General features: G+C 67.3%; 51 protein-coding genes, 1 tRNA gene and 1 other RNA gene (1 of these 53 running past the window's edge). 22 read left to right on the top strand and 31 right to left on the bottom strand.

The features are described 5' to 3' along the window. A protein-coding gene (locus EF294_RS07670) for a CYTH and CHAD domain-containing protein (protein WP_123927733.1) crosses the window boundary here: on the top strand, nucleotides 1-466 show its 3' end. 1028 nt of this gene lie to the left of the window's left edge; 466 of the gene's 1494 nt are visible here — the last part of the coding sequence; its start codon lies off the left edge, out of view; the stop codon is at nucleotides 464-466. 47 nt (nucleotides 467-513) lie between these two features. On the opposite strand, the gene EF294_RS07665 is transcribed toward EF294_RS07670, so the two are convergent. From EF294_RS07665 to cobC, 6 genes are all read right to left on the bottom strand, one after another. Then, nucleotides 514-1926: an RNB domain-containing ribonuclease gene (locus EF294_RS07665; RefSeq protein WP_123927730.1), complete on the bottom strand. Its 1413-nt coding sequence runs from the start codon at nucleotides 1924-1926 to the stop codon at nucleotides 514-516. Nucleotides 1927-2026: 100 nt separating this feature from the next. Then, nucleotides 2027-2433, bottom strand: an RNA gene (gene rnpB, locus EF294_RS07660) — RNase P RNA component class A. A 101-nt stretch (nucleotides 2434-2534) separates the two neighbouring features. Continuing rightward, nucleotides 2535-3152, bottom strand: coding sequence for a histidine phosphatase family protein (locus EF294_RS07655; protein WP_123928279.1), 618 nt, complete (start codon nucleotides 3150-3152; stop codon nucleotides 2535-2537). 47 nt (nucleotides 3153-3199) lie between these two features. After that, nucleotides 3200-3937, bottom strand: a complete 738-nt coding sequence (locus tag EF294_RS07650; protein WP_123927727.1) for a zinc ribbon domain-containing protein — start codon at nucleotides 3935-3937, stop codon at nucleotides 3200-3202. 102 nt (nucleotides 3938-4039) lie between these two features. Continuing rightward, entirely contained in the window at nucleotides 4040-5191 is a 1152-nt protein-coding gene (locus tag EF294_RS07645; protein ID WP_246007746.1) for a Nif3-like dinuclear metal center hexameric protein, read from the bottom strand. Then, entirely contained in the window at nucleotides 5178-6248 is a 1071-nt protein-coding gene (gene cobC, locus EF294_RS07640; protein ID WP_123927724.1) for an Rv2231c family histidinol phosphate aminotransferase CobC, read from the bottom strand. Before cobC ends, EF294_RS07645 begins: the two co-directional genes overlap by 14 nt. 33 nt (nucleotides 6249-6281) lie before the next feature. On the opposite strand from cobC, the gene EF294_RS07635 reads away from it, so the two are divergent. From EF294_RS07635 to EF294_RS07625, 3 genes are all read left to right on the top strand, one after another. Beyond that, the gene (locus tag EF294_RS07635; RefSeq protein WP_123927722.1) at nucleotides 6282-6965 is read left to right on the top strand and encodes an HAD hydrolase-like protein; all 684 of its coding nucleotides are present in this window, start codon (nucleotides 6282-6284) and stop codon (nucleotides 6963-6965) included. Next, nucleotides 6958-7440 carry a low molecular weight protein-tyrosine-phosphatase gene (locus EF294_RS07630; RefSeq protein WP_123927719.1) on the top strand — a complete coding sequence of 161 codons (483 nt, stop codon included), beginning with the start codon at nucleotides 6958-6960 and terminating at the stop codon, nucleotides 7438-7440. Before EF294_RS07635 ends, EF294_RS07630 begins: the two co-directional genes overlap by 8 nt. 119 nt (nucleotides 7441-7559) lie before the next feature. Next, nucleotides 7560-8612, top strand: a complete 1053-nt coding sequence (locus EF294_RS07625; protein ID WP_123927716.1) for an SURF1 family cytochrome oxidase biogenesis protein — start codon at nucleotides 7560-7562, stop codon at nucleotides 8610-8612. Nucleotides 8613-8888: 276 nt separating this feature from the next. On the opposite strand, the gene EF294_RS07620 is transcribed toward EF294_RS07625, so the two are convergent. Both EF294_RS07620 and EF294_RS07615 read right to left on the bottom strand, forming a co-directional pair. After that, nucleotides 8889-9845, bottom strand: coding sequence for a cobalamin biosynthesis protein (locus EF294_RS07620; RefSeq protein ID WP_123927713.1), 957 nt, complete (start codon nucleotides 9843-9845; stop codon nucleotides 8889-8891). 16 nt (nucleotides 9846-9861) lie between these two features. Beyond that, nucleotides 9862-10494: a Type 1 glutamine amidotransferase-like domain-containing protein gene (locus EF294_RS07615; protein WP_246007745.1), complete on the bottom strand. Its 633-nt coding sequence runs from the start codon at nucleotides 10492-10494 to the stop codon at nucleotides 9862-9864. Nucleotides 10495-10562: 68 nt separating this feature from the next. On the opposite strand from EF294_RS07615, the gene EF294_RS07610 reads away from it, so the two are divergent. After that, nucleotides 10563-11417: a spermidine synthase gene (locus EF294_RS07610; protein WP_123927707.1), complete on the top strand. Its 855-nt coding sequence runs from the start codon at nucleotides 10563-10565 to the stop codon at nucleotides 11415-11417. On the opposite strand, the gene EF294_RS07605 is transcribed toward EF294_RS07610, so the two are convergent. Further along, on the bottom strand, nucleotides 11405-12223 hold the full coding sequence (locus EF294_RS07605) for a maleylpyruvate isomerase family mycothiol-dependent enzyme (RefSeq protein ID WP_123927704.1): 819 nt from the start codon (nucleotides 12221-12223) through the stop codon (nucleotides 11405-11407). The two genes, EF294_RS07610 and EF294_RS07605, sit on opposite strands and share 13 nt — an antisense overlap. Before the next feature lie 470 nt (nucleotides 12224-12693). On the opposite strand from EF294_RS07605, the gene EF294_RS07600 reads away from it, so the two are divergent. The 9 genes from EF294_RS07600 (at nucleotide 12694) to EF294_RS07560 (ending at nucleotide 24003) form a co-directional block, all read left to right on the top strand. Next, the gene (locus tag EF294_RS07600) at nucleotides 12694-13122 is read left to right on the top strand and encodes an alpha/beta hydrolase family protein (RefSeq protein WP_246007744.1); all 429 of its coding nucleotides are present in this window, start codon (nucleotides 12694-12696) and stop codon (nucleotides 13120-13122) included. Between the two features lie 12 nt (nucleotides 13123-13134). Beyond that, complete coding sequence (locus EF294_RS07595) at nucleotides 13135-14802, top strand: serine/threonine-protein kinase (RefSeq protein ID WP_123927701.1); 1668 nt, start codon at nucleotides 13135-13137, stop codon at nucleotides 14800-14802. A 63-nt stretch (nucleotides 14803-14865) separates the two neighbouring features. Continuing rightward, on the top strand, nucleotides 14866-15849 hold the full coding sequence (locus EF294_RS07590; protein WP_123927698.1) for a helix-turn-helix transcriptional regulator: 984 nt from the start codon (nucleotides 14866-14868) through the stop codon (nucleotides 15847-15849). A 97-nt stretch (nucleotides 15850-15946) separates the two neighbouring features. After that, nucleotides 15947-17005: an NAD(P)H-binding protein gene (locus EF294_RS07585; protein ID WP_246007743.1), complete on the top strand. Its 1059-nt coding sequence runs from the start codon at nucleotides 15947-15949 to the stop codon at nucleotides 17003-17005. A gap of 4 nt (nucleotides 17006-17009) precedes the next feature. Beyond that, nucleotides 17010-17762 carry a type II CAAX endopeptidase family protein gene (locus EF294_RS07580; protein WP_123927692.1) on the top strand — a complete coding sequence of 251 codons (753 nt, stop codon included), beginning with the start codon at nucleotides 17010-17012 and terminating at the stop codon, nucleotides 17760-17762. A gap of 92 nt (nucleotides 17763-17854) precedes the next feature. Further along, nucleotides 17855-17926: transfer RNA gene (locus tag EF294_RS07575), tRNA-Val, on the top strand. A 286-nt stretch (nucleotides 17927-18212) separates the two neighbouring features. Next, nucleotides 18213-19130 carry a YfaP family protein gene (locus tag EF294_RS07570; protein WP_123927689.1) on the top strand — a complete coding sequence of 306 codons (918 nt, stop codon included), beginning with the start codon at nucleotides 18213-18215 and terminating at the stop codon, nucleotides 19128-19130. Nucleotides 19131-19235: 105 nt separating this feature from the next. Then, nucleotides 19236-21893: a protein kinase domain-containing protein gene (locus EF294_RS07565; protein ID WP_246007742.1), complete on the top strand. Its 2658-nt coding sequence runs from the start codon at nucleotides 19236-19238 to the stop codon at nucleotides 21891-21893. 52 nt (nucleotides 21894-21945) lie between these two features. Further along, nucleotides 21946-24003 (top strand): protein kinase domain-containing protein, encoded by a 2058-nt coding sequence (locus EF294_RS07560; RefSeq protein ID WP_123927685.1) that lies wholly within the window; start codon nucleotides 21946-21948, stop codon nucleotides 24001-24003. 604 nt (nucleotides 24004-24607) lie between these two features. Here the strand turns inward: EF294_RS07560 and EF294_RS07555 are convergent. The 4 genes from EF294_RS07555 to EF294_RS07540 form a co-directional block, all read right to left on the bottom strand. After that, nucleotides 24608-26137: a DHA2 family efflux MFS transporter permease subunit gene (locus tag EF294_RS07555; RefSeq protein ID WP_123927682.1), complete on the bottom strand. Its 1530-nt coding sequence runs from the start codon at nucleotides 26135-26137 to the stop codon at nucleotides 24608-24610. A gap of 99 nt (nucleotides 26138-26236) precedes the next feature. Continuing rightward, nucleotides 26237-27478: a uroporphyrinogen-III C-methyltransferase gene (gene cobA, locus EF294_RS07550; RefSeq protein WP_123927679.1), complete on the bottom strand. Its 1242-nt coding sequence runs from the start codon at nucleotides 27476-27478 to the stop codon at nucleotides 26237-26239. A gap of 109 nt (nucleotides 27479-27587) precedes the next feature. Next, nucleotides 27588-27911: a hypothetical protein gene (locus EF294_RS07545; protein ID WP_123927676.1), complete on the bottom strand. Its 324-nt coding sequence runs from the start codon at nucleotides 27909-27911 to the stop codon at nucleotides 27588-27590. Next, nucleotides 27908-28903: an acyl-ACP desaturase gene (locus EF294_RS07540; RefSeq protein ID WP_123927673.1), complete on the bottom strand. Its 996-nt coding sequence runs from the start codon at nucleotides 28901-28903 to the stop codon at nucleotides 27908-27910. The genes EF294_RS07545 and EF294_RS07540 overlap by 4 nt, the downstream gene beginning before the upstream one ends. Nucleotides 28904-29045: 142 nt before the next feature. Here EF294_RS07540 and EF294_RS07535 point away from each other — a divergent pair, with 142 nt between their 5' ends. Beyond that, nucleotides 29046-29786 (top strand): response regulator, encoded by a 741-nt coding sequence (locus EF294_RS07535; protein ID WP_246007741.1) that lies wholly within the window; start codon nucleotides 29046-29048, stop codon nucleotides 29784-29786. 16 nt (nucleotides 29787-29802) lie between these two features. Here the strand turns inward: EF294_RS07535 and EF294_RS07530 are convergent, their stop codons facing one another. The 6 genes from EF294_RS07530 to mqo all read right to left on the bottom strand — a co-directional run bounded on the left by EF294_RS07530 (nucleotide 29803) and on the right by mqo (nucleotide 37792). Continuing rightward, the gene (locus EF294_RS07530) at nucleotides 29803-31446 is read right to left on the bottom strand and encodes a GAF domain-containing sensor histidine kinase (RefSeq protein WP_123927670.1); all 1644 of its coding nucleotides are present in this window, start codon (nucleotides 31444-31446) and stop codon (nucleotides 29803-29805) included. Next, complete coding sequence (locus EF294_RS07525) at nucleotides 31428-32963, bottom strand: cobyrinic acid a,c-diamide synthase CobB (protein ID WP_123927666.1); 1536 nt, start codon at nucleotides 32961-32963, stop codon at nucleotides 31428-31430. The genes EF294_RS07530 and EF294_RS07525 overlap by 19 nt, the downstream gene beginning before the upstream one ends. Next, nucleotides 32957-33574, bottom strand: coding sequence for a cob(I)yrinic acid a,c-diamide adenosyltransferase (gene cobO, locus EF294_RS07520; RefSeq protein WP_123927663.1), 618 nt, complete (start codon nucleotides 33572-33574; stop codon nucleotides 32957-32959). Before cobO ends, EF294_RS07525 begins: the two co-directional genes overlap by 7 nt. Before the next feature lie 101 nt (nucleotides 33575-33675). Continuing rightward, nucleotides 33676-35724, bottom strand: a complete 2049-nt coding sequence (locus tag EF294_RS07515; RefSeq protein ID WP_123928267.1) for a VWA domain-containing protein — start codon at nucleotides 35722-35724, stop codon at nucleotides 33676-33678. 11 nt (nucleotides 35725-35735) lie between these two features. Next, nucleotides 35736-36233: a GNAT family N-acetyltransferase gene (locus EF294_RS07510; RefSeq protein WP_123927660.1), complete on the bottom strand. Its 498-nt coding sequence runs from the start codon at nucleotides 36231-36233 to the stop codon at nucleotides 35736-35738. 35 nt (nucleotides 36234-36268) lie between these two features. Next, on the bottom strand, nucleotides 36269-37792 hold the full coding sequence (gene mqo / locus EF294_RS07505; RefSeq protein WP_123927657.1) for a malate dehydrogenase (quinone): 1524 nt from the start codon (nucleotides 37790-37792) through the stop codon (nucleotides 36269-36271). 152 nt (nucleotides 37793-37944) lie between these two features. Here mqo and EF294_RS07500 point away from each other — a divergent pair, with 152 nt between their 5' ends. Both EF294_RS07500 and EF294_RS07495 read left to right on the top strand, forming a co-directional pair. Then, entirely contained in the window at nucleotides 37945-39054 is a 1110-nt protein-coding gene (locus EF294_RS07500; RefSeq protein WP_123927654.1) for an alpha/beta hydrolase, read from the top strand. 7 nt (nucleotides 39055-39061) lie between these two features. Continuing rightward, nucleotides 39062-40483, top strand: coding sequence for a mycothione reductase (locus EF294_RS07495; protein ID WP_123927651.1), 1422 nt, complete (start codon nucleotides 39062-39064; stop codon nucleotides 40481-40483). A 50-nt stretch (nucleotides 40484-40533) separates the two neighbouring features. On the opposite strand, the gene EF294_RS07490 is transcribed toward EF294_RS07495, so the two are convergent. From EF294_RS07490 to map, 5 genes are all read right to left on the bottom strand, one after another. Beyond that, nucleotides 40534-41358, bottom strand: a complete 825-nt coding sequence (locus tag EF294_RS07490; RefSeq protein ID WP_123927648.1) for an alpha/beta fold hydrolase — start codon at nucleotides 41356-41358, stop codon at nucleotides 40534-40536. A gap of 37 nt (nucleotides 41359-41395) precedes the next feature. Continuing rightward, nucleotides 41396-42982 carry a cobyric acid synthase gene (locus EF294_RS07485; protein ID WP_123927645.1) on the bottom strand — a complete coding sequence of 529 codons (1587 nt, stop codon included), beginning with the start codon at nucleotides 42980-42982 and terminating at the stop codon, nucleotides 41396-41398. Beyond that, entirely contained in the window at nucleotides 42979-43350 is a 372-nt protein-coding gene (locus EF294_RS07480) for a winged helix-turn-helix transcriptional regulator (protein WP_123927642.1), read from the bottom strand. The genes EF294_RS07485 and EF294_RS07480 overlap by 4 nt, the downstream gene beginning before the upstream one ends. 127 nt (nucleotides 43351-43477) lie before the next feature. Then, on the bottom strand, nucleotides 43478-43684 hold the full coding sequence (locus tag EF294_RS21360) for a hypothetical protein (RefSeq protein WP_185090978.1): 207 nt from the start codon (nucleotides 43682-43684) through the stop codon (nucleotides 43478-43480). Between the two features lie 72 nt (nucleotides 43685-43756). Then, nucleotides 43757-44620, bottom strand: coding sequence for a type I methionyl aminopeptidase (gene map / locus EF294_RS07470; protein WP_123927639.1), 864 nt, complete (start codon nucleotides 44618-44620; stop codon nucleotides 43757-43759). Nucleotides 44621-44763: 143 nt separating this feature from the next. Between map and EF294_RS07465 the strand changes: the two genes are divergently transcribed. The 3 genes from EF294_RS07465 to EF294_RS07455 are packed head-to-tail and all read left to right on the top strand — an operon-like array spanning nucleotide 44764 to nucleotide 47701. Then, nucleotides 44764-45834: a heme/hemin ABC transporter substrate-binding protein gene (locus tag EF294_RS07465; protein WP_123927636.1), complete on the top strand. Its 1071-nt coding sequence runs from the start codon at nucleotides 44764-44766 to the stop codon at nucleotides 45832-45834. Next, on the top strand, nucleotides 45831-46904 hold the full coding sequence (locus EF294_RS07460) for a FecCD family ABC transporter permease (protein WP_123927633.1): 1074 nt from the start codon (nucleotides 45831-45833) through the stop codon (nucleotides 46902-46904). The genes EF294_RS07465 and EF294_RS07460 overlap by 4 nt, the downstream gene beginning before the upstream one ends. After that, nucleotides 46901-47701, top strand: a complete 801-nt coding sequence (locus EF294_RS07455; protein ID WP_425459407.1) for a heme ABC transporter ATP-binding protein — start codon at nucleotides 46901-46903, stop codon at nucleotides 47699-47701. The genes EF294_RS07460 and EF294_RS07455 overlap by 4 nt, the downstream gene beginning before the upstream one ends. A gap of 41 nt (nucleotides 47702-47742) precedes the next feature. Here EF294_RS07455 and EF294_RS07450 read toward each other — a convergent pair whose 3' ends face one another. The 6 genes from EF294_RS07450 to puuE form a co-directional block, all read right to left on the bottom strand. Next, nucleotides 47743-49575 carry a penicillin-binding transpeptidase domain-containing protein gene (locus EF294_RS07450; RefSeq protein WP_123927627.1) on the bottom strand — a complete coding sequence of 611 codons (1833 nt, stop codon included), beginning with the start codon at nucleotides 49573-49575 and terminating at the stop codon, nucleotides 47743-47745. 132 nt (nucleotides 49576-49707) lie between these two features. Then, entirely contained in the window at nucleotides 49708-50544 is an 837-nt protein-coding gene (locus tag EF294_RS07445; protein ID WP_123927624.1) for a GNAT family N-acetyltransferase, read from the bottom strand. Between the two features lie 74 nt (nucleotides 50545-50618). Further along, nucleotides 50619-51821: a flavodoxin-dependent (E)-4-hydroxy-3-methylbut-2-enyl-diphosphate synthase gene (gene ispG, locus EF294_RS07440; protein ID WP_123927621.1), complete on the bottom strand. Its 1203-nt coding sequence runs from the start codon at nucleotides 51819-51821 to the stop codon at nucleotides 50619-50621. A gap of 87 nt (nucleotides 51822-51908) precedes the next feature. Continuing rightward, on the bottom strand, nucleotides 51909-53141 hold the full coding sequence (locus tag EF294_RS07435) for a M50 family metallopeptidase (RefSeq protein ID WP_123927618.1): 1233 nt from the start codon (nucleotides 53139-53141) through the stop codon (nucleotides 51909-51911). Nucleotides 53142-53211: 70 nt separating this feature from the next. Next, nucleotides 53212-54384 (bottom strand): 1-deoxy-D-xylulose-5-phosphate reductoisomerase, encoded by a 1173-nt coding sequence (gene dxr, locus EF294_RS07430; RefSeq protein ID WP_123927615.1) that lies wholly within the window; start codon nucleotides 54382-54384, stop codon nucleotides 53212-53214. 153 nt (nucleotides 54385-54537) lie between these two features. Continuing rightward, on the bottom strand, nucleotides 54538-55509 hold the full coding sequence (gene puuE / locus EF294_RS07425; protein WP_123927612.1) for an allantoinase PuuE: 972 nt from the start codon (nucleotides 55507-55509) through the stop codon (nucleotides 54538-54540). A 182-nt stretch (nucleotides 55510-55691) separates the two neighbouring features. On the opposite strand from puuE, the gene EF294_RS07420 reads away from it, so the two are divergent. After that, nucleotides 55692-55982, top strand: a complete 291-nt coding sequence (locus EF294_RS07420) for a DUF2631 domain-containing protein (protein ID WP_006371329.1) — start codon at nucleotides 55692-55694, stop codon at nucleotides 55980-55982. An 87-nt stretch (nucleotides 55983-56069) separates the two neighbouring features. On the opposite strand, the gene rlmN is transcribed toward EF294_RS07420, so the two are convergent. Further along, nucleotides 56070-57182: a dual-specificity RNA methyltransferase RlmN gene (gene rlmN / locus EF294_RS07415; protein WP_123927609.1), complete on the bottom strand. Its 1113-nt coding sequence runs from the start codon at nucleotides 57180-57182 to the stop codon at nucleotides 56070-56072. Between the two features lie 30 nt (nucleotides 57183-57212). On the opposite strand from rlmN, the gene EF294_RS07410 reads away from it, so the two are divergent. Continuing rightward, a complete protein-coding gene (locus tag EF294_RS07410; RefSeq protein WP_123927605.1) occupies nucleotides 57213-57581 on the top strand; it encodes a LapA family protein in 369 nt (122 codons plus the stop codon). The last annotated feature ends 90 nt before the right edge of the window (nucleotides 57582-57671 follow it).

Genomic DNA, 57671 nt, shown 5'->3' with positions numbered 1-57671 from the left:
CTTCCGGCTGCTCGACGACATCGACGTCCTGATCACCGATCCGCCTGCCGGGCCCGACGCCGACATGCCCGCGGCCGCGGCGGTCGATGCGGCGATTGCCAAGAGCCGCAAGAAGATCCGGAAGGCTCAGGAAGAGCTCGCCACCTTCCCCGAGGGGTCGCACGAGTGGCAGGAGCAGGTGCACGTCATCCGCAAGCGGGCCAAGAAGTTGCGCTACGCCACCGATGCGGGAGAACCGTTGGGCATCAAGCGATATCAGAAGACCGCCGCCGTGGCCAAGAAGATCCAGTCGGCGCTCGGCGATTTCAACGACACCCGGATCAACCGGGCGCGCCTGGCCGAGCTTGCCGAGCGCACCGACCTCCCCGGTCGCGACATGTTCCTACTCGGCCGTCTCGACGCCCTGCAGGAGGCCGCCGGAGCACGCGCCCTCGATGCCTACCGCAAGGCCGCCAAGGACCTCTGAGCACTCCGAGGACCTCTGAGCACTCGGAGGCCTCTGCGTACTCGGGCTCAGCCGACCGGCGCGAACCCCACCATGCGCCGCACCGGGTCGGCAGCGGTCAGCTGCGCCCGAATCCTGGTCGCCGACGCCGGATTTCCGCTGCATCCGGCGATGACCGCCGGATCGTCGATGAAAATCCGGGCGGGCTTGTTCGCGTCGGCCTCGGCGAGGACCACTGCGTCGAAGACCTCTCCGACGCGGCCGGCGAGAACCGTCGCCTCGGCCAGATCGATCGACAGCCGGTCCGCCGACGCCCCCAGGGAGTCGGCCGACCGCAGGATCTTCGGAAGGGTGGGTAGTGCGCGGGTCACCCAATCGGGTACAGGCTGACCGGCGGCGATCGCCAGGCACGCCTCGGTCGCGAAGCGATCACCCAGCCGTCGTAGTGGCGCGGTGACATGGGCGTAGATCCCGCCGATCGCCGCGTGCACCATCTCCGACTCCGACGGCGTCTCGCCGCCATCGAGGGCGAGATATCCGGCGCCACGCATCAGTGAACCGGCGTGCGACATCAACGCCAGGGTCGACGGCGCGTCGGCCGGTAGACCGGCCAGGAACTCTCCTGGCCCCTGCTCGTCCGGCCAGTCCACACCCATCGCGCGTGCCGTGTCACGCAATGCCCGCACCGCACCGGGTTCGGCAGGTGGCAGGGTCCGCAGCAGCCCGACGCCCGCATCGGCCATCAGGGTTCCGGCGCACATTCCGGCAAGCAACGACACCTGGGCATTCCACCTGTCCGCGGGTGTGTGCGGCGCTATCTGCAGGCTCCATCCGTCGGCGTCGCGCACCACGTCCTGGTCGGGGAGGTCGAGTTCGATTGCGCCGCGCGACAAGGCGATCCGTTGCCGCAGCACACCGAAATCCGGTAGCGCCGTGATCGACGGGTGCAGCCGGCCCGCCGCGGCGTCGGCGGTGACACCCGCGTAGTCGAGGCGGGCCACCGAACGCACCAGGGCGCGTCGCACCGCCACGTCGCCGATCCGGCCGTCGGCGCCGACGCGGATGGTCCAGAGCACGGCCGGGCGTTCCACACCCGGCAGCAGCGAACCGCTGCCCTCCGACAGGACCCGCGGATGCAGCGGGACCGAGCCGTCGGGGAAGTACACCGTGGCGCCGCGTCGGCGGCTCTCGGCGTCGAGGGCGCCCTCCGGTTCGATGAGGGCGGCCACGTCGGCGATCGCGTAGTCGACCACGAAACCGTCGCCGTCGGTGGCGATGTGGACGGCCTGATCGAGGTCCATCGATCCGGGCGGGTCGATCGTCACCAGGGGTAGATCGCGGTGGTCCGCGCGCTGCCCGGCATATCGGTCGCGCGCGTTGCCTGCTTCCTCGAGTGCGGCGCCACCGTAGTCCTCGCTGACGCCGAGTTCCCCACGGATGGCATCGAAGTCGATCTCGGGCGCCGACAGTCTGCGTTGCACTCCCCGACCATAACGCCGCGCTCGGCGTGCATGGGGGGACGTGCATGCGGTGACAGGGCGTGATCAGGGCCGACGATGACGCCGGGGTGTCGGAGGGGGGCGAACGAGTCGGCGTGTAAGCCGGATCCTGTCCCGACCGTGAGGTCGGTGGCGACCATCCATCTGGGCACACCGTCGCCGGGTACCTCGAGCGGCCCACCCGCGGACTGGGGCGAGCAGCCCTCATCACGTCCGCGCACACGCACCGCAAGCGATCCGTGCTTCGGCCTTGCTCCGGGTGGGGTTTACCGAGCCGACGCGGTCACCCGCATCGCTGGTGCGCTCTTACCGCACCGTTTCACCCTTACCGGCCTTGCGGCCGGCGGTCTGTTCTCTGTGGCACTGTCCCGCGGGTCGCCCCGGGTTGCCGTTGACAACCACCCTGCTCTGCGGAGTCCGGACTTTCCTCGGCGCGTGGCGTTTCCAGTGACTGGCTGTCCCACGCGCCGCGGCCGCCCGGCCGACTCGTTCGCCCTTACAGGATAGCGTCCGGGGTGTCGGCGACGATGCGAGGTCTGACTTCCCCGAAGGTGCGCCGTGTCGCGTCACCGAAGGTGTGAGGTGTCACTTCACCGAAGGTGCGCCGTGTCATTGACGCAGCGGACGACAGCGCCGCCGTCGGGAAAGAACTCGGCCACCGACACCGACGCCAGGTCGAGGTGTAGCCGGAACAACAGTTGCGGTCCTACGTCGAGGGCGTGGCGCAGTAGGGACTTGATCGGGGTGACGTGACTGACGACGACGACGGTTTGACCCGGATAGCGCTGCAGCAGACGGTCCTTGGCGGCGATCACCCGCTGGGCGGTCTGGATGAAGCTCTCCCCACCGGGCGCGGGCACCGACTCGTCACCGAGCCACCGGGCGTGGACCTCGGGGTCGCGAGCCTTGGCCTCGGAAAAGGTCAGTCCCTCCCACGCGCCGAAGTCGTTCTCGATGAGATCGTCCTCGGTCACCACCTCGCCGCCGACGAGGTCGGTGATCGCTTGCGCGGTCTGCCTGGCCCGGTCGAGGGGTGAGCTGACAACCGCGGCGATCGGTTGCTCGGCGGCCGCACGCTGTGCTGCGCGCAGCGCCTGCGTCACGCCACGCTCTGTCAAAGGCGGGTTGCCGCGGCCCGAGTACCGCCGATCCACCGACAGGGCCGTCTGACCGTGCCGTACCAACACGATGCGGGTCGGGGCGGCCATCTGGCCCTGCCACGACGGCGTTGCGGGGGCGTGCCCAGAATTCGTGGTCACAGTCCCGACTCGTGGGTGCGGATCAGGATCGCACCGCACTCCTCACAGCGGATCACCTCGTCGTCGGGCGCGGCGGCGATCCCGGCGAGCGTCCCGCGATCGAGTTCCATCCGGCAGGCGCCACAGCGGCGGGCGCGGAGCAGCCCCGCGCCGACCTTGCCCGCGCTGCGCTGGCGTTCATAGATCGGGAGCAGTTCGTCGGGTACCTCGGCAACGATCTGGGTACGCCGCGCCGCCAAGGCCTCCTTGTCGGCGTCCACCGCGGTGACGGCCTCTTCCCGACGACCGCGCAGCGCGGCGAGTTGCTCCTCGAGATGGGCAATGGTCGCCGCCGCCCGATCGCGTTCGGACCCGAGCGCTTCTTGACGTTCCATCAGCTCCAGCATGTCCTCCTCGAGAACCTGCCGACGCCGTCCCAAACCGGTCAACTCATGTTGCAATTCCGATAACGCTTTCGGCGCAAGGCCCCCGCCGGTCAGCTGGGCCGAGTCCTTCAGTTCGCGATCGCGCATGCCGGTGATCTCGCCGTCCATGCGGCGGTATTCCCGGTCGAGATCCTCCGCAGCGATCTCCGCACGGACGAGGTCGTCGCGGGCGACCTCGATGGCGGTGATCGTCTCCGCGATCTCGGCGTCTTCGGGCAGGTGACCGACTCGATGGTCAAGTCGGGCCAGGCCGGCGTCGACGTCGGCGAGTTCGAGCAGGAGTCGTTGCCGTCCGGCATCGACCTTCATCGGGTGTCTCCTCGTGCACTGGGGGAATCGGTGGTCGGGTGAGCCGGGTGAGTCACGGCGCGCCGTTGCACCGGGCGGTGAACGTTTACGGTACGCGCCGTGTCAGGCCGACGTGTGCACGGTGAACGGATCGGTGGGTTCGTCGTGGCACTCCGCCACACATCCGGTGGCGGCAGTGATCCGTTCGGCGGCCTGCCGGCACCAGGGGAACTCGGTGGCCCAGTGCCCGGCGTCGAGGAGCACCGGGCCGCCGGACCGCAGCGCCTCGTCCACCGGATGATGGCGGAGGTCGCCGGTCAGATAGGCGTCGACGCCGAGCCGGGCGACGGAGGCCAGCAGGGAATCACCGGCGCCGCCGCAGACCGCGACCGTCCGGATCTGTCGGTCGGCCGGGCCGGTGGCACGCACGCCCCATGGCGTACGCAGCGCGTGGGCCGCGCGTTGCGCGAACTGCGCCACGGTCATCGGTTCGGCCAGCACACCGACGCGGCCGAGACCGAGCGCCGACGGGATCGCGGCGAGTTCGAGGATGTCGAAGGCAGGTTCCTCGTACGGGTGGGAGTCGCGCAATGCGGCGAGGACCGCGGTTCGCAGCCCTCGGGCGGCAACCATCTCCACGCGCGCTTCGTCCACGCGTTCACGCTGCCCGATCTCACCGATGGTCGGGTTGGCACCAGGTTTCGGCTCGAACTGGCCGACGCCGACCACCGACCACGCGCAGTCGCGGTAGTCGCCGATCGCTCCGGCTCCTGCTGCGAACATGGCCTCGCTGACCTGTTCGGCGTTGCCCTCGGGCACCATCACCACCCACTTGTCGACGGGCGGCAGCGGTTCGGGGTCGATGGGCGCGACCTCACGGAGTCCGAGTGCGGCGGCGAGCGCGTCGGACACACCGGGATCGGCCTTGTCGGCGTTGGTGTGGGCGGTGAACAGGGCGATACCGGCCCTGATGAGTCGGTGGACGATGCGGCCCTTGGGTGTGTCGGCAGCGACCGACTCCACACCCCGGAGCAGCAACGGGTGGTGTGCCACGATCATCCGGTAACCCTGCGCGCATGCCGTGGTGACCACGTCGTCGGTGACGTCGACGCACACCAGGACCGGCCCGGCCGGTTCGCTCGGGTCTCCGCATACGAGCCCGACGGCGTCCCAGCTCTCCGCCAGGCGCGGCGGATACGCGGCCTCCAGCACCGCCACCACGTCGGCGACAGTCACCTCGATCGGACCGTGACCCGTGTGCTCATGCGCTGCCAACGGTGATCTCCTCTCGCGCCCGGTCGAGCGCCGTGACCAGCCGATCGACCTGCGCCGCCGGGCGCACCGCCAACCGCAGGTGGTCGTCGGTCAGTCCGACGAAGTTCGCGCAACTGCGCACGGCGATCCCCTGGTCTCGCAAGCTTTCTCGCACCGCCAGTGCACCGGGCATCTCGACGAGCACGAACGGCGCCGCGGGCGGCGCGCACGGGATCACTCCGACCTCGGCGAGTCGCGCGAGCAGATGGTCGCGTTCGATGGCGACGAGCTCGGCCTGCTCGGAACAGAAGCGTTGCCCGTCGGGTCCGCAGCAGGCGGCCAGCGCGGCGAGCGCAGGCGTGGACAGCGGCCAGGCGCGGCGCCCCGCCGCTGCCCGTTCGATCACCTCGGGCGCCGCGAGCAGGTAACCGGCACGCAGTCCGGCCAGTCCGAAAGTCTTGGTAACACTGCGCATCACGATGACGTCGTCGGCTCGCCGGTCGGCCAGCGACTGCGGCTCGCGCGCCCCGGTCACCGGATCGAGGGTCAGATCGGCGAACGCCTCGTCGACGACGACGAGGCGTCCGGGACGTCGAAGCGCTGCGATCGACTCCGCAGGGTGCAGGACCGACGTCGGGTTCGTGGGGTTGCCGACGACCACGAGGTCGGCGTCGTCGGGGATGTCGGCGGCCAGCTCTGCCAGCGGCGTGTCGGGCCGGCCGATGACCTGGGTGATCGGAATCCCCGCGGCCCGCAACACGAGTTCCGGTTCGGTGAACGACGGCTGCACCAGGGCCGCATGTGCCGCACCCAGTTTCGGCAGCAGCTCGAATCCGTCGGAGGCGCCGGCGAGGAGCATCACCTCGTCAGTGGGACGGCCGTGCAGGTCGGCGATGATCCCGGTGGTGTGATCGGTCTGGTCGGTCGTCGGGTATCGGGCCAGGTCGTCGAGGGTGGAGGCGATGGCCGCCTGCACGAACGGCGGTGCGGCTCCGCGCACGTTGACGGCGAAATCCAGCATGCCCACGGTGCTGTCCCGGTCGCCGTGCCGGTCGAGCGCATGCAGCCCGGATGTCATACCGAGTGAGCCTACGTGCACCATGGGTTGGTGATGTCCCGACCAGACCCCACTGATCCCGACACCGTTCTGCTCGTCGATCTCGACGGGACGATCACCGACAGTTTCACCGGGATCGCCAACAGTTTTCGGCACGCCCTGACCGCTGTCGGCGCGCCACCGGCACCCGAGGCGGTGGTGGCCGGGATCGCCGGGCCGCCGATGATCGACACCTTGCGCGAACTCGGGCTCGACGAAGCCACCGCACACGAGGCGATGCGCGCGTATCGAGCCCGGTACGTCGACGTCGGCTGGCTGGAGAACTCGGTGTTCGACGGCATGGACACACTGCTCGGCGATCTCGGCGCGTCGGGCCGGACGCTGGCCGTGGCGACGTCGAAGAACCAGACGACCGCGCGCGCCATCCTCGACCACTTCGGACTCGCCAGCCACTTTCGCGTCATCGCCGGCGCCAGCGACGACGGAACCCGCCGCCACAAACCCGACGTGATCGCCCATGCACTGGCACAATTGGGCATATCGCTCGACCCGCACACACACCGACCCGCTCGTCCGGCGGTGATGATCGGCGACCGATCCCACGATGTCGAGGGCGCAGCCCGTTTCGGCATCCCGACGATTATCGTCGGATGGGGTTACGCTCTGGCCGGGGAGCGCGACGCTGCCGCATGGAGCGTCGATTCGATGTCGGATCTGCGCGAGGTACTCGGTGTCTGATCAACTACACATCTGTTTCGTCTGCACCGGCAACATCTGCCGGTCGCCGATGGCCCAGAACATCTTTGCCAAGACGCTGTGTGACACGGGGCTTGCCGACCGCGTCGAGGTGAGCAGCTGCGGTACCAGCGGCTGGCATGTCGGCGAGGCGGCCGACAACCGCGCGCGCACGGAGCTGCTGGCACACGGCTACTCCGACGCGCATGTGGCCGATCAGCTCGGGCCCGATCACATCGGTGCCGACCTGTTCGTCGCCGCCGACGCCGGACACGTCAAGGAACTCGAGCGCAAACGACTCGGTGAGCGCACCCGACTGTTGCGCAGCTTCGATCCCGACGCAGGCGACGATCTCGATCTGTCCGACCCGTACTACGGCAACGCCGACGATTTCGCCGTCACCCGCGAGCAGATCGAGGCCGCGGTACCGGGCCTGCTCCAGTGGGCCCGCGAACACCTCGACGACGCCACTGGCTGAGCCGTCGCCGGTGCTGCCGTGATCGGGTACTGCGGCGCACGTCACGGCCGAATCCGGCATAACGTCACCAGACGCCGCCGGGGCTGCTTCGACGGTTGCCCACTGGGTACCGTTGTCCTATGCGCGCGCTGCGAAACATACGACCGGAGTGGATCGCCCTGACCATCGTTGTCGGCGCGTTCGCGGCGGCGTGTTTCATGGTGCTGGCGCCGTGGCAGCTCGGGAAGAACTCCGCGACGTCCGAGCGCAACCATCTGATCAAGAGTGCCGTCGGTACCGCCCCGGTACCGATCGACGAGGTGGCGCCCGCCGGAAAGGGATTCGTTCCCTCCACCGAGTGGCGCGAGGTGACGATGACCGGAACCTACCTCGTCAACGACCAGGCCCTCGTCCGCCTGCGTTCGGTCGACGAGCGGCCGGCCATCGAGGTCCTCACCCCGTTCCGCATCGCGGGCACCGATCGCGTCCTGGCGATCGATCGCGGCTACGTTCGCCCGGATCAGAGCAACACGCCCGCGATCCCTGCGCCCCCGACAGGCGAGACGACCATCAACGCCCGCATCCGGGCTTCGGAGGGCACGTCAGAAGGCCGCGGCGCGCGGACCGAGGGCAACGCGCTCACCATGTACACGGTCGACCCAACCCAGCTGGCCAAGGCGACCGGCACCCCGATGGACCCGTTCTATCTGCAGTTGTCGCCGAATCAACCCGGCTCACTCGGCGAGATCCCACTGCCACAACTGGATTCGGGCCCCTACCTCTCCTACGGCCTGCAGTGGCTGGCCTTCGGTGTGATGGCACCGCTGGGAGCCGGATACTTCATCTACTCCGAAATTCGTCAACGTCGACGAGCTTCCGCCGCCAAGAAAGCCCACGCGGCCGAGGCCGCGGACGGTCCCGACCCGGCGACCCCCGAACCGGCGACCCGTGACGACTCGGGACTCGACGTTGCCGCACATCACGAGGCGGCTCCTCATCTCCTGACGCGAGCCGAACGCCGCAAACGCATGCGCGAGGAACTGCGTGCGGCAGCCGGAACAACCGCCACGTCCGCTCCGGTCGACCCTGTGGACATCGACGGGCAATCGCCCGCCGGCATCGGCGTCGGACCCGACACCGAGCGCTTATCATCCGCGGTGCGCGACAAACTCACCGAACGCTACGGCGGTTGAGGTCACCTGGTGCTCAAGGTACTCCCCATCGGCGGTGGCAGCGCCCGGCCAGTGACACTCCACACCTGCTCTCCCTCGGTGGTCGAGGTGCGAGGCGCGAGGCTCGTCGCGAACGCTCCGCAACATGTCGACCACCGGGACGAGAGACGCGCCGGGCTGCTCGACCGCTGATCATCGAGTGCCCCGCCCGGCGAGGAGGTCCCTCCCGATAGTCGAGATGTTGCCGAGCGCCGGCACCGAGGCATCGAGACCATCCACCATCGACCGCCGATCAGATCACGAGCGTCGCGCGCGCCACCAGGCGATGGCCGTGGCGGTGGCGAGCGCGCCGACTTGTACTTGTCGGGACAAGGCCAGGGCGGCACGGAGATCCGTTGAGGTCGGAGCCCGCCCGTCGCCGAGGGTGGGCCGGTTCTCGGTGCGGTGCAGGTACACCGTGATACCGCCCAGACCGATGCCGAGAGCTCCGGCAAAGCTTGCCTCCACGACACCCGCGTTGGGGCTCGGATGCGCCGGTGCGTCGCGTCTCCACGCGAGCACGGCACCCCGCCGATCCGGACCGGCGGCCACGACGAGCGCCCCCGCGATCCGGGCCGGTAGGATGTTGAGCACATCATCGAATCGTGCTGCAGCCCAACCGAAACGGTTGTACCGGGCATTTCGATGACCGATCATCGCATCCAGCGTGTTCGCAGTCCGGTAGATGAGGAGGCCGGGAACACCGGCCAGAGCGCCCCAGACCAGCGCCCCCACGGTGGCATCGGAGGTGTTCTCGGCCACCGATTCCAGTGCAGCGCGACAGATCCCGGGTTCGTCGAGTGCATCCGGGTCTCGGCCACACAAGCTCGGAATAAGTTCCCGCGCGCCCGGAACGTCGTCGGACTCGAGACAGTCGGCTACGTCGTTACCGACGCGGATCAGAGTGGTCCCGCCCAGTACGGCCCACGTCACTGCGGCGGTGAGCAGTGTCCGAGCCGTGCCATTCGCAGCCAATGGGCGGGCCGCGAGCGCCCCGGCCACGCCGATAGAAGCCACACACAGCGCACAGTGGGCGCTACCAGCGATCCGGCTGTCAGCGTAGGTATGTCGTTGCACCGCGGAGGCGAGGGCACCGATGCCGGCAACCGGGTGCCCACGTCTCGGGTCGCCGAGCGCGCAGTCCACCAGATACCCGATCAGTAAGCCTGCCGGCGAAGGCCGGACTGCGGCGGCCCACCACCCCCGTGCCCGCATCAGAGTGCCTCCCGAATCAGTAGTCCGATGCCACGACGACCTGCTGCTCGCCACACACCAGGAGAGCCTGGTCGTCGGCGAGCGTGGTCACGTGGTGGCGCGACTCGTATGTGCGGCGCACCGACTCGATCAGTTCGGCGGGATACGCCGGTAACTGGCCGTCCGCATGTGGAAGCACCACCGTGTCGATGAGCTCGAGACCGCGCGGATCGACCCGACCCGGAGCGTCGGCCGGATCGTCGAGGCCTTCCACCGGTGCAATGGTCGGACCCACCACAACCGCGCCGGCACTGCATCCGATGTAAGGCAACGACGCACGTACCCGCTCGGCGAGCAGATCCCCCGCGCCCGCCCGACGTAACGCCCACAGCAAGGCGAAGGTGTTTCCTCCGGCCACGTACACTGCGTCGACCCGGTCGAGCGTGGTGGCAATCTCCTCGAGATCCTGCTGCGCTGCCGAGATGTCCACGACCGCATACCCTGCGACCGTCAGGCGGTCACGTTCGGCGCGCGCACCCGGCTTACCGGCGTAGGGGATCCGCGCGTCATCGAGATACCCGATCTGCAACTGCGACAGCCCTTTTCCCGTGGCTTCCGACAGGAAAGCCGGGACCGCCCCGAAGCCCAGCGACAGGAGCAGCAGATTCACAGTGGTCACGCTACCCGCAGGCCCAGCACCCACGACGGCCCACCCGTGCCCGATACACTCACGCGGTGATGGCACGCCCACGCCCCGTTCCCGTCGCGGGCACCTATCCGATCGACACCGGCACGGCAGAGCTGGCCCCGGACCCCATCTCGGGCGGATGGCTCCTGCAGATCAACGGCACACACAGCTCGCACATCGACGACGATCCGCATGTGCTGGACTTCGAATACCTGCGACAAATGGCGGCCGTCATCGAGGACCGCCATCCCACGCAGGCGAGGCTCTCCGTCCTGCATCTCGGCGGCGCCGCGTGCGCGCTCCCCCGCTATCTGGCCGCGACCTTTCCACAGTCGCGACACGTTGCGGTAGAGATCGACGCCGAGCTGGCGCGTCTGGTCCGCGAGTGGTTCGACCTGCCGCGCGCACCTCGTCTGCGTATCCGCGTCGGTGACGCACGCGCGGTGCTGGAGTCACTCCAGTCCGACACTCGAGAAGTAGTCGTCCGGGACGCGTTCGAATCCGACCGCACCCCAACACATCTGACGACGGTGGAGTTCACCCGTGCCGTCAAGCGGGTCCTCACACCGACTGGCCTGTATCTAGCCAACTGCGGCGACACCCGCGATCTCGGCCGCGTACGCGCCGACGCTGCCGCGCTGGCCGAGGTCTTCGACCACATCGCTCTGATCGCCGACCCGGCGATGTTCAAGGGACGACGCACCGGCAACGTGGTCATCGCAGGCAGCGACGGTCCCCTCGATCCCTCGCCGACACTCGTCAGACGACTACTCAGCGATCCGCTTCCGGCGCGGGTGATCGCCGGCGACGAGGCCAGCGCATTCGGATCCGGGCAGGCACGCCACGATCCACCGACCGCCTCCGGCGGCAGCCGCGACGAGACCGCCGACAATCAGATCATGTAGTTCAAAGCGCCCAGGATCGCCTGTCCCAGCGCATGATCGCCACAAACCTCCACCGCCGACGGATCAGCCCTACGCCGGCCACCGACAAGTCGGACCAGGTCGACGGCATCGACAGTGAGCACTACGTCGGCCGCCTCGTCACCACCTTCGAAGGCCTCGACGAGACCTGCCCGGCCTGCGACGGCGATGCGCACGGTACGCGGTGCCGCGCCGGTGATCTCGAACGCGACAGCGCTTCCAGAGGGCGCCTTGGCGCGCTTACCGACCACGAACGGCAACGACGCCGACACCTCGTCGAGCACCCAACCGACCGGTGCTGCAGACGGATTGCCACCGATCGTGGCGTCGCGGAGGTCGACCTCGTGAATCCAGCAGTCGAACAACCGGATTCGCATGAACCGACCGTAGGTGTCCGGGCCCGCCGGGGTAGCCGCCTCGGCGTCGAAATCCGACTGCGACATCGCCGACAACGCGGCGCTGCGTACCCCGATGATCTCGTCGAAGGCAGCGAGTACCTCGTCTGCGGGTCGCCCCCGGAAGTGTTCGACCCACTTCTCGTTGAATTCGCCAATCGGATTGCGCACGTGGTCGAGATCGCTGAGACCCGCGGGTGCCTCGACATCACGGCCGTCGAGCATGCTCTCGGTTCCGATGATGTGCGCGATGATGTCGGCGTTGGTCCATCCCGGCAGGATCGACGGTTGCGTCCATTGCTCACCGATGTCGTCGGCCAACGCCCGCAAGGCGGCCCACTCACCGATCAGGTCCGGGGTCAACGTGGTGGGATCGATGGATGTCGTGGGCATGAAGGTCTCCGATTCGCCGGCTGGTCGACTGCGCCCGAGAGCTCACGGCGTCGATACGCCTGACCGTCACGGGCGGGTTCGACGCTACCCTGGTGACGCCGTCGCGACCGCAGGATTCATGGCACGGCAACTAGGGTGTGTATCCCAATTCTTCTGCGAGGAATTGGCGCGAAGGATTGCGTTCTGGCAAGGCGGAGGAGGAAGCGATAGCGGCAGCTATCGTGACCGACGACAACGCGGCCAGCGCGCAATCGGGCCGCCAAGACCCGCAAAGGGAATTGGGAGACACACCATAGTCAGGGTCGATCGTCGCGATGCTGGTGGTGAGCCTCTTCGCGGCCACCGCTGCTCGGCTCACCAGGTCCGAGGCACACGCGCACGCCGCCCCCACCGCACCTCCTCGGTCGCAGAATGCGCACCACGGGCCGCATCCCCCAGCGAACACCGGCCACACCACTAAGGTTGGACGGGTGACACGGACATTCCACCCTGTGCACCTGCCTGCGATCTACGAGCAGAGCCTGCGCGGCTGCTCGGCGTCCAAAGCACTCGCGTCGTTCATCGACTTCCATGGCACCGCCGACGCCACGATCCACTACGGTGACGGCGGCCGGCTCGGCGGCCACTACGCGCCGATTGTCGACGTCTCGCGGTCGTGGGCGGTGCGCAACGGGTGCATACCGACGACCCTGGAGGTCCCCGTCAATTCGGCTGTCACACAGTTCCTCTGGCCGCTGTACCGGTCGGTCGGCGGCGAAGTCTCGCACTACCGCATCACCGGCAGAGCCCACGCGTGGCCCGGATCGTCGGCCCATCGGGAACGGACCGGCGTCAGCGACAGGATCTCGGCCACGGCCCTGATCCGGCAGTTCGTCAACCGCCACCCACTCACGGTGTAGGCGGACATCGAAATGAGCGCCATCGACGACCGGACCGGAACCACGCTCGGGCCGTACGCCATCGAAAAACTACTGGGCCGGGGCGGGATGGGTCAGGTCTACCGTGCCACCGACACCCGCAAGGGACGTCGGGTCGCGCTCAAGCTGCTCAATCCCCAGTTCGCCGACGATCAGGTGTTCCGCGACCGATTCCTGCGGGAGTCACGGATCGCCGCACGGATCAACGACCCCCACGTCGTCCCGATCCATGACTGGGGCGAGATCGACGGCCTGCTGTTCATCGACATGCGACTGGTGACCGGGCGCGACCTGCACGCGATCCTCGTCGAGCACGCAACACTGGCACCGGAGAGGGCGGTGGCCATTCTCTCGCAGGTCGCCGACGCCCTCGACGCAGCCCACCTCGACGGCCTGGTGCATCGCGACGTCAAACCTGACAACGTGCTCGTCGATGCCCGCGACTTCGCCTATCTTGCCGATTTCGGGCTGGCCCAGGGCACCGCCGACACACGGCTGACCACCGCAGGCACCGCCATCGGATCGTTCGGTTACATGGCACCCGAACGATTCGTCGCCGACGAGGTCGGCGCCGCCGGCGACATCTACGCCTTGGCCGGCGTGCTCTACGAATGCATTGCCGGGACACAAGCTTTCGCATCCGCGGCCAACCTCGAGCAACTCATCGCCGCCCACCTCAACGCCGAGCCACCACGGACCGGCACGGCGCTCGATCCGGTCATCGCGTGCGGCATGGCCAAGAACCCGCGTGACCGGTACCCGAGTGCCGGTGCACTGATCGACGCGGCCCGCGCCGCCCTCGCATCCCCCGGCGCGGTGTCCCCCGGTGCGCCATTGCCCGGCACGTCGGCGGCACCCGCGCCGCTCGCACCTCATACAGCACCGCACATCAGTCACACCACCGACCGACCGGCTGCGATCAACCCGGCTGCGATCAACCCGGCTGTGATGAACCCGGCTGCGATCAACCCGGCGTCGTACTCTCCGACAGAGGTCGCTGCAGGCTTTGGCGCACGCCACTTCGAGCCGTATCCGGATGCACCGCAGCACCATCCGCAGACATCGATACGCCGGTCGCCCGTACTCGCGATCCTCGTCGCCATCGCGGTGCTGCTCGCGGGTGGCATCGGAGTCGGCGCATGGGTGCTGTTGCGCGACTCCGACGACGGGGTCCCCGTCGTCGCCGACAGCAACGACCGCACCACCACATCGACGATCGCCCCGTCCACCGCGATACCGCCCATCGCCGGGAGCCAGACCACCACGACTTCGGCGATGCCGTCGGTGACGTCGCCCACCGGTTCGGCGAGGGCCGCCTTCGATCTCGGCCTGGCCACACCCATCAGCACGCCGGCATGTGATGGCACCGGGATCGTCGTGGTCGGCAATGCCGTCGATCCGTCGAACTACACCGGCGAGGTCCAGGGCTATCTCACCGCGTTCCCCGGGTCGAGTTACCTGCGCACCGACCAGTCCTGCTCGTCGTTGCGGGCGCGCGACGACAACGGCAATCCGATCTACGCGGTGTACCGGGTGGCGGGACGGACCACCGCCGACATCTGCCGCGTCCGCAACCAGATCGGCGGCACCGCCTACGGCAAGTGGCTCGACAACATCACCGATCCGACGACATTCATCACGCCGAGCGCATGCGGGGCGTGAGAAAGCCGCCTTCTCCGCCTGTCGAGGACACCATCGGTCCGCAATGTCCGGCACGATGAGCGCATGCTGGAAACATCGGCTCGACTCCTGCACCTGCTCTCGCTGCTCCAGACGAGACGTGAGTGGTCCGGCCAGGAGCTCGCCGACCGGCTCGAGATCACCACGCGCACCGTGCGACGCGACGTCGACAAGCTGCGTGAGCTCGGCTATCCGGTCGACGCGACCGTCGGCGTCGGCGGTGGGTATCGGCTCGGCGCAGGTGCGGAGATGCCGCCGCTGCTCCTCGACGACCAGGAGGTGCTGGCCGTGGCCCTTGGGCTCGACGCGGTCACGACCGGGCCGGTGTCCGACATGGCCGAGGCCTCGGCCGGTGCACTGACCAAGTTGCGCCAGGTCATGCCGTCGCGATTGCGCCACCGACTGGATTCTTTGTCGCTGGAAGCCGTGCCACGCACCGAGGGTCAGGTGAGGGTGTCGGCCGAAGTTCTCACCGATATCGCCACGACCTGCCATCGCCACGAACAGCTCCGCTTCGACTACCGGCGTGGTGACGGCACCGAGTCGCGGCGCGAGGTCGAACCCTACCGATTGGTGCGCAACGGGATGCGTTGGTATCTCATAGCTTTCGACCTCGGCCGCGACGATTGGCGCTCGTTCCGGGTGGACCGGATGGACCCCAAGATCCCGACCGGCCCCCGCTTCACCCCGCGCGCCCTTCCCGAGGGCGCGGCGTCGAGGTTCCTCGAGCGCAGCCTGGGCGCGATGTATCGCACATCCTCGGCGCGCGTGCGTATCCACGCCCCGGTGGAGACCATCGGTCCGATGGTCTCCGATGCGTGGGGCACCCTCGAATCCGGCGATGAGCAGACTTGCGAGCTGACCCTCTACTCCACGTCGCTCCCCTCGATTGCAAGGTGGCTGCACGCCTTCGACGCCGATTTCACTGTGTTGTCCCCGGACGCATTGCGGGACGAGCTGGCCGGCGTCGCCGAACACCACGAGCGGGTGGCCGCCCGCTACCGGCGAGCGTGCGACGCAGCATCGTGATCGTTTCGTGACCCTGCGGGCGGGCTCCGTCTCAACTCCGCCACGTCCCCGCCGCGTTCCCGGGCAGCAGCGGATCGGGGTATCTACAGTGGTCCTCGTGAGGCTTCTCGTCACCGGTGCCAGTGGATATGTCGGCTCGCGGTTGGTGTGCTCGTTACTCACCGCCGGACATGAGGTCGTCGTATCCTCCCGCAATGTGGACCGCTTGACCGATTTCGACTGGTTCGACGCGGTCACCGCGGTATCGATGGACGTCGACGACCCCGAATCGGTGACGACAGCACTCGCCGCCGCCGGGCCACTCGATGCGATCTATTACCTCGTTCACGGGATCGGGCAGTCAGGGTTCGCCGATGCCGACCGCAACGCTGCCGCGAACCTCGCGTCGGGCGCGCGTGACGCCGATGTCACCCGCATCGTGTATTTGGGTGGCTTCGTCCCCGACAACGAGGATCTGTCCGATCACCTGCGCAGCCGAGCCGATGTCGGCGAGGCCCTCCGGCTGCCCGACGGTCCGGAGTTGGTGTGGCTGCGCGCAGCGGTGATCCTCGGCGCCGGGTCGACGTCGTTCGAGATCATCCGCTACGTCGGCGACCGCCTCGCGGTCATCCCGGAGCCGTCGTGGACGCGAAACCCCATGGACCCCATCTCGATTCGCGACGTATTGCACTACCTCACCGCCGCCTGCGAACCCGGGCTGCCCGCCGGAGACTACGACATCGCCGGCCCCGATGCCTGTCGGTATCACTCGGTGCTCGTCGCCTATCTCGACACGATCCGCATGCCGAAGGTGCGGGTGTGGGTGCCCTTCATCGGGACGCGTCTTGCCGGCAAGGTCGCCGGACTACTCGTTCCCATCCCGTCTGCGCTCACCGAAGAGCTCATCACCTCCCTCGATCACCCGATGTGCGCCAACGAGCACCGCATCCGGGAGCTGGTGCCGGCACCCGCGGGAGGGCTGACGCCGATGCGCGACGCGGTCGCGGCGTCGGTGGCGTCACCGGCTCCCCGGTCGGTCTGCGCGCTCGTTGATCCGCATCACCTGGCATCGACCGACCCGGCCTGGGCCGGGGGCGACTGGCCACGCGTACGACGCAGGATCGGCGGCGTGTTCGGGTCGGCGGGTCGACTCGGCCGCGCATTGCTGCCAGTCTGACGACGTGGACTCACCAACCCAGAGCCCTGTCCAACACCGGCGCGCGATCGCCGAGCTGATCGACGAACTGCGCACCGACCGCAATGGTGACCTGCCCGCACGGCAGACCCGGAGGCGATGGATCGTCGGCGTGACGCTCGTGATCGGCGCGATACTTCTCGGCTTCTCATTGTCGGCGACCCCGGGCGACAACAGGTTCTATCCGCTGACCGTTGCGCTCGGTGTGGTCTGGGTCGTCGGCGGTTTCCTCGCCGGCCCGGTCCCGGCCGGGTCGTTCCCCGCTATCGGTCGACACTCGGTGAACGGCGTACCCACCCACCCCCATCGCAACGCGGTTTTGCTCGGCATGACAGTGGGCCTAGTGGTCGGCGCCTGCTTCGTCGTCGGGGCTTTCGGCACCCGCCTGATCCCCCCGTTCAACGACCTGATCAATCGTGTGCTGGCCTACGCCGATTCCGGGAGTATCGTCGCGATCGCGGCGATCACCTTGGGCAACGGCGCCGCCGAAGAACTGTTCTTTCGCGGGGCGGTGTACACCGCCGCCCGCCCGTGGCACCCGCTGGTGCTGTCGACCGGCATCTATGTCGTCGTGACGATGGCCAGCGGCAATGTGATGCTCGGTTTCGCCGGGGTGATCCTCGGCGCGGTGTGCGCGGTGCTTCGACGCGCGACCGGAGGAGTACTCGCACCGCTGTGCACCCACGTCGTGTGGTCGGTGATCGTGCTGTTCGCACTGCCGCCCATCGTCGGGGTGTGAGCCAGGTTTCAGCGAACCCCGAACCGGTTTGGGCGAAGGCCACCTCAGCGGCTACATTCGTGAGTTGGCACGGCCGCCTCGGCCGTTGCCACGCGCGTATAGCTCAGCGGTAGAGCTCTGGTCTTACACACCAGCGGTCAGGGGTTCGAATCCCTTTGCGCGCACTGTGACATCCCTTCCGGCCTCCGGCCGGTGTGCGCCTGCAGTGTGTGAGAAAGATTCATGCAGGCGCACCACGACATCCCTTCCGGCCTCCGGCCGGTGTGCGCCTGCAGTGTGTGAGAAAGATTCATGCAGGCGCACCACGACATCCCTTCCGGCCTCCGGCCGGTGTGCGCCTGCAGTGTGTGACAGAGATCCGCGGAGGTGCATCATCAACGTCGTCGCAACGACACACGCAGTTCGACTATTGTCGCGCGGATTGCCTCTCCGGTCGCTTTAATCGTCCTCATGTCTTCTGCTTACGTTCGTAGCCGCCGGTCCCGTGCCGGTCGGTCCGCGATCGCCGTCCTCACCGTCATCCTCGGCCTCACGACAGCCTGCTCCGTCAGCGGCACGCCCGTCGCGGCGGGCCCCGCGATCGACGGCTTCGTCACCGGCGTGACCGCGATCAACGACTCGGGCGGGTCGTCGTCCACGGTGTCCGGAACGCTCGGCGCGGGGCAGTCGGCGGGACCGACACTGCGGCTGCCGGACAACGTCACGGCGATCAACGGCGGTAGCGTCCTGCAGAACACCACCTCGTCGGCTCCCATCACCTCCATGCGCATAGCGTTGGAGGCCAAGCGCAATGGCAAGGCAACCGGCCAACCCGCGCCCGGATACACAGAGCTGAAACTGGGGTCGGCAACGACGAGCGCCGCGGTGGTGATGACACTGGCCCAGCAACTGCCGTCGGAGGATTTCGCCTTCTACTTCGCGGGCGTCGACGCATCGGGGGTGCAGGGTCCGATGGTGCGTCAGGAGGTCAAGGCACTCAAGGTCGGCACCGGCGCTGTCCAGGTCAGTACATCGTGGACCGTCGACAGCGACCTCGATCTCATCCTGGTCGAGCCGTCGGGCGACAAGATCTACTTCAACAACAAGGCGTCCTCGTCGGGCGGCACTCTGGATCTCGACTCCAACGCCGACTGCGACATCGACGGCAAACGCAACGAGAACATCACCTACCCACAAGCCCCCTCCGGCACCTACACGGTGTACGTGAACCTGTATTCCTCGTGCGGAACGCCGGCAACCGACTATGTGGTGACGGTGAGCGTAGGCGGTCAACAACCACGTACCTTCACCGGAACCTTCACCGGCCCGGGGTTGCGTACCGCCGACACCTCTAAGATCCGTGAGGTGACCACCTTCCAGGTGGGCTGAGTTCGCACGCGGATTGCCCGCAAACAGAAGATCACCCCGCTTCACCCGGACCGCCGGCTGCCGTCCCTCTCCCGCCTGAACGACTACGGCAGCAATCGCGACGACGTGTTGGGTATCGTCATCCCGGAATCGCTGGTGGCGTATCAGCGCCTGGCCGAGGGGAAGTGTGTGAACGCGGGCAATTCGGGGATGGTCGCCGGGTATCATCTGAGCGGCCCCGTCCGTACCGATGCACTTGGACAGGTCTACATCGCAGATCGTCTCGGCTCCGGTCGCGTGTTGATGCGGCTGTTGGCCGTCGACCCCAATGCTGTCGGCTTCCGGTCCAGTTTTTCCGCGCAGGCGCATGCAGTGCAGGGGCTGGTCCATCCGGGGCTCGGCGGGCTCCTGCAGTACGGCGAGGAGTCCGGCCGCACCTGGTTCACCAGCCGCTTCGTCGACGGTCATCTGCTCACCGCCGACCGACGCGCCGACTCCGATGCCCTGGCCATTGCGGGTCAGGTCGCCGACGTCCTCGACCACGCCCATCGCCGCGGAATCGTCCACGGCGACCTCGCGCCAGGCGAGATCCTGCTCCCCGGTGCCGCCGGGCCGGATCCGACAGATGGAACGGTCGCCATACTCGATGTCGGCACACTGGCGCTATCGGGCCGCCCCGTCCTGAACCCTCTGTCGGGGTCACCGGAGTTCACCGCACCCGAGGTCATCGCGGGCCACCCGGCCGGCCCCGCGTCCGACCAGTACTCGTTGGCCTGCATCCTTTACCAGATGATGGTCGGCACAACGCCTTTCGCGAGTTCTTCACCGACCGAGATCCTGGGGGGCCACCTGCACCGGCAGGCACCTCCGATCAGCGCGAGGCGTCCCGATCTCGCCATGCTCGACGTGGCGTTCGGCCACGCGCTCGACAAGGACCCCGCCCGGCGCTACCCGGACTGCCGGGCATTCGTCGGAACGGTCGCCACCCTCGCGTCGCGGACCGCCGCGCAGCACCAGCCATCCGCGCCCGAGATACCGCCGTCGTCGTTCCGAGGACGCTCGCACACGCCTGCGCCGGACACCATTGCGCCCGTGGTCACGCCGGAACCCCCGGCGCACCCCCGACCCGTCGACACCTCGTCGGAGAATCCGGCGCAGGCGCCTGTTCGGCAACTACCCGTACCGGACCGGATACCTGCCCCACATCCACCCTCGCCGGCAACACTCCCCGCGACCACTGTGCCGCCGGGCGCCGACACACCAGACGCACCGACGGAGGCCGAGCCCTCACCCGACGCGACCGCGCCACCGACGGTCGTACCCGCTGACACCGGCTCCTCGCCTCTCGGTCTCGGTGAGCCGACATCGAATTCCCACTCAGGTCAGACCGTCACACCCGACACCCCAATGCCGACCGGAGCACGTGTGGCACCGAGCTCATTCGGCGATCCGCCCACGGTGATGGTTGCCGGAGCACCCGCTGGCTCGTCGTCGCCGGAATCGGGTACGCCGCCACAGACGGGGACCGCACACCTCGGTTCGCCGGACACCCTGCCACCGATGGACCTCCCGGCTGACCTGCCGGGTCGAGGCGCACGACTCCGTCGCCGCGTGCTTGTGTCCGCGCTAGGACTCGCTGCGGTCGCTGTGATCGCAGTGATTGCGGTCGCAGCAACGTGGTTCGTCGTCGGTCGCGAACCCTCGCTCACCCAGGTGACCACCTCGTCGATCTCTACCGACAACAATGCGACCTGCGCGATCCGCGACGCACAATTGTACTGCTGGGGTTCCAACACCAATGGCGTCCTCGGCAACGGCACCACCACGGACTCATCGGCCCCAGTCAAGGTCAACGGACTGGGCAAGGTGACGAGCGTTGACCTCGGATGGACATCCGCCTGCGCAATCGCCGACGGCGCACTCTATTGCTGGGGTGGCAATGCCCAGGGACAACTCGGCAACGGCACCACCAACGCTAGTCTCAACCCAACCAAGGTGGACTCCTTGCACAACGTGACATCGGTGACCGTGGGCGCCGACGTCACGCTCGTCGGTGACGCCATCACCTCCCTCACCACCACCTGCGCCGTCGCCGACGGCGGAACCTACTGTTGGGGCGCCAATCACGACGGTCAGATTGGTGACGGCACAACCACGGATCGGCCCAGTCCCACCAGGGTGAAGAACATCGGCGATGTGGTGTCGGCGACCACCGACTCGGCGCAGACATGCGCGGTGACCCGTCCCGGCGATGTCTATTGTTGGGGCTCCAATGAGCGCGGTCAGCTCGGCGACGGCACGCTCGACAACCGCGTCGCGCCGGTACGAATCGGCGGCGTGTCGCACGTGACCGACATCGCCACCTCGGTCAACTCCACCTGCGCCGTCAGCGACGGATCACTGTGGTGCTGGGGAAACAACACCTACGAGCAAACCGGCGATGCCGATCGTCGTACCACCCGTGTCCCCACCAAGGTCGCTGGTCTGACCGACGTCTCATCGGTGGCACTCGGCTCGCAGACCACATGCGCGGTGGCTGGTGCTGCCGCCTACTGCTGGGGGATCAACTCGGCCAACTCGATCAACTCCGATCCCCGCGGGTACTTCGCCACTCCCGCCAAGATCACCGGCATCGATGGCTCCGTCACCGAGGTCACGACCGCGTCCTCGGTCAGCTGCGCACGTACAGATCACAAGACGTTCTGTTGGGGTTCCAACAGCAAAGGCCAGCTCGGTCTCGGGTCAACCGGCTACGTCGACGGCCCCACGGAGGTTTCCTTTTGAGCGCGCACATTTGGTGCACCGACGCGGGACGAGCACTGAGGAGGATGTGTTAGTGGCACAACTCGATGCGGGCAGCACCTTTGCCGGATATCAGGTCCTCGCCAAGCTCGGCGCGGGCGGCATGGGCCAGGTGTATCTGGTCGAACACCCGCACCTACTCCGACGTGAAGCGATGAAGGTCATCTCTGTCACCGTCGCCGACAACACCGAATTCCAGCAACGGTTCATCAATGAAGCACGGACCGTGGCCTCGTTGAATCATCCGGGAATCGTCGCGATCCACCACTACGGCGTCGAGAAGGATTCGCCGTGGTTCACCATGACCTATCTCGACGGCAAGGACCTGACCGCCGGAGGGCTGTCGGATCAGGAGATCGGAGTCGTCGCCCTGCGTACCGGCGAGGCGCTCGACTACGCCCACCGCCACCAGGTGATCCACCGCGACATCAAGCCGGCCAACATCATCGTCACCCGTGAGACGGATGGGGCGATCGAACAGGTGGTACTACTCGACTTCGGCATCGCCAAGCTCGCCGATTCGACGTCGATGACCGCCACCCAGGCATTCATCGGCACCCTGGCCTACGCCGCTCCCGAAATGATCGACGCCGAACCCGCCGGCCCGTTCAGCGACCAGTACGCGCTGGCATGCAGCATTTACGAATTACTCACCGGTGCCGCGCCTTTCGAAGCCCCGACGCCCTCGGCAATGATGGCCGCGCTGCTGTCGAAGCCGGCGCCACCACTGAGCTCACGACGGCCCGACCTCGCCGCCCTCGACCCGGTGTTCGAGCGCGCTCTCGCCAAAGACCCGACCCAACGATTCCCCGATTGCCAGTCCTTCGCCCGCGCACTCGCCGGGGTTCTCGCCGGATCTCCCGGCGGTGCCGCATCGGCGGTCGCCCCCTGGGGAACCACCGATCCGGTCGGCAGATCGAGTGAACTTCTCTCGCCAGACGCAGCGACCGTGGAGTCGCATCGACCCAGACGACGCCGCACGCGCACCGTGTTGTTGTCGGCGCTGGCCGCGCTCCTGGTTGCCGCCGTAGCCGTCGTCGCCACCGTGGCGACCGTCGGCCGCACCGACTCGACGCCGCCCGCGGCCACCACCCCGACGTTCACCGACGTCAGTACGTCCGTCTTCAGTTCGTGCACAGTGTACGAACGCGCCGCCTACTGCTGGGGGCAGAACGACGACGGTCAACTCGGTGACGGGACCACCACCAACCGCACCACACCCACCAAGGTCGTTGGACTCACCGATGTCACCGACATCGCCGTCGGCGGCTCCGGGACCTGCGCGGTCGCTTCGAAGAAGGCCTATTGCTGGGGGACGGCCGAACAGATCCTCACACCGAAGGAGATTCCGGGACTGACAAATGTCACCGACATCGCCACCAACTCCTTCTCAACCTGCGCGATCGCCGACAGCTTCCTCTATTGCTGGGGATCGAACTCAGATGGCCAGCTTGGTGACGGGACAACCACTGCTCGCACGGCGCCCACCAAAGTAGAAGCCCTATCGGCGGTAACCCAGATCTCGGTCACCGACGACTCCACGTGCGCGCTGGCCAACGGCCAGGCCTACTGCTGGGGAAAGAACGCGAGCGGACAACTCGGCGATGGCACCACCGCGATGCGCGCCTCGCCCGTCGAGGTCAAGAACCTTCGGTATACGGCGTCGCTCAGTGCTGGAAGTGATTGGGGCAAAGGCTCTGCCTGTGCACGGCGCGCCGACTACACCGCGTTCTGCTGGGGAGACAATGGCTCCGGTCAGATCGGTGACGGGACGACCACCAATCGATTGGTGCCCACCCAGGTCCTTACAGACATCGCCTCCATTGTGACCGAGGGCGGATCCACGTGTGCCATCACACGGTCGGGCACCCTGAAGTGCTGGGGCGCAGACCGCAACGATTACCAGGACGTGACCACCCCCAGTGATGTACGCGGCATCGACGGAGTCACCGCGGTGAGCGTCTGGAACGACAACACCTGCGCGATCGCGCACGACAAGCTCTTCTGTTGGGGCCCCAACTCCGAGGGCCAGATCGGCGACGGAACGACCCAGAGCAGGAAGGTGCCGACTCAGGTGAACGTCCGGCCGTGACACTCCTGCCGGCCGGGCGTGTTGTCGACAGTCGTCGCCCACCCCACCTCCGCGGGGACAGCGGCACGCACCACACGCTTCGCCGACGGACTGGTCACGGCGTTCCCGGCACCGGTGCCAACCGGTAACGGTGTGGGTGTGGAATTGACCCGGAAGTAGTTGCAATCGCAACGAATTATTATGGGCCACAATCCATATTCGTGAATCGGTGAGCGCCCCCAACCGGAGGACACTGGGGGTCGGACGTGCACCGAATCGTCTCGCCACCCCGCCACAGTGAGCTACTGATACTCCCGTGCGAGCGCCTCGACACCGCTATCACGCCTGCACCGCACCCGAACGAAACGCTCACCTGCCAGGGCGGCTCTGTCTTCCTCAGAGTCGGCGGGACACGTTCACGTCTCAGGGTTCACGTCTCGGGCTGTTGGTTCGAGCCGACGCCACAGATCCGGGGCGCTGTACGACGTCGGTGGTGTGCGCACGAGAACCGTACGCTGGAGTGCGCCGCAGAACGAGGGACGACCCGGCCTGACCACTGCCGAGGGGTGATGCACCACCGGACCGCAGGATATCTCGGTGCGCTGGGTGCACTGACCACACCCTGCTACGACTGCCGGGAACTCACGTCGTTGACCTCGAGTGTGGCGTTCGCGGCTTCCTGCGCCGCCTGCCCCTCGGCGACCTCCTCCGGGGTGAACCGCATGAACAGCACGACGACGGCCGCGATGACCGCTATCCCGGCGCAGCACGCGAACCCCAGCCCGTAACCGTCGGCCTGAGCGGCGAGTTGAGTGGCGTTCATCGTTTCCACCGGTGCGGTGGTACCCCCCTGCGAGAGCGCGCGTGAGGTGACCATCGCACCGACCACGACGAGCCCGACGGCACCGCCGAGATTCTGGGCCACCTGCGCCAGTGCAGTGAGCGGGCCGATCTCGGTCGGCTCTACCCCGGCGATCACCGACAGGGTGAGCGGGATGACGGCGAAGCCGACACCGAAGCCGATCACCACGACCGGAATCGCAATGCTCGGGAAGTATGTGGGCATCTCGGTAGCGATCGATGATGCGTACAGGCAACCGGCGAGGATGACGGCACCACCGACAAGCACCAGCCAGCGCGGCTGGATCATCAGGGCGAGTTTGGAGGCGATCGCCGCAGCCACCCCGAGGCCCACCGCGAACGGCACCACCGCCAGACCGCTCTGGATGGGCGTGTACTTGAGGATTCCTTGTAGGTACAGCGAGATGAACACCGCCATGCACATCATGATCATGCTGGCCAGCAGGATCGCACCGAGAGCCGCGACCCGACTGCTGTTGTCGAACAATCGCAGCGGCAGAATCGGATTCGCTGCGCGGCGCTCCCAGATGAGGAAGGCGACCAACGCCAGCCCACCGAGGATGAACGACCCGACGACCATGGGACTGCCCCACCCGTTGGGCCCGTCACTGACCGCGAGCACCAGCAAGGTGCAGCCCAGCGTGGCCAACACCGCACCGGGAACGTCGAGGGGCATCCGCTCGCCCTGCGACTCGCGCAGGGCGAACAGCGCGCCCACCACGACCGCGAGTCCGATCGGCACATTGATCAGGAACACCAGACGCCAGGAGATCTGGGTCAGCACGCCGCCCAGGATGAGTCCGGCGACCGACCCCACGCCCGTCATCGCGGCGTAGATGGCAAAGGCCTGGCTCCGCGGTTTCCCGGGTGCGAAGGTCGTGGCGACCAGCGCCATGGCAGTCGGTGCGGCGATGGCCGCCGAGGCGCCCTGCAGCGCTCGGCCGATGACCAGACACTCCTCGTTCCAGGCCACCCCGCACAGCAGGGAGGTCGCAGTGAACGCGGCCACGCCCACGATGAACATCCGTTTGCGACCGAAGGCGTCGCCCAGGCGGCCGCCGAGGAGCATCAGCCCGCCGAAGGCCAGTACGTAGCTGGTGATGACCCAGTTCGCCGACGACTCGCTCAGCGAGAGGCCGTCTCGGATGCGCGGCAGGGCAAGTGCGGCGACGGTGCCGTCGAGCACCATCAACAGCTGCATCCCCGACAGCACCAGGATCGCAAGACCGAACACCGGCCGGTACTGATCCGACGGCGCCGTGGTGGCATCGCTCGACGCCGAGAATGTCGACATACCGGTCGACGCTACCGCTGACAGGTCCGACTATGCCAATCCCCGTTGACGTATCGGTGTCCTCTGAGTGTCGCGGGGCCGCGCCCGGTCGGCGGTTTCTCAGGCGAACGCGAGCACGTCCTCGGCGTCGGTGAAGCCCGCGACGTCGCCGATGACGACGATCGCCGGTGGGCGTAGGCCCTCACTCTGTGCGGTCTGCGCGGCGTGCGCGAGATCGGTGCGGAGCACGCGTTGGGTGGGCAGTGAGCCGTTCTCGATCATCGCGACCGGAGTGTCGGCGGCTCGTCCACCGGACAGCAGCGCCTGCGCGAACTTTTCGACCCGCTCCACCGCCATCATCAGCACGACCGTGCCGCGCAGTCGTGCCAGCGCCGACCAATCGGTCAGCGAGTCGGGATGATCGGGCGCCACATGCCCCGACACGATAACCACCTCGTGCGTCACCCCGCGATGGGTCACCGGGATACCTGCGGCCGACGGCACCGAGATGGGACTCGCGATGCCCGGGACCACCGTCACCGGGACACCTGCGGCCACACACGCCTGCAATTCCTCGAAGCCGCGACCGTAGACGTAGGGGTCGCCGCCTTTGAACCGGACGACGAATTTGCCCTCCGTGGCCTTGGCGACGAGGACGTCGTTAATGGCCTCCTGCTTCATCGCCCGCCCGTACGGGACCTTCGCAGCGTCGATGATCTCGACCTGCGGGCCCAGCGCCGCAAGCAGTTCTGGCGGTGCGAGTCGATCGGCGACCACCACGTCCGCGGCCATCAACAACCGCAGTCCGCGGACGGTGATGAGGTCAGGGTCGCCTGGCCCGCCGCCGACGAGTGCCACACCGGGCGGGTGCGGGGGCTCGTCGACGCGGAGATCACCGTCAGCCAGCGCGGTACTGATCGCCGCTCGCAATGCCGCCGACAACTTGTGGTCGCCGCCGGCGAGAACCCCGAACTGGATGTCCCGGTGCCGCCCGGAAGCCGGGGTCACCGCGGTGCCGAACCGGGCGTCGTCGGCGCGCACGCAGAACGTGTGCCGACGCTCCGCCTCGGCGACCACCGCAGCGTTCACCTCGGGGTCATCGGTGCAGGCCATCGCATACCAGGCGCCGTCGAGGTCACCGTCGGCGTATGCGCGATGGTGCAGGGTGATGCCACCGAAGGATTCGACGGCGGGCGTCGGCTCGAGAGCCACCACGTGCACCTGCGCCCCCGCCGCCAGCAGGTTCGGCAGGCGTCGCTGCGCGACCGATCCCCCGCCGACCACGACGACCTTGCGGCCCATCAGGTCCAGGCCCGACAGATAGTGGGGATGACCTGATCCGGGGTGTGCGGCGGCAGACATGAGAAGAACCGTACCGACTGCGCGGCGATCGGCAGCGCTCAGACCGCTCCGTGTGCGAGCGGCGCTCGCCCGGCGCCGTCGGAGTCAGCCGCTCACCCGGTGAGATCGGTTACAGGGGAAGTTCGCCGGTCCGGCGAATGTGTGCCCACACATCGGCCGCCGGCACACCGAGTCGGTGCGCCGACGCCTCGAGCAGCGCACCGAGCAACACCGAACTGCAGTACTCCCCCGACGCCGGATCGGCCGCATGGGCCCGGATCTCGTTCCACCACGTCGGATTGTGGCTCGCAGCCGCCTCGGCCATCGCGATAGCCGCCTCGAAACCGTCGGGTACGTCGGGCGCCACCGGAGCCGAGTCGCACGAGCGGTAACGCGGCCGGCATCCATCAACGTCGTCGGCCAACGGGTTCCGCGGGTTGTCGATTACCGTCATGCGCCCGCCCTGGCCTTGCGCTCCTCGCGTTCGAGCGCGCGCTCGCGGGCACGTTCGAACTTCTCGACCTTGACACTCATCTCCTGGAGATACTCGGCGAGCTTGTCCCGATACATCTGGCCGAGTGGGCCGAAGTCGTCGCGCTCAAAGATGCGCCACTTGCGCAGCACCGGCATCACCACCTCCGAAAGGTGTTGCGGGAGATCGTAGATACCGCCCTTGGCAATCAGGACGGCGTTGCGGCGGAAGTTGGGCATGGTGGCACCGGGCATCTGGAAATTCGACACGATGCCGTAGATCGCACACATCGCCTGATCGGGAACGAGGTCGAGCGCACCGGCAACGATGTTGCGGTAAAACAGCATGTGCAGGTTCTCGTCGGCCGCCACACGCGCCAGCATGCGATCGGCGATGGGGTCTCCGCAGGCCTTGCCGGTGTTGCGATGGCTCACACGTGTCGCGAGTTCCTGGAAGCTGACGTAGCTGACCGCGAAGAGCATGTCGAAGCTGTGATCGCGCTGACCGTCGTCCTCGGGCAGCGGATTGAATCCATGCGTCATGTGCTGCAAGCGGATCTCTTCGAGTTCCACGGGATCCACGCCTCGCGTGACGACGAGATAATCACGCATCACCGTCGAATGCCGCATCTCCTCGGCGGTCCAACGCCCCACCCAGAAGCCCCACGCATCGTCGAGGGTGAAGTTCTCGGCGATCACCCGGTGATACGACGGCAGGTTGTCCTCGGTGAGCAGATTGGTGACCATCGCGGCCTTGGCCACCTCGGACAGCTTCGACTGCTCGGGATCCCAGTCGAGGCCACCGAGCGCGGCGAAGTTGCGACCGTCGTCCCACGGTACGTAATCGTGGGGATGCCAGTCATTGGTCATCTTCATGTGACGCTCGACCTCGGCCTCACAGACCGGCAGCAGTTCACGCAGCAGGTCCGACCCGGTCATTTCGGTGTCGCTCGCGGATCCGATCAGGGTTGTCACTTCGCAGCTCCTCCGTTGGTGATTCGCATACCCGTGGGTTCCACTCTCGCGCAACCTCACCAGGTCGCGAGTGAGCCGAAGGTCCCGGATGAGTGAGGACCGACGTCGCGTTCTGCGTCATCATGTGCGGTAATTTCGAGTCATGGCCACCGACCCGCGCCCATCCAAGGCCACACCGACCGTCGCGCCACCGACACCGCAGACCCCAACCGCCGCAGAGCACGACGACGCCGATCCCGAACGCCCCGTTCGGGTGTTCCTCGTCGATGACCATGAACTCGTTCGGCGCGGACTGCGTGACCTTCTCGGCACCGCCGAAGACATCGAGGTGGTCGGTGAGGCGGCGACGGTCACCGAGGCGCGGGTCGGCATCCTCGCCGCCCGACCCGACGTTGCCGTCCTCGATGTCCGGCTGCCCGACGGCAACGGGGTGGAGCTCTGTCGTGATGTGCGCGCCGTCGATCCGTCGGTGCGCTGCCTGATGCTGACGAGCTACGCCGACGACGACGCGTTGCTTGCGGCGGTGCTCGCCGGCGCATCGGGTTTCGTGCTCAAACAGATCCTCGGTCGCAACCTGGTGGCCGCGGTTCGCACCGTCAGTCGCGGTGGGTCGCTACTCGACGATCGCAGTACCGCCGCCCTGCTGGCCAAACTCCGGGAGGGTAATTCGCAGGCCGATCCGCTTGCCGAACTGACCCATCAGGAACGCGAGGTCTTCAATCTGATCGGCGACGGCCTGACCAACCGGCAGATCGCAGAGAAGATGTTCCTCGCGGAAAAAACCATCAAGAACTATGTCTCGCGCATCCTGGCCAAGCTCGACATGCAGCGCCGCACTCAGGTCGCGGTGATGGCCACCAAGATCCGCGACGGCAAGGTCTGAGGCGATTCGAGCCGCCTCAGGCCGGGGTCAGCGGTACCGACCACGTCAATGTCGTCCCACCGTGGCCGCGTGATGTGCCACCCCGAGTATCGATATCGAAGGTACCGTCACATTCCTCGGCACGACGGGTGAGATTGGCCAGTCCGCGGTAGGTGACCGACTTGTCGATACCGACACCGTCGTCGTTGATCTCCACGCGGAGGACCTCGTCGGCGCTGACCGACACCGAGATGTGTTCGGCGCCGGAGTGTCGCAACGCATTCGACAACCCCTCGCGCAGCACCGCGTCGATGTGCGGACCAAGCGTGTCGGGCACCACGGTGTCGACCGGTCCGACGAATTGCACACTCGGCGCGATCGGCGCGTGTGCTGACAACTCGGAGACGATGTCGAGTACGCGCCGGCGCAGTGTCGAGGTGTCGTGGTAACCGGCGACGGTCTGCAAGTCGAAAATCGACGTGCGGATCTGAGCGATGGTCCAGTCGAGGTCGGTCATCACCTGTTCGAGACGGTTGCTGACCGAGTCGTCAACGGCCCCGTTATCCCGGGCTGCCTGCAGGGTCTGCACCGACATGCCGATGGCGAATAGCCGCTGGATGACGTGATCGTGGAGGTCGCGCGCGATCCGGTGCCGATCTTCGAGAACCTCAAGATCGCGCGCGATCTGTTGCTGTTCGGCGTACACCACGGCCAGGGAGACGATCTCGGCCACACCGGCGAGACCGGAGATCTCCTCCTCCTCCCAAAACGGCTTGCGTTCGGAGGTGATAAGCACCCACCCGAGGATTCCCGACACCCGGTGCAACGGCTGCAGCGTCACCCATCGAGCACCCCGGGCGGTCAGGCCCGGACCAACCTCATCGGTGGGCAGCACCGTCATCTCCGACGAGAACGGCACCTTCAGCACCGTCGGATCGAGCCCGGGGCTGGTGGCGCCCTCCACCGTCAGTTCGCCCTCGTCGTCGGTGATCAGGTACACGTCGACGGCATCGACGAGTTCGCGCACATCCGAGCACATCCGGAACAAGGTGTCCGACAACGCGATTCCGGCGAGCGGCTCGGACCCGCGGCGCACCAGGATCTGCATCCACCGGTGTCGAGTGCGGGCCCGCTCGAACAGTTGCGCGTTGTCGACGGCGATCCCGGCGGCCACCGCGAGAACCGCGACGAGTGTCTCGTCGATCTCGGAGAACCCGGCGCCGCCACGTTTCTCGGTCAGATAGATGCGACCGTAGATCGACCCGCGGATGATCACCGGCGCGCCGAGGAAGGTGGTCATCGGCGGATGATGCGGCGGGAACCCCACCGACGCAGGATGTTGTGCGAGATCGGGCACTCGCAGCACATGCGGGTCGTCCATCAGCACCCCGAGCACACCACGACCGATCGGCAGTGCCCCCATCAGCGCTCGTTGCTGCGGCGTGATCCCGGTCCAGACAAACTCGCTCAGACCGCCGTCGGGGCCGCGGACACCGAGGGCGCCGTACTGGGCGTCGACCACACCAGCGGCGACCTCGACGATGCGTTGCAGCGCATGGTCGAGTTCGAGCCCTTGCCCGACGAGGAGCACCGCCTCGAGCAGATCCCGCAGGATGTCGGGGTTATCGATGCCGTGCGACGCGAGTGCGTCGAGAGCCTTGGTCACCTCACCGGCCGGCATGGCTGCGCTTCTTCCTCTCGTCGTCGGGTCGCGACATGCGGCGCTCGATGCCGGATTCCCGCAGGCGCACTCGGTGAGACCCGCTGTGCTGCAAAATGTTCGGCGGCCCGAACGAATCGGAGGATCGCGCGCGGTACCGCCACCGGATGCACGTGAAGATAGGACGCGTGGACCGAGCCCGCCCCGATGCCGTCGGTGGCCGGGCGCCCCGTTCCGTCACGCCACGCCCAGGCAGGTTGTGCCGCAGTGAGTTCGACAGTCGATCGATGAAACTCGTGGCCGGTCACCCGGCTGCCCGCCGGGTACAGCACCGAGTCGGCGACGGCGACTGCATCGCGGTAACCGAGGGTCAGGCGCGGACCGAACCGCCCGACACCGTCGATCACCCCGGCCATCGGAAACCCGTCGAGTTCACGACACAGATACAGCAGTCCGGCGCATTCGGCGTGGATCGGCGCACCGGATCGGGCCAACGCATTGATGTCCTCGCGCAGCTGTGCGTTCGACGACAGCTCCCCGGCGTGTTCCTCGGGGAACCCACCGCCGAGAACGAGGCCGGCGGTCCCGTCGGGTAGCCGGTCGGTCAGCGGGTCGACGTCGATGGTCTCGGCGCCTGCGGCCTGGAGCATCTCCGCATGTTCGGCGTAACCGAAGGTGAACGCCGCACCGGCGGCGACCGCGATGATGGGCTTGACCGCGGGCGGTTCGATGGGGCCGCGGACCTCGGCCAGTGTGTCGTGTGGTGTCCACGCCGATGCTGACGGCGTGGTGCCGGTACGCGCGGCGGCGACGATCGCGGGAACGTCGAGGCCCGCCGACACGGTCGCGGTCATCGCCGCCACCGCGGCCACCGCGTCGGCGCTGCGTTCGGCAGCCGGAATGAGGCCGAGATGCCGTGAGGGCACCGTGAGGCTCGGATCACGGTGCAGCACACCGAAGACCGGAAGTCCGACGCGACGACACGCCTGGCGGAGCACCGCCTCGTGCCGGAAAGAGCCGACCCGGTTGAGGACGACCCCGGCGATCCGGGCCGTCGGCGAGAAACCGAGGAAGCCGTGCAGTAGCGCGGCCAGGGACTGACTGTGCCCGGCGGCGTCGACCACCAGGACGATCGGGGCGCCGATCAATGCGGCGACCTGTGCGGTGGAGCCGATCCCGTTCGGGTCAGCATCATCGGGGTCATGGGTTTCGTCGGCACCGATGCCGGTGATGCGGCCGTCGAACAGGCCCATCACCCCCTCCACGACGGCGATGTCGGCACCGCGGGTGCCCCAGGAGAACAGCGGCGCGATGAGGTCGGCACCGACAAGGTTCGGGTCGAGATTGCGTCCGGTCCGGCCGGCGGCCACGGCATGGTAGCCGGGGTCAATGTAGTCGGGTCCGACCTTGAACGGCGCGACGCGGTGCCCGGCGGCCCGCAGCGCCCCGATCAGGCCGGTGGTCACCGTCGTCTTGCCGCTCCCCGAGGCGGGCGCGGCGATCACCACAGCCGGGATCGACGATGGGCCGGTCACCATTCGATGCCCTTCTGCCCCTTGCGTCCGGCGTCCATGGGGTGGGCGATCTTGTGCATCTCGGTGACCAGGTCGGCGGAGTCGAGGAGTGCTTGTGGGGCGCGGCGGCCGGTGATCACGACGTGCTGGCGTCCGGGCCGCTCCCGCAACGCGGTGACGACGTCGTCGGTGTCGATCCACCCCCAGTGCAACGGGTAGGTGAACTCGTCGAGGACGTAGAAGTCGTGTTCGGCGGCGGCGAGCCGGCGTGCGATCTCCGCCCACCCCGCGCGGGCCGCCTCGGCGTGATCCTCGGCTGCATCAGAGTTGGCGCGCAGCCACGACCACCCCTGGCCCATCTTGTGCCATTGGACGGGCCCGCCCTGCCCGGTGGACTCATGGATCTCGCCGAGCGCGGTCAGCGCTGATTCCTCTCCAACCCGCCATTTGGCGCTCTTGACGAACTGGAACACCGCCACCCGCATGCCGGCGTTCCATGCCCGCATCGCCATCCCGAATGCCGCCGTCGACTTGCCCTTGCCGTCGCCGGTGTGCACGGCCAGGACCGGCATGTTCCGTCGCTGTCGGGTGGTGAGCCCGTCGTCGGGTATCGCGGTGGGAACGCCTTGCGGCACGTGCCTACTCCTTGTTCGCCGATCGAATCCGGTTGTGTGTCCAGGGTGTCACACCCGGCGCAGCGGTGAGGCCGTCCGGATTGCGTGCCGGCGGCGTGCGCTCAGGCCGCCGGAGGCGCGTCTCGCGCCGCCGAAGCGATGTGTGGTCGTACCCACCGGCCAAGGGCCGCCACCCCCAGATCGTCCATCGGGATCAGATCGGCACGCAGGTGGGCGGCGAGATCGGCGGCCAGACCCAGTCGCACCATGCCCTGCTCGCAGTCGACGACGACCCCGGCAGTTCCCTGCCGTCCGATCGATGCGGCCGCAGCACGAGCGCGTGCGGCGGCGTCCGGCCCCGCGGTGGCGCGCCCGTCGGTCAGGACCACGAGCAGTGGACGTCGCTGGGGTTCGATACGACGGCCTCGGGCGATCAACTCGTCGGCGGCCAGTAGACCCTCGGCCAGCGGGGTGCGTCCTCCAGTCCGGACCGACGACAGCCGGCGCACGGCGATGTCGACCGACTTGGTCGGCGGAACGACCAGTTCGGCGCGGGCACCGCGGGCGACGATCACCGCCACCCGATCCCGTCGGGTGTAGGAGTCGCGCAGCAGATCGACGCACAACCCGCTGACCGCTGCGAGCCTGCGACGAGCGGTCATCGATCCACTGAGGTCGACGACAAAGACGACGAGGTTGCTCTCCTGCCCGATCCGATGGCCACCGCGCAGATCCTCTCGACGCACGCGCACTCGTCCGTCCTCCCCGATCCCTCGGCCGGCGGCATTCAGGACGGTGCCGAACAGGTGGACCGGGGTCCCGGCATCGAATTCCGTCGTGGTGATGGTGTATCCGCGTCGGCTGCGGGCCGCCGAGCGCCGGCCCGGCTCACCGTCGCCGATCCCGGCGACGGTGAGTCTGCGCACGCGCGGCGCGGTTGTCGAGTCGGCCGGCGCACCGAACACGCCGCCCGGCCGCGGTCCCGGGGTGGTCGGACCCGAGGCTTCGGAGTTTGGCTCGCCGGGTACCCAACCGTCGACAGTCGAATCGCCGACACCCGAATCGTCAGTCCGCGTGGATGATTCGGCGGTGTTGGCTGCTGAGCCGTCCGGGCCACCGCCTTCCGGCCGATCGGTTGTCGGCGCACTCCCGTCCGGCCCATCGCCATCCGGGGGCTCCGGGGGCTCGTCGGGGCCTGCCGCCTCATCACCGGCCGCGAGTGCGTCGGCGAGCTCCTGATCATCCAGGCCCGACTTGTCGAATGGGTTACGTCGGCGCCGGTGCGGCAGTGCGAGTTCGACCGCCACGCGAACGTCGTCGGTGTCGACGCCGGATGCGCCGCGCAACGCCGCGTGTGCTGCTGCCGTGCGCGCGACGACGATGTCGCCGCGCAGTCCGTCGACCTGCAGGTGCGCGCAGATACCGGCGATCCGTCGAAGTTGCGCGATCGGCAGCTCCACGTCGTCGACGAGGCGTCGGGCCTGTGCGATCCGTTGCGCCAGTTCCCCTTCGGCATCGGAATAGGTAGCCGCGAATGCAGTGGGGTCGGCGTCGAACGCCATCCTGCGACGGACGATTTCGACCCGCTCGTCCACATCACGACCCGCGCTCACGTCAACCGCCAGCCCAAACCGGTCCAGCAACTGCGGACGCAGTTCGCCCTCTTCGGGGTTCATCGTGCCCACGAGGACGAAGTCGGCAGACTGGGTGTGCGAGACGCCGTCACGCTCGATGGTGACTCGACCACTCGCGGCCGCGTCGAGCAGCACGTCGACGAGATGATCGGCAAGCAAGTTGACCTCGTCGATGTAGAGCACACCACCGTCGGAACGAGCGAGCAGCCCCGGCGTGAACTCGGCCTGGCCGTCGCGCAGGACCCGCGTCAGATCCAGCGACCCGATCACCCTGTCCTCGGTGGCTCCGATCGGCAACTCGACGACCCGAGCCGCTTGATCGGCCCGTCCCTCACCGATGAGGGGTCCGAGTCCCCGCACGATGGTGGATTTCGCGGTGCCCTTCTCCCCACGGATCAAGACACCCCCGATACCAGGCGAAACGGCACTGAGGATGAGTGCAAGTTTGAGCCGCTCTTGCCCCACCACCGCGGTGAAGGGGTAGCGGATCACCGGACGAGACGACGGATCCACCGTGACGAGGGTCTCCGGGCTCATCGTCTCGGCACTCACCGGCGGCTCCCGGCGACGCGGATCATCGACACATGCGGGATGCCGTCCTCGAGGTACTCGTCACTGTCGGCGCGAAAGCCGAACGCCGCATACATCTGTGTCAGGTAGGTCTGGGCCTCGATGCGGCACACGTGATCGCCGACCTCCTCAAGAGCCGCCGATAACAGCCGTGCGGCCAGTCCCTCCCCCCGATGGGATCGCTCGGTGCACACCCGGCCGATCCGGAATTCCGGTCGACCGTCGGCGTCGGACCCGTCCTGCATCAGCCGCAGCGTCGCGGCCACCGTGTCGGCGCTTGCCTCGACGTCGGGGACGCACCAGAAGTGGCGCGTCAACGGCTCGAGATCACGACCGTCGAGTTCCGGATACGGACATGCCTGCTCGACCACGAATACGTCGACCCGCACTCTCAGGATGCGGTAGAGCGTGGCGGCGTCGATGTCGGCGGCCGATCGAGACTGCAGGCGGTAGGTACGTGGGCTCGATGACGTCATGATGTCGCCAACTATCTCAGACCGAGTGGGGTCAGTCACCCCGCAGTGGTGGCCACCGGTTCGTCGCCGGAGATCAGTGATGCTTTGCCGGACAACTCCAGGCTCGCGCTGGTCCAGTCCCACACCTGCCGGAACAGGTCTCGGTTGTCGGAAAGCTTCCGGCCGAACGACGGGATCATCTCGGTGAGCTTCGGTGTCCACGACCGGTACTCGGTCGGGAAGCACTGCTCGAGGACGCTGAGCATCGCGGGCACCGCGGTCGAGGCACCGGGCGACGCACCGAGCAGACCCGCGATCGTGCCGTCGGCGGCGGCGACGACGGCCGTGCCGAACTCCAGCGAGCCTCCCCTCCCCGTCTTACGAATCACCTGGACACGCTGACCGGCGGTGATCAGTTCCCAGTCCGATCCGAGCGCACGCGGCACGAACTCCTGCAGCGTCTTGACCCGATCGGCCGGGCTCGCAGCCAGTTCGCTGATCAGGTACTTGAGCAGACCGAACTCCTTGGGCGCGATGGACATCATCGGGATCAGGTTGCCCGGCTTGACCGACGCAGGCAGATCGGTGATCTTGCCGCTCTTGAGGAACTTCGGCGACCATCCCGCGTATGGGCCGAACAGCAGCCCCTTCTTGTGGTTGATCACGCGAGTGTCGAGGTGCGGCACCGACATCGGGGGTGCACCGACCGCCGCCTGGCCGTACACCTTGGCCTGGTGCTGGTCGATGAGATCCGGATTGGTGCACCGGAAGAACTCACCCGAAACCGGGAAGCCACCGAATCCCTTGGCCTCGGCGATCCCCGACTTCTGCAGCAGGTGCAGCGCGCCGCCACCGGCCCCCACGAACACGAACTTGGCATGCACCGACCACTTCTCTCCGGTGCGGCGGTTCTTGAGCTTGACGATCCAACTGCCGTCGGACTGCTTGTCGAGATTGGTCACCGCGTGACCGAAGTGGATGTCGCCGCCCTGGCTCACGAAGTTCAGCAGTTGCTGGGTCAGCGCGCCGAAGTCGACGTCAGTACCGTCGGTGAACCAGTTGAGTGCGACCGGGTCGGAGAAATCGCGCCCGGTCGACATCAGCGGCAGCCGCTTGGTGAATTCACTGGGGTCGTCGATGAACTCCATGCCCTCGAACAGCACCTGGCTCGAGAGCCGTTCGTGACGCTTGCGCAGGTAGTCCACACCTGCCTGGCCATGGGTAAAGCTCACATGCGGGATCGGATTGATGAACTCGTCGGGCGAGGTGAGGATGCCGTTGTCGACGGCGTACGACCAAAACTGGCGGGAAACCTGGAACTGCTCGTTGATGTTGAGCGCCTTGTCGATGTCGACATCACCGTCGGCGGTCTTGGGGGTGTAGTTCAGTTCACACAGCGCCGAGTGGCCGGTGCCTGCGTTGTTCCACGGGTCGCTGCTCTCCGCGGCAGCTGCGTCGAGCCGCTCGAACAGGCTGATCGACCACGTGGGTTCGAGCTGGCGCAACAGTGCGCCGAGCGTGGCACTCATGATGCCCGCACCCACCAACGCCACATCCGTCTTGATCACCGTTTGAGACACCTGGACCCCAATTCATGCAGCCGGGACGACCCTCGCCCTCTCTCGTGACAACCATTGTCCCCCATCGGTGACGCCCCGCCGCAAGTACTCCGTGCAACTGTGGGCTGGGCGACATCGACGAGCACCTCTCATCAGCGGCCTAGAGTGGATTCGTGACGTCTTCCCGCGCCAGTACCGACAGCGCCGACCAACTCACTTCCCAGGAGTCGGCTACCCAGCAGTCTCCCGCCGCGACAGCCACCAGCACCGACACGCCCGACTGGGCGCCCGACCGATTCCTCGACCGATACGAGGTGGTGACCATCACGCTGGGACCCGATCCCGACGACGAGGATCCGATCACCGCGACGCTCATCCGACGCCCCGCTGCCGACCGCCACACCGAGCACGGCGCGGTGCTCTACGTCCACGGGTTCACCGACTACTTCTTCCACCAGCCGCTCGCCGATCACTTCGCCGACCTCGGGTATGCCTTCTACGCGATCGATCTGCGCAAGTGCGGCCGATCACTCCAATCGCACCACACGCCGCACTACACCACCGATCTGCGTGTCTACGACCAAGAACTCAATGCGGCCATCGACCTCATCAGCGCCGAGCTCGGCCCCGATGAGCCGATCATCGTCGGTGCGCACTCCACCGGGGGACTGATCGCCGCGATGTGGCTGGATCGATTGCGGCGCCACGACTCCGACCGCCACCGCCGCATCGCCGGACTGATCTTGAACAGCCCCTGGCTCGATCTGCAGGGCGAGGCACTGCTACGCACATTTCCGGTGAGCATGCTGATCAAGACGATCTCCGCCGTCCGACCCAAAAGTGTTATTCCACAAGAACTCTCAGCGGCCTACGGCGAGAGCCTGCACGAGGGCGCCCACGGCGAGTGGAGTTACGACCTCGAGCGCAAGCCGATGGGGGGCTTCCCGGTCACCTTTGGCTTCCTCAACGCGGTGCGCACTGCGCAGCGAAGGCTCCACCACGGCATCAACGTCGGCGTGCCGGCGCTCGTCCTGCGTTCGGACAAGACACATTTCAGCCGCAGCTACTCAAGCGCGGTCGACGCCGCCGACGCCGTCCTCGACGTCGCTCAGATCGCGGCCTGGAGCGGTTCATTGGGCAACCGGGTGACGACCGTCCCCATCACCGACGCCCGCCATGACGTCTTCCTGTCGGTCGCCCACTCGCGCAAACAGGCCTACCGCGAGGTCGACACCTGGCTCGCGAGGACATTCAACGTCGCCACGACCACGAAAGGACGGTGACCCGAGCGTGCCCGACACCACCACCGACTCCATCACCACCGCGCATGTCGATCTCGCGATCATCGGGTCGGGCAGCGGGAACTCGTTGCCCGACGAGCGATTCGCCGACAAGACCATCGCCATATTCGAGGAGGGCGTCTACGGAGGTACCTGCCTGAACGTCGGATGCATTCCGACCAAGATGTTCGTCTATTCCTCCGAGGTCGCCGAGATCGCCTCGCATGGCGGCAAGTACGGCGTCGACTCGCGCGTCGCCGGGGTCGACTGGCCCGCGATCGTCTCGCGGGTATTCGGGCGGATCGATCCGATCTCCCAGGGCGGCAAGCGTTATCGTGTGGAGGACTGCGACAACATCACGGTGTACGACGCGCACGTCGAGTTCGACGGCTGCGACGACGCCGGCCGCTACCGCCTGATGACCGACGACGCGGTGGTGCTCGCCGACGAGGTGGTCATCGCAGCCGGGTCGCGGGCGACGATTCCCGACGTCATCTCCGCCTCCGGGGTGCGATACCACACCAATACCGACATCATGCGCCTCGAGGAGCTGCCGCGGCGCATGATCATCCTGGGCAGCGGCTACATCGCCGCGGAGTTCGCCCATGTCTTCGGGGCGTTGGGCACCGACGTGACGATCGTTGCGCGTGGACCACGGCTGCTGCGTAAACTCGACGATTCGGTTTCCGAGCGATTCACCGACATCGCCGGGGAGCGTTGGAATGTACACCTCAACACCGCCGTCACCGGCGCGGAGAACCTACCCGACGGCGGCGTGCGTGTGCATACCGCCGACGGCCCGGCCCTGGAGGCCGACGTGTTGCTCGTGGCCGTGGGCCGCGAGCCCAACGGGGATCGGTTGGGACTTTCGACGATCGGACTCGAATTGTCCGACGACGGTCGGGTTATCGTCGACGAGCACGGCCGCACCGACGCGGCGAGGGTTTGGGCGTTGGGCGACGTCAGCTCGCCCTATCAGCTCAAGCACGTCGCCAACCACGAAGAACGCATCGTGCAGGCCAATCTCCTCAAGGGTTGGCAGGCAAGTGATCTGATGTCGGTCGATCACCGCTACGTACCCGCCGCGGTGTTCACCCATCCGCAGATCGCCGCGGTTGGGCTCACCGAGGCACAGGCCCGCCAGGCCGGCTGGGACGTGACCGTCAAGGTCCAGGCCTACGGCGATGTCGCGTACGGCTGGGCGATGGAGGACACCACCGGGTTCTGCAAACTGATCGCCGAGCGGGGTACCGGAAAACTGTTGGGCGCCCACATCATCGGCCCACAGGCACCCACAGTGATCCAGCCGGTGATCCAGGCGATGTCCTTCGGGTTGGGCGCAGCCGAGATGGCGCGCGGCCAGTACTGGATTCACCCGGCGATGCCCGAGGTCCTGGAGAATGCACTACTCGGACTCGACCTCGACTGGTAAGGCTGCGCTCGTGACCGGCCGAGATCCGGGTACCGACCAGTACCCGGACCTCAGAACACCGCCGAGCGCAAGCTGATCTCGCTCGCGAGTTCGGCCGGCGCCTTCTGCGGAATCCAGTGGTCGACGCCCGGCAGGACACAGAACCTGAAGTCGGAGTAGGCATATCGTCCGCTACGCTCGGCTTGCTCGCGTCCCAGAGCGGCATCGCCGTCGCTCCAGACCATGGTCGTAGGGATCTCGACCGGACCGCACGCCATGGTCGCGGCGATGTCGCCGGTGAAGTTCGCGCGGTACCAATTGAGTCCGGCGGTCAGGGCTCCGGGCTCCTTGAGCGGTTCGAGTTCCTCGGCGGACACTCCCGCGCGCCGTAGCAGCACGCCGCCACGGGCCAGCAGCTTCTTCTCGGCACCATCGGCAATGAAATCCTTGATGTAGGAGGACCTTTCACGCTGGTCACTGGTTGCCAGGGAGTCCCGGGTGGCCGAGGGATGGCCGGTGGAGACGGCGACGAATCCGGTAAAGCGGTCGGGATAGCGTGATGCCAGGTGCCAGGCGACCAGCCCTCCCCAGTCGTGGCCGACGAGCAGTGCGAAGTGCACGTTCATGGCGTCGAGGATTCCGATGGCGTCGGCGACGAGGTGATCGATGCGGTAGGCGGCGATGTCATCCGGCCGCGCACCGGGGCTGTAGCCACGCTGATTCGGCACGATCGTCCGCAAACCCGCCTCGTGCAGGCGGGGCACGACGGCGTCGTAACACTGTCCGTTCACCGGGAATCCGTGCAGCAGCAGCACCCACGGCCCCCGGTCGGGTCCTCCCACGGTGACGTCGAAGGCCAACTCTCCGACATCCACCGTGCGCAGTTCAGTCTCCACCGGCTCAGCCTAGGTGATGGCCCGCAACGCGCGCGGCTCAACGCGTCCTCTGTTGGAGGGAGTGCTTAATCGTCGGCAGTCCCGGGTCGGCGCCGCACCGCACGACCTCGACGAGCTCGGCGAGGTCCAGATGAGCCGATACCATCTCGGCTATCCGGTCGACCTGGGCGCTGCGTATCTCCTCGACGCTGACGTCGGCGGCGGGTGTGAAATCGGGTATCCCCGACCTCGCGGCCACCCCGCGCAGGAAATCCCGGCGGAACCCGTCGGAGGCGAGAAGCCCGTGCCAATGTGTGCCGTAGGTAGCCCCGCGTCGCGCTCCCTCCGGACCCTCGGCGTCGTCGACGAGCCACCCTGTCTCTGCCGAGCGCACCACGCGTCCGTGATGAATCTCATAGCCTTCGATTCGGTGGCCGGCCGCCGATCCGGACACGCGCCGCACCACCTTGTCAGTACCGAAGGCGATGTCGATGTCGAAGATCTTTAGGCCGTCGACCGCCGATGGACCCGCGACGGATTCGATCCCGTCAACGATGCGTTGCGCGAGCATCTGGAATCCACCGCAGATGGCCAGCGTTGGGCGGTCGGCGGCAGCCCGGGCGATCAGCGCGGCATCGATGCCCTGCGCGCGCACCCATGCCAGGTCCGCAAGCGTCGCCCGGGTACCCGGGAGGACCGCCAGATCGGCGGCGGCGACAGATGCTGCGTCGTCGACCCAGGTCACCTCGACACCCGGTTCACAGGCCAGCGACTCGACGTCGGTGGAATTGGAGATGCGCGGCAAGCGGATTGCCGCGACCCGCAGGCGCGACCCGACAGCGCCGTTCGCTCCGCTGACCGAGATGGTCTCGGGAGGACCGACCCGTCGGCCGACCGGGCTCGCCAACGAGTCCTCGGCATCGATCCACAGGTCCGGATCGAAGGGCATCACACCGAGCGTCGGGCGGCCGGTGATCTGTCGCACCTGCTCGATCCCGGGCGCGAGAATCGCCGGATCGCCCCGGAACTTGTTGATCACATACCCGGCGATCCGCGACTGGTCGTCCGCACCGAGGATCGCGGTGGTACCGAACAGGTGCGCCAGCGATCCGCCGCGGTCGATGTCGGTGACCAGCAGCACAGGGAGGTCGGCGGCCTGCGCGAGGCCCATGTTCGCGATGTCGGTGTCGCGCAGATTGATCTCGGCGACCGAGCCCGCCCCCTCGCAGATGACCACGTCGAATTCTTCGCGGAGGGACCGCAATTCCTCGGTCACCACCTCGAGTAGCCGAGTACGTCGAGTGACGTAGTCGGCGGCGCCGACATCACCGGCGGGCCGGCCACGCACGATGACATGCGACCGGCGATCACTCCCGGGTTTGAGTAGGACCGGGTTGAACCGCGTCGACGGCTCCAACCCACAGGCATAGGCCTGTAGTGCTTGGGCCCGACCGATCTCGCCGCCGTCGAGGGTGACCACCGAGTTGTTCGACATGTTCTGGGCCTTGAATGGCGCGACCCGCACACCCTGGCGCGCCAGCGCCCGGCACAGGCCCGCCACGAGCAGGCTCTTACCCGCATCCGAGCTGGTGCCGCCGATCAGCACCGCCCCCGCCAGCCCATTCGTCTCCGGCACCCTGGTCATCGCAGTCCTTCCGGCGCCGCCGCCTGCGCGTTGGCCGCCTCGACCTCGGGGGCGTGTTCCTCGGCCCACCCCCGCACCGCGGCCAACGGGACCAGCAGCGAGCGGCCGAGGTCGGTCAGCGAGTACTCCACGCGCGACGGCTGACCGCCGAGATCGGTGCGTATGACGAGTCCGTCGAACTCGAGCGCTCGCAGGGTATCGGTGAGCACCTTGGGGGTGATCCCCACGATATGCGCTTTGAGCGCACTGAATCGCATCGGACCATCAGCGAGTGCGGTGACCACAAAGACCTTCCAGCGTGCGCAGATGCGGTGCAACACCACCCGGCTAGGGCAGGTCGGGGCCATCACATCGTAGGCCTTGGGCACCCACGCCCCTCTCGTCGGCGGACACCGCCGGGGATCGTGTTGGTCGCCGTCGGCGTCGTTGACGATAGCGGTATCAAATCCATACTGTGAATCGCGTCCAGCCTGCCCGCGTCCAAGGAGCCTCTGATCACGGAGCGTCTGATGAACCAGTCACCGCGACCTCGCCGGGCATCGTCGACTCGGGCACCTCGGACGGTGTGCCCGAGTCCGATCGTGACGCGTTCTTCTCCGGTACCGCCGAAGGTATCCCGGCGTAGCGGGTGGGAGCCGTCGAGGACATGGTCGACGCCGCACAGTGGCCACGCACCGCGGGTGTGGTCTCAGGTGAGACCATCCACGTCGAGGGGAGCCCGCAGGGCGTGACGAGTCCCCGAGTGTCGTCGCCCGGTCCCGTCGTGCGGGTGGATCAGTTGTCGGCGATGGTGAGGATCTCCGCGCCGTCCTCGGTGACGACGACGGTGTGCTCGAACTGGGCGGTCCATTTCTTGTCGACGGTGACCACCGTCCAGCCGTCGTCCCACATTTCCCACGGCAGCCCGCCGAGGTTGATCATCGGCTCGATCGTGAACACCATGCCGGGTTCGAGAACGGTATCGACGTTCGGCTGGTCGTAGTGGAGCACGACGAGTCCGTTGTGGAAGGTCTCGCCGATGCCATGACCGGTGAAATCGCGAACGACGGTGTAGCCGAAGCGATTCGCGTACGACTCGATGACGCGGCCGATGACGTTGAGTTCGCGTCCGGGTCTGACCGCCTTGATGGCGCGTTCGGTGGCAATGCGGGTGCGTTCGACCAGGTCGCGTGCCTCCGGTGACACCTCGCCGGCCAAGAAGGTGGCGTTGGTGTCGCCGTGCGCGCCGTCGATGTAGGCAGTGACGTCGATGTTGACGATGTCGCCGTCTCTGATGACGGTGGAGTCAGGGATACCGTGGCAGATCACCTCGTTCAACGAGGTGCAACACGACTTGGGAAAGTCCTTGTAGCCCAAGGTCGATGGATATGCGCCGTGGTCGATCATGTACTCGTGCGCGATGCGGTCTAGTTCGTCGGTGGTGACGCCCGGCGCGACGGCCTTACCGGCTTCAGCGAGCGCGTTGGCCGCGATCGTGCTCGCCACACGCACCTTCTCGATGACCTCTGGGGTCTGCACCCAGGGTTCATGCCCCTCGTTGACCGTCGGCTTCCACACGTACTCCGGACGTTTGATCGAGTCGGGAACGCTCCGGATCGGCGAGAGCTTGCCGGGACGTAGTGGGGCGCGCACGGTCATGGCTTCCACCATAGAACGCCGACCCCGGGCACCTCCTGACCACCGGGTCTGCCGGCACCCGCGCGCTCGCGACTAAGGTGAGCCTGGGCAATGGTGCGGGCTCGAGTGACGAGCGCCGCGACCATCGGAGAACGGAGACATCGGTGCGGCAGCAGCATCTCATCCCCCACCGGCGCCAGGACCGGACGATCACGACAACGACCCTGGGCCTCGCGCTGATCGCGGTCGTCGGGCTGCTTGTCGGGGCGTGCACGGCCGCCCCGATGGAACAGCCCTCGTCCTCCGAAGCCGCGGACTCGCATCTGCGTGGTGGCCCGCAGACCGCGACGCTGCCGGGCTCGGATGTGATGCCGGTGGCCACCTCTCCCACACCCACTCTGCCGGTCACCGTCGATTCCGGCGGAGGCCGCAAGGTCACCGTCACCGCTATCAGTCGCATCATCGCCGTCGACCGCAACGGCACACTCGGCAACATCGTGTTCGCCCTCGGCCTCGGTGGCCGCGTGGTCGGCCGCGATCAGTCGACAACCTTTCCAGCGGCGGCCAAGCTCCCGGTGGTCACCGGTAATGGTCACCAGCTCAACTCCGAATCGGTGCTGGCGCTCAACCCGACCGTCGTCCTCGTCGACGCCGCCACCACACCTCCGCAGGCGGTCGATGCGATCCGCGCGTCGCAGATCCCTGTGGTGACGTTCAGCTCGACCCGCACCATCGCGACGACCCCCGATCTCATCCGGTCGGTGGCGGCCGCCCTCGGCGTCAAGCCGGCCGGCGAGCAGCTCGTCAAGCGCACCGAATCGGAGATCACCGCGGCCACGGCCACGCTCCCGCACCCGACTGGCGACCCGACAATCGCCTTTCTCTACATCCGCGGACCGCACCTGGTGCTGTTGGCCGGACCGAACTCCGGTGCCGACGATCTCGTCGCTGCTCTCGGCGGCACCGATGCGGGCACCGCCGCAGGCCTCACCGCCGAGTTCACCGCCGTGACCGACGAGGCGCTGCTGCGCGCGAATCCCGACGTGATCCTCGTGATGACGCAGGGCGCCGATTCCGTCGGCGGCCTCGACGGGGTACTCGCGCTGCCGGGTGTCTCCGACACGAACGCCGGACGTGCCCGACGAGTGGTGCAGATGGACGAAACCGAGGTGCTGTCGTTCGGACCGGACATCGGCAAGGTCATCGGCGCACTCGGTCACGCGATCTACACATGAGCGCCCCGACTACCCGACGCTCCCCCACCGGCAGGTCCGGGCGGGTCTCGGCCCCGCTCATCCTCGCCGTCCTGGTGATCGCGACGATCGCCGTCGCGATCACCTCGGCGGCCATCGGCCAGATCCCGGTGCCGCCCGCCCAGGTACTCGGCAGTCTCGCACACCATTTCGGCCTCGACATCGGCACGATGCCCACCCATCCGCAGGGTGAGCACGCGCTCTGGGTGGTGCGCTTCCCGCGAATTGTGTTAGGGCTGATCGTCGGCGCCGCCCTCGGCGCCGGCGGCTGCCTGCTGCAGGGGGTGCTCGCGAACCCGCTTGCCGAGCCCGGTGTCATCGGCGTCTCCTCGGGTGCCGCTGTCGGTGCGTGCCTGATGATCGTCATCGGCGGGGTCGGCATCAACGGGTGGGCACTGGCCGGCGCGGCGTTCGGCGCGGCGCTGATCACCACCGCCGCGGTCTACGTGCTCTCACTGCGGGATGGCTCGTCGTCGGCGATCATGCTGGTGCTCACCGGAATCGCGATCAACGCCTTCGCCCTCGGGATCATCTCGTACCTGACGTTCATCGCGACCACAGCAGCCCGCGAACAGATCGTGTTCTGGCAGTTGGGCTCGCTCGCGGGCGCGAACTGGAACGCCGTGTGGGTGACGCTACCGCTGGTGGTCGCCGGTGTCGCCGCAGCCGTGCTGCTGGTGCACAAGCTCGACCTCCTGGCCCTCGGTGAGATCCAGGCGGCCTCACTGGGGGTCAGCGTCGAGACCGTCCGCCGGCAGGTGGTCGTGCTGGTTGCGATCCTCACCGCGGCGGCCGTCGCCTTCACCGGCATCGTAATGTTCGTCGGGCTCGTCGTGCCGCACGTGATGCGTCTCGTCGTCGGCCCACGGCACGCGATCCTGTTGCCGGCCAGCGTCATCGGCGGCGCGCTCGTCCTGGCCGCGGCCGATCTCGCCTCACGAACCGTTCTCGGCGGCGCCGATCTACCGCTCGGGGTGTTCACCTCACTGGTCGGCGGACCGGCATTCTTCATCCTGCTGCGTCGCAGTCGCCACGCCGGAGCCCGGTGGTGACGGTGCCGTACCCATCCGCCTGGTCGCAACGGCATGCAGGGATCCGGGCCGCGGACATCGTGGTGACGCTCGGTGGTCGTGACGTCGTCGACCACGTGTCCCTGGAGGTGGCTGCCGGTGAGTTGGTCGCGCTCGTCGGCCCCAACGGTTGCGGCAAATCGACTCTGCTATCGGTATTGTCCGGGGTGCGGGCCCCGCAGAACGGCGCGGCGGTGATCGCCGGACGCGACGTCGCACACACCTCCCACCGTGATCTGGCACGACGCCGGTCGATGGTCACCCAGCACAATCGCGTGGACACCCCATTCACCGTCGGTGAGGTTGTCGCGATGGGACGGTACCCGTGGTTGCGGACCCCGCACGCTGCCCACTCACCGGAGATCATCGCCGAGGCGATCACCCGATGCGACCTCGATTCACTCGTCCAGCAACCCTTTCCGCAACTCTCCGGTGGTCAACAGGCTCGGGTGTCACTCGCGCGGGCGTTGGCACAGAACACGCCGGTAATGATGCTCGACGAGCCGACCGCCGCACTCGACATCCGCCACCAGGAGCAGGTCCTGCAGATCCTGCGCGAGCACCGCGATTCCGGGGCCGCGATCCTGCTGGTGGTACACGACCTCACCCTGGCGGCAGCCTACGCCGACCGGGTCGCAGTGATGAAGGACGGCCGTCTGCTCGCATTCGGCCCGACCCGAGAGGTGATGACGAGCGAATTGCTCTCGGAGACCTACGATCACCCGGTCGAGATATTCGAGCGGGACGGCAGGCTCATCGTCATGCCGCTGCGGCGGTAGTCGCCGCCGGGCCCGATCGCCGGGCGCCGAACGACCGAGAATCACACCCCGAAGCCGGGCGGCAGGAATGAGAAGAAGTCGCGGGTGACGCCGACCGCGTTGTTCGAATCCCCGCCCCGCACAACGAGCGTCGCAAAGGCCAGATCTCCGCGATATCCGGCGAACCAGGCGTGCGAGCCGCCGTCGAACTCGGCCTCACCGGTCTTGCCGTACACCTCCCCCTGCCCGGCGATGGCGGTGCCGGTACCGGTGAGCACCACCTCGCGCATCATCGGCCGTAGCTGCCCGACGACGTCGGGGTTCAGCGTCGCCGACGGGCCGCCGACCGTTGTCGGCCGATCCAGGATGAGTTGCGGCACGGGCATCTTCCCGTTGTTGGCCACAGTCGCGGCGACGAGCGCCATGCTGAACGGACTGACCAGGTCCTTGCCCTGCCCGAACCCGTCCTCGGTGCGGGCGACCAGATCGTTCTCGATGGGCACCGATCCGGTCGAGGTCGCCAGACCGGGGATGTCGAAGGTACGTCCGATGCCCATGGCCGCCGCGGCGTGCGCCAGATCCGAGGGCCCCATCTCGCTGGCCAGTTTCGCGAAGGTGGTGTTGCAGGACTGCGCGAACGCGCGCTGCAGGGTAACCGAACCGAGCGCGAACCGATCATAGTTGGGGATGGTGCGCGGACCGATCGTGATCTCGCCGGGGCACCCGACGATCGAGTCCGGATGCACCATCGAGGCAGTGAACGCCGCCGACGACGTCACCATCTTGAACGTCGATCCCGGCGGGTAGAGGCCAGTGGTCGCGATCGGGCCCTGGGCATCGGCGGCCGGGTTCTGCGCGACCGCGAGGATCCGCCCGGTGGAGGGTTGGATGACCACCATCGCGATCTGAAAGGTATTGGTGGCGTTCACCGCTCGCTGAGCGGCGTTCTGCACCTGACGCGACAGGCTCAGCGGCACCGCCGCCGCCGGCTCGGGCGCATGGTCGGCGAGGACGTCGGCGTCGAGACCATTGGGGTTCGTGGTGACCACGCGCCAGCCGGCCCGGCCGGCGACCTCGTCGTCGGCCACACCGCGCACACCATTGAGTAGTACCGGCGCGAAGCTCGGATCGGTGGGAACGAGTTCGGACTGCTCGTTGTACACCACTCCCGGGATCGCAAGTTGATCGCGCAGCCGGTTGAAGTCGGCCTCGGAAAGCCTGGTGATCGGATATTGCCGCCCCGACGACGTCGACTCCTCGGCGATCCGTTGTGGATCGAGATTCGGCGCGAACGGCGCGAGGACGCCCACCAATTGGGTGACGGCATCACCGACCGAGGTCCCGGAGGCGGTGGCCGCCTTGGCATCGAAGTTGATGCCGATCACGGTTCCGTTGTCCATCACCTCCGACCCGTCGGCCTCGTTGACCGTGGCCCGCGGCGCCTCGGTGATGCGTAACGAGAGACGTTGATCACCACCGAGATTGGGATGGATGTCGGTGGTGGTCCAGCGCACCTGCCATCCGCTGGCATCCGAGCGAATCGCCTTGACCGTGCCCGGGTAGCTCCACTGCCGGCCGTGACCGAGCTGCCATGAATAGTTCACGTCGATGTCAGCGGTGTCCTGATCGATCGAGGCCTTGCCGGTGGTGCCCGACATCGATTCGGCCGACAACCCGGTCCACGCCGACAGCAGTGCGGTCTGCGCCGCCTGCGGATTGTCGGTCAGCGCCGCTGCTTTCGCGGCGTCGCCGTGTGCGTAGGCGTCGAGAAACGCCTGGACGGCCTGTCGGGGACCGTCGTCGTCGGACGAGCATGCGCTCACCGCGCACAGCGCGAGCACGGCACTGATCAGCACAGCCACCACACCGGCGGCACGACGCGTCGGAAAGTCCATCGAGTGCCGATACTAGGACCCGCACGACATCGAATACGGTTGCCACGCGGCATGATCGCCGTGGTGGTCCCCCATCGTGGTGGCAAGCGGCGCTGCCTGCCGGTGCGCGATGGCGAGACCAGGAGTACGACGTCAGTCGATGAGAATCGTCGCGAAGGTCCCGACTTGGGTGAAACCGATCCGGCGGTAGGCAGCCTGGGCAGGCAGATTGAAGCTGTTGACGTACAGGCTGGGGATGCGTCCAAGTGCGGTGATCGCGGTGGCCACGGCGGCCGTTCCCGCGCCGCCGAACCCACGCCCCCGCATACGTGGGTCGACCCACACCCCCTGGATCTGCCCGACCGCCCGCGACATCGACCCGATCTCGGCCTTGAACACGACCTCGCCGTGCTCGAACCGCGCGAACACCCGGCGCGCGGCGACGAGCGACGCCAACCTGCGCCGATACGATCGGCCGCCGTCCCCGGCGCACGGGTCGACACCGACCTCACCGATGAACATGGCGACGGCCGCGGGCAGGTACGCCTCGAGATCGTCATGGGTGACCAATCGCACGTGCGGGTCGGGTTCGACGTGGGGCGCGCCGTGTAACGCCATCAGGGGTTGTACCGGTCGGACCTCGCGCGCGGGGCCCCAGGTGGCCCCGATACGGTCCCACAGGGTCAGGGCCAGGTCGGCGTCACCGACGATCGAGGAGCACACCCGGGCGCCCGCTGCCGCGCGGTCGGCGAAGTACTCCATGTCGGCGGCCGTGCCACGCAACGGGATCAAATTCGCGCCCGAGAAACATAGAGAGGTCTCGGGCCGGCCCGCTGTCCACATCTCCCCGCCCAGCATCCGCGGCTCGATTCCGTGGGACTCGAACCGTGCGGCGACCATGCACATCGGAACCGGGTCCGAGGTGAGGACACGCCCCACCGCGGGTGCATCCCGCGCCCCCAGTGGCTTGTCGCCCAGCAGCTTCAGCACCGCGCTGCTCCTTCGTCCCATGTGTTTCTGCGGTGTGAGCGTAGTCCGGTATCAGTTCACCACTCCGGAGGAACTCAGGACACGGTCACGACAGGCGGCCCGGCCGGCGCGCCTTCTCCAGTTTCTCCCGATTCGCCCGCAATTCGCAGCGCTTCTTCGATCAAGGTCTCGACGATCTCGGCCTCCGGCACGGTCTTGATCACCTCACCCTTGACAAAAATCTGTCCCTTGCCGTTGCCCGAGGCGACACCGAGATCGGCCTCACGCGCCTCACCGGGACCATTGACGACACACCCCATCACCGCCACCCGCAGCGGCACCTCCATGCCCTCGAGCCCGGCGGTCACCGCGTCGGCGAGCTTGTAGACGTCGACCTGGGCGCGTCCGCACGACGGGCACGAGACGATCTCGAGCTTGCGGGGCCGCAGATTCAGCGACTGGAGGATCTGGTCGCCGACCTTGACCTCCTCGGCCGGTGGCGCCGAAAGCGACACACGGATCGTGTCGCCGATGCCCTGGGAGAGCAGCGCACCGAAGGCCACCGACGACTTGATGGTGCCCTGGAACGCCGGTCCGGCCTCGGTCACCCCAAGGTGCAGCGGGTAGTCGCACTGGGCGGCGAGCTGCCGGTAGGCCTCGACCATGATCACTGGGTCGTTGTGCTTCACCGAGATCTTGATGTCACCGAAGCCGTGTTCCTCGAACAGGCCCGCCTCCCACAACGCCGACTCGACCAGTGCCTCCGGGGTGGCCTTGCCGTACTTACTCATGATCCGCTTGTCGAGCGATCCCGCGTTGACGCCGATCCGGATCGGGATGCCGGCGTCGCCGGCGGCCTTCGCGACCTCCTTGACCCGGCCGTCGAACTCCTTGATATTGCCCGGATTGACCCGGACCGCCGCACAGCCGGCGTCGATTGCGGCGAAGATGTACTTCGGCTGAAAGTGGATGTCGGCGATCACCGGGATCTTCGACTTCTTCGCGATGATCGGCAGCGCCTCGGCGTCCTCGTTGCGCGGGCACGCCACACGCACGACGTCGCAGCCCGACGCGGTCAACTGCGCGATCTGCTGGAGGGTCGCATTGATGTCGTGGGTCTTCGTCGTGGTCATCGACTGCACCGAGATGGGGTGATCGCTGCCGACCCCAATCGATCCGACCTGGATCTGACGGGTCTTGCGTCGCGGCGCTAGCACCGGTGGCGGTGCGGCGGGCATACCGAGCCCGATCGAGATCGGGTCGGTCGAACCGGCCGGAGTCGGGTCAGTTGCGGACATCTCGTTCTCCTGAGGAGTTCGGTGTGCGCGAGCGGGAGCTCGCGAGGGCTGGGCGCGGGCCGCTGGAGCGGGCGCTGGTGGCGGCCGTCAGTTCGGGATCGTGATCGGGTTCACGATGTCGGCGGTGAGGGTCAGCACCATGAACGCGGCCATGACCACCACCACGGCGTAGGTCAGAGGAAGCAACTTGTAGTAGTCGATCGGCCCGCCGGGAGCCCGGCCGAACCATCGACGCACCGTGTCGCGTCCCTTCTCGTACCCGACGATGGCCATGTGTCCACCATCCAAGGGTAGTAGCGGTACGAGATTGAACAGGCCCAGGAAGAAGTTGATGCTGATCAGCAGCAAGAAGAAGGTGTCCCACAGTCCGCGTTCGGCCGCCTGACCGCCCAGGACGGTGGCACCGTAGACACTCACCGGGGTGTCCGCCGAGCGCACACCACCGGTCACCGCGATCCACAGATTGTGGACCCTGGTCGGCATCGACAGCAGCGCGTCCCACGTCTGATGCGCGAGTTCGGCGGTGAAGACCGCCGCGCCCGGCAGGATCGTCACCGGGTTGTAGTGCTTCCACAGCGGCGGCTGCTGGAATTGGATTCCGACCTTGTTGACCGTCTGCGAGGTCGCCTTGCCCGACTTATCGGTGACGGTGGTGGTCACCGGCTGAGGGGTCATCGTCAGGGTCACCTGACCGCCGTCGCGCTCGACGAGCAATCGCACCGGCCCGTTGCTCTTCTGGATGAGCGGGGTGATGGCACTCGCCGTGGTGCCGGCGACCCCATCGACGGCGATGATCTTGTCGCCCGGGCGGATTCCGGCCGCACCGGCCGGTCCCGAACCGGTGCAGGGCGCCTCCCGCACAGTGCCGTCGGCGTCGACGGTCACCGTGGAGGTGAGACAACTCACCTTGTCTACCGTGGTGCCGACCGCGGGCGGCGACAGGTCGGGCAAACCCCAGATCACACCGGCCACGATGATCAACACGAAGCCGAGGATGAAGTTCTGGGCCGGACCCGCGAACAGCACCACCAGACGCTTCCACGGCTTCTGCCGGTACATCGCCCGACCCAGCTCGTCGGCGGTCAGCTCCTCATGCGGGGTCATCCCGGCAATGTCGCAGAAGCCACCGAACGGCAACGCCTTCACGCCGTACTCGGTCTCACCCCGTCGCGTCGACCAGAGCGTCGGCCCGAAGCCGACAAAGTAGCGCCGTACCTTCATCCCCGTCGCCTGTGCCGCCCACATGTGCCCGCACTCGTGCCAAGCGATCGAGGCCAACAACGACAGGGCGAACAGCACGACGCCGATCGCGAATACCACTTCTCTCGACTCTCCGTTTCGTCATGCCACCGTAACTCACCCCACGGCACTCAAACCCCACGGCACGTCCTCACCGCTGCAACGTGGCCACCAACTCCGCGGCGCGGGCCCGTGCCCACGCATCAGCGCTGAAGATCTCCTCCACAGTACCCGGGGTGCTACGCCACTGATCTGCGTCGTCGAGCACACGACCGATGATTTCCACGATCCGCGGGAAGGCGATGCGGCCATCGAAGAATCCCTCCGCGGCGGCCTCGTTCGCGGCGTTGTACACCGCGGTCATGCTGCCCCCTGCCGTCCCCGCCCGGCGCGCCAGGTCGATCGCCGGGAACACCTCGTTGTCGACCGGCTCGAAGGTCCATGACGACGCCGTCGAGAAATCACATGCCGTCGACGATCCGGGCACCCGATGCGGCCAGCCCAACGCCAGCGCGATCGGCAGCTTCATCGACGGCGGTGACGCCTTGGCGATCGTCGCACCGTCGACAAAGGTGACCATCGAGTGCACGATCGACTGCGGGTGCACCGTGACGTCGATGCGGTCGTAAGGCACGTCGAACAACAAATGAGCCTCGATCACCTCGAGCGCCTTGTTCACCAGGGTGGCCGAATTCAATGTGATCATCGGGCCCATCGACCACGTCGGATGACGTCCCGCCTCGTCGGGCGTCACATTCTCCAGCTGATCGGCAGTGAACCCCCGGAACGGCCCGCCCGACGCAGTCAGCACCAGCCGGTCGACCTCATCGGCGCTACCGCCACGCAAACACTGCGCGATCGCCGAATGCTCCGAATCGACCGGCACGATCTGCCCCGGTGCCGCAGCCGCCAGCACCAACGCTCCCCCGGCCACCAACGACTCCTTGTTCGCCAGGGCCAGTCGAGCACCCGACCGCAACGCCGCCAGACTCGGCCGCAACCCGATTGACCCGACAACGGCGTTCAGCACCACGTCGGCCTCGACCGAATCGATCAGCCGGCACATCGCGTCCGGACCGCCGAGGACCCCATCGCCCAACTCGGACACGAGCTTCTCGGCCACCGCCGCATCCGCCACGGCCACCCGGTGCGCAGGCACACCGAACTCGCGGGCCTGCCGGCCCAACAAGTCCGGATTACCGCCCCCCGCACCGACGCCGACCACCGAGAACAACTCCGGATGCTCGGAGATCACCTCGAGGGCCTGCACTCCGATCGAACCTGTCGAACCGAGAATCAGCACACGTATCGTCACGACGACCATTGTCGCCCACCGCGCACCACAGCAAACCGCCGCCGCTCGCCACGCTCCCGGCGCCGGGTATGAACTCGGCCCGCTCGCCACGCTCCCGGCGCCGGGTATGAACTCGGCCCGCTCGCCACGCTCCCGGCGCCGGGTATGAACTCGGCCCGCTCGCTACGCTCCCGGCGCCGGGTTCACAGCGCGCCAGTGCTCGGCGATATCGATCCGCCGCGCGACCCACACATCGTCGTGGGCCGCGACGTGATCGAGAAAACGCTCGAGCGCCGCCACCCGCGCCGGCCGACCCACCAAACGACAGTGCAGCCCCACCGAGAGCATCTTCGGCGAACCCTGTTCACCCTCGCGATAGAGCACATCGAAGGCATCTCGCAGATGCGCGAAAAATTGCTCACCGGAAGGAAATCCGCCCGGTGACGCGAAGCGCATGTCGTTGGTGTCGAGCGTGTAGGGCACCACGAGGTGATCCACCTCGGTGCGGATCCCGTCGGTGGTCCGGCCAACCTTGACCCAATAGGGCAGATCGTCGGCGTAACTGTCCGAGTCGTAGACGAAACCACCCTGCTCCACGACGAGCGACCGCGTGTTCGGCGAATCGCGGCCGGTGTACCACCCCAGCGGACGGGACCCGGTGATCTCGGTCAGCAGCTCCACGGCAGCGCGCATGTGTTCGCGTTCGACGTGCTCGTCGACCATCTGATAGCTCAGCCACCGGTACCCGTGACAGGCGATCTCGTCACCGCGTTCGAGGAAGGCCGCCACCACCTCCGGGTTACGCGCCATCGCCTGTGCCACCGCGAAGATCGTCAACGGCCAACCGCGACGCTCGAAGGCCCGCAGTACTCGCCACACCCCGGCACGGGAGCCGTACTCGTAGAGCGACTCCATGCTCATGTGGCGGTTCGGGAACGACTGAGCGCCGACCATCTCCGACAGGAATGTCTCGCTCCCGCGATCGTTTTCGAGGACGTTGTTCTCGCTGCCCTCCTCGTAGTTCAGCACGAACTGCACCGCGATCTTCGCGTTCGAGGGCCACTGCGGATCCGGCGGCGTGGCACCGTAACCCACCATGTCGCGGGGGTAGTCCTCGGAGCGATAGTCGGCAAGCGATCGGGTCGGCGGATGCATGGGCGCATTCTTGCACCGATCTCCGACGTCGTCCCGTCGGGCGACACTTCCCGACCTTTCGACGCCACCCGAGACGCGGCATGGGGAGTGAGACACGGCGCCACCGTGCCCGCTATGCTCTTCTGAAAGTACTACTACCGATCGTCAGAGACCTCTTCTGACGTGCGCAGCGAGGAGTCAACGTGGCAGGCACCGACGTGGAGCACGCGGCAAGCACCGACGTGGAGCACAGCGACGAGATCGACACCGGGTGGGTGCGTGAGCCCGCCGACGCGCCCTCGGCGCGTTTCGGCTGGCACGGTGTAGCGACCCGCACGTTCTATATCGCCGGCTGGGTGGTGGTCGTCCTGCTGTTCGCGATGTTCTACGGAAACCACGTCGGACACGTCGAGGACATCTGGCTGGCCGCGTTCGGCGTCATCGTCGCCGCCTTCCTGCTGCGCGGCATGCTCACGAAGAAAAAGTGGAGTTGACGGCGCGATCCCGAAACCCACACGCGCACCCCGGCGAGATCTTCTCGTCGGGGTGTTTTGTCGTGTGGGGTCCCGGTGTTCGGCGGCTCAGCTCTCGGCTTCCTCGGCGGCGAGTTGGCCACACGCCGCGGCGATCTCCTGGCCGCGGGTATCGCGGACCGTGCACGACACGCCCTGGGACCGGATGCGGCGGACGAACTCGCGCTCAACGTCTTTCGGGCTCGCATCCCACGCGGAACCGGGCGTGGGGTTGAGCGGGATGAGGTTCACATGCACCAGGGACCCGAGCGCACGATGCAGCTTCTGGCCGAGCATGTCCGCGCGCCATGGCTGATCGTTGACGTCGCGGATCAAGGCGTACTCGATCGAAACACGCCGGCCGGTGGAATCGGCGTAGTACCGCGCCGCGTCGAGCACCTCGGCGACCGACCAACGGTTGTTTACCGGGACCAGTGTGTCGCGTAACTCGTCGTCTGGGGTGTGCAAGGAGACCGCGAGCGTGACCGACAGGTTCTCGTCGGCCAATCTCCGGATCGACGGTGCGAGACCCACAGTCGAGACCGTCACCGAACGTGCCGAGATCCCCAGACCGTCGGGCGCCGCTGCGGTGATCTGCCGCACCGCCGAGACCACCCGCTTGTAGTTGGCGAGCGGCTCACCCATTCCCATGAACACGACGTTCGACAGACGCCCGGCATCGCCGAACTCGCCGTCACGCAGTGCCCGCGCGGCCGCGCGTACCTGGTCGACGATCTCCCCGGTCGACAGGTTGCGGTCGAGGCCGCCCTGACCGGTCGCGCAGAACGGGCACGCCATCCCGCAGCCGGCCTGGCTGGAGATGCACAACGTATTGCGGTCGGTGTAGCGCATCAGCACGCTCTCCAGCAACGTCCCATCGTGCAGTCGCCACAGCGTCTTGCGGGTGCTGCCATCGTCGCAGGAGATGTGGCGCACCGGAGAGAGCAGCTGCGGGAACAACGCGGCGCCGACCTTGTCTCGTGCCCCAGCCGGAAGGTCGGTCATCTCCTCGACGTCGGCGGTGAGCCGCCCGTAATACTGGCGTGCGAGCTGGTCGGCGCGGAACTTCGGAAGCCCGAGATCGCCGACAGCGGCAACCCTGGCCGCCTGATCGAGGTCGGCGAAGTGTGTCGGCGGACGTCCGCGCCTGGGCGCGTCGAACACGAGCGGCAAAGACGTCATGTTCCCATTGTCGCATGTCATGATGGGTGCATGAGCACACCGGATTCGTCCTCCGAGCGCCCCGCCTCGAACGCGTCGACCAGCGCCAGCAATCGGGCGCCGGTCGATGACTCCCACGTCGCCGCCCGGACGGCGATCGACGACGTCCAGCACACTCGCACTCGCGCCACCTTCATCGGCTGGGTCATCGGCGCGATCATCACCATCCTGCTGTTGATCTTCATCCTCGCGAATCTGGGTTCCCAACAGATCAACTTCCTGTTCGCGAAGGTCAACCTGCCGGTCGGCGTCAGTCTGTTGATCGCCGCGATCGCCGGCGCACTGATCACCGCGATGATCGGCGGCGCCCGCACCTTCCAGCTGAACCGCGCCCTGAAGAAGGCCCGAAAGGCCAACTGACAGCGCCCGGTATTCCGCCGACAGCGCCCATCTGTCCGCCGACAGCGCCCATCTGTCCGCCGACAGCGCCCATCTGTCCGCCGACAGCGC

The sequence above is a fragment of the Gordonia oryzae genome, from assembly GCF_003797185.1.
Lineage (GTDB): Bacteria > Actinomycetota > Actinomycetes > Mycobacteriales > Mycobacteriaceae > Gordonia > Gordonia oryzae.
This window is presented reverse-complemented; position numbering and strand designations above follow the sequence as displayed.

Bases quoted from the DNA above. Each gene is read 5' to 3' on its own strand.
- EF294_RS07655 (WP_123928279.1), bottom strand. From the start codon at position 3,152: ATGGCCGCCCCGACCCGCATCGTGTTGGTACGGCACGGTCAGACGGCC.
- EF294_RS07650 (WP_123927727.1), bottom strand. From the start codon at position 3,937: ATGAAGGTCGATGCCGGACGGCAACGACTCCTGCTCGAACTCGCCGAC.
- cobC (WP_123927724.1), bottom strand. From the start codon at position 6,248: ATGACATCCGGGCTGCATGCGCTCGACCGGCACGGCGACCGGGACAGC.
- EF294_RS07635 (WP_123927722.1), top strand. From the start codon at position 6,282: ATGTCCCGACCAGACCCCACTGATCCCGACACCGTTCTGCTCGTCGAT.
- EF294_RS07625 (WP_123927716.1), top strand. From the start codon at position 7,560: ATGCGCGCGCTGCGAAACATACGACCGGAGTGGATCGCCCTGACCATC.
- EF294_RS07620 (WP_123927713.1), bottom strand. From the start codon at position 9,845: ATGCGGGCACGGGGGTGGTGGGCCGCCGCAGTCCGGCCTTCGCCGGCA.
- EF294_RS07610 (WP_123927707.1), top strand. From the start codon at position 10,563: ATGGCACGCCCACGCCCCGTTCCCGTCGCGGGCACCTATCCGATCGAC.
- EF294_RS07605 (WP_123927704.1), bottom strand. From the start codon at position 12,223: ATGCCCACGACATCCATCGATCCCACCACGTTGACCCCGGACCTGATC.
- EF294_RS07595 (WP_123927701.1), top strand. From the start codon at position 13,135: ATGAGCGCCATCGACGACCGGACCGGAACCACGCTCGGGCCGTACGCC.
- EF294_RS07590 (WP_123927698.1), top strand. From the start codon at position 14,866: ATGCTGGAAACATCGGCTCGACTCCTGCACCTGCTCTCGCTGCTCCAG.
- EF294_RS07570 (WP_123927689.1), top strand. From the start codon at position 18,213: ATGTCTTCTGCTTACGTTCGTAGCCGCCGGTCCCGTGCCGGTCGGTCC.
- EF294_RS07555 (WP_123927682.1), bottom strand. From the start codon at position 26,137: ATGTCGACATTCTCGGCGTCGAGCGATGCCACCACGGCGCCGTCGGAT.
- cobA (WP_123927679.1), bottom strand. From the start codon at position 27,478: ATGTCTGCCGCCGCACACCCCGGATCAGGTCATCCCCACTATCTGTCG.
- EF294_RS07545 (WP_123927676.1), bottom strand. From the start codon at position 27,911: ATGACGGTAATCGACAACCCGCGGAACCCGTTGGCCGACGACGTTGAT.
- EF294_RS07535 (WP_246007741.1), top strand. From the start codon at position 29,046: ATGGCCACCGACCCGCGCCCATCCAAGGCCACACCGACCGTCGCGCCA.
- EF294_RS07530 (WP_123927670.1), bottom strand. From the start codon at position 31,446: ATGCCGGCCGGTGAGGTGACCAAGGCTCTCGACGCACTCGCGTCGCAC.
- EF294_RS07525 (WP_123927666.1), bottom strand. From the start codon at position 32,963: ATGGTGACCGGCCCATCGTCGATCCCGGCTGTGGTGATCGCCGCGCCC.
- EF294_RS07515 (WP_123928267.1), bottom strand. From the start codon at position 35,724: ATGAGCCCGGAGACCCTCGTCACGGTGGATCCGTCGTCTCGTCCGGTG.
- EF294_RS07510 (WP_123927660.1), bottom strand. From the start codon at position 36,233: ATGACGTCATCGAGCCCACGTACCTACCGCCTGCAGTCTCGATCGGCC.
- EF294_RS07485 (WP_123927645.1), bottom strand. From the start codon at position 42,982: ATGACCAGGGTGCCGGAGACGAATGGGCTGGCGGGGGCGGTGCTGATC.
- EF294_RS21360 (WP_185090978.1), bottom strand. From the start codon at position 43,684: ATGGTCTCACCTGAGACCACACCCGCGGTGCGTGGCCACTGTGCGGCG.
- map (WP_123927639.1), bottom strand. From the start codon at position 44,620: ATGACCGTGCGCGCCCCACTACGTCCCGGCAAGCTCTCGCCGATCCGG.
- EF294_RS07460 (WP_123927633.1), top strand. From the start codon at position 45,831: ATGAGCGCCCCGACTACCCGACGCTCCCCCACCGGCAGGTCCGGGCGG.
- EF294_RS07450 (WP_123927627.1), bottom strand. From the start codon at position 49,575: ATGGACTTTCCGACGCGTCGTGCCGCCGGTGTGGTGGCTGTGCTGATC.
- ispG (WP_123927621.1), bottom strand. From the start codon at position 51,821: ATGTCCGCAACTGACCCGACTCCGGCCGGTTCGACCGACCCGATCTCG.
- dxr (WP_123927615.1), bottom strand. From the start codon at position 54,384: ATGGTCGTCGTGACGATACGTGTGCTGATTCTCGGTTCGACAGGTTCG.
- puuE (WP_123927612.1), bottom strand. From the start codon at position 55,509: ATGCATCCGCCGACCCGATCGCTTGCCGACTATCGCTCCGAGGACTAC.
- rlmN (WP_123927609.1), bottom strand. From the start codon at position 57,182: ATGACGTCTTTGCCGCTCGTGTTCGACGCGCCCAGGCGCGGACGTCCG.
- EF294_RS07410 (WP_123927605.1), top strand. From the start codon at position 57,213: ATGAGCACACCGGATTCGTCCTCCGAGCGCCCCGCCTCGAACGCGTCG.